Genomic DNA, 56,977 nt, shown 5'->3' on the forward strand with positions numbered 1-56,977 from the left:
CGGCTGTCGAAACCGAAGCGCGCAACGTCACCGACATCTTCATGGCCGCTTTCGGGCCAAGGCCCTGACCTGGCCGCATCGCGCCGATGCGGCCAGGCGAAAGGTTCAGACCAGCGCGTGCCCGCCGACCGCGGCCTTCAGTGCATCGGGCACCGCGGGGTCCTCGATCGTGGCCGGGGTGGTGAAATCCTCGCCATTGACGATCTTGCGCAACAGGTTGCGCAGGATTTTGCCGGAACGGGTCTTGGGCAGTTGCTGGACCACGAACGCGGTCTTGAGCGCGGCAACCGCCCCCAGTTCCGCGCGCACCGCTCGGATCACCCGGTCGCGCATCGTGTCGTCGCCCTCAGCACCCGCGCGCGGCACCACGAACGCCACGGGGATCATGCCCTTGATGGCATCGTCCGCGCCGATCACCGCGCATTCGGCCACGCCGTCGACCCCGGCGACGATCTGCTCCATCTGGCCGGTGGACAGGCGGTGCCCGGCGACGTTGATGATGTCGTCCGTGCGCCCCATGATGTGCACGAAGCCTTCGGCGTCGATGTATCCGGCATCGCCCGTCTCGTAGAAGCCGGGGAAGGCCAGGAAGTTCTTCTCGTAACCGGCCTTGTTGTTCCACAGCGTGCGGAAGGCCCCGGGCGGCAGGGGCGCGCGGATCGCGACCGCGCCGCTTTCACCGGCGGGCACGGGATGGCCGTCTTCCGACAGGATCGTGAAATCATAACCCGGCACGGGAAATCCGGCGCTGCCGCGCTTGCGACGCAGGTCGCCCAGCGCGAAGCACGAGGCGATCGCCGGCCAGCCGAGTTCGGTCTGCCACCAGTGGTCGATCACGGGCAGCGCCGTGCAGCCTTCCGCCCAGGCGATCGTCTCCGGATCGGCCCGCTCGCCCGCGAGGAAGATCGCCTGGCACCGCCCGGTACCGATCTCGTCGATGAACCGGCCGTCGGGGTCTTCCTTGCGGATGGCGCGGATCGCGGTGGGCGCGGTGAAGAAGGTCTTCACGCCGTGGCGCGCGATGGTGCGCCAGAACGTGCCGGGATCGGGCGTGCCCACGGGCTTGCCCTCGAACAGCACGGTCGTCGCCCCCACCAGCAGCGGCGCATAGACGATGTAGCTGTGGCCGACGACCCATCCCACATCGGACGCGGCCCAGAACACGTCGCCCGCGCCGATGTCGTAGATATTGGCCATCGACCAGGCGAGCGCGACGGCATGGCCGCCGTTTTCGCGCACCACGCCCTTGGGCGTGCCCGTGGTGCCGGAGGTGTAAAGGATATAGAGCGGATCGGCGGCCGCGACCGGCACCGGCGCGGGCACGGGATCGGCCGCCGTCGCGGCGCGCAGGGCCTGCCAGTCGAGATCGCGCGGCGCGTGCAGCGTGCCTTCAAGCCGATCCCGCTGAAGCAGCACGACATGCTCGATCCGATGCTGCGCCAGCGCCAGCGCCTCGTCCACCATCGGCTTGTAGGCAACGACGCGCGCGCCTTCGATGCCGCACGAGGCGGTCAGCAGCACCTTGGGCGTGGCGTCGTCGATGCGCTTGGCCAGTTCGAGCGCCGCGAAGCCGCCGAACACCACCGAATGGATCGCACCCAGCCGCGCGCAGGCCAGCATGGCGAACACGGTTTCGGGGATCATCGGCATGTAGAGGACCACCCGATCTCCCCGGCCAACGCCCAGCGAGGCCAGCATCGCGGCAACGCGGCCGGTCTCCTCGAGCAGTTCGGCGTAGCTATACTGCCGGACCGTGTCGGTGACCGGGCTGTCATAGATCAGCGCGGCGGCTTCGCCCCGCCCCGCCGCGATATGCCGGTCCAGACAATTGTGCGCGGTGTTGAGCGTACCGTCGGGAAACCACCCGCCGTCTTCGTCCCACACGCGCGAAGGCGCGGAGGTCCACTCCAGCGCCTTGGCCGCTTCGGACCAGAACCGTTCCGGCTGCTCGATACTGTCGCGCCACGCGCGGCTGTAGGCTTCGCTCATCGTCGAACCTCTCCTGTCCCCGTCCCCGTACCAAGGGGTTCGGCGCCGCACCTTGATCGAACACAAGGCGCGGCGCCATTGGTCATTGGTCGATGTTCCGGCGGAAGGTTTCGGGCAGGAAGAACAGCCCGATCACCACAGTGGCCGCCGCGACCACGACCGGGTACCAGAAGCCGTGGTAGATATCGCCGTTGGCCGCGACCATCGCGAAACCGATCGCCGGCAGCAGTCCGCCCAGCCAGCCGTTGCCGATGTGATAGGGCAGCGACATCGAGGTGTAGCGGATGCGGCTGGGGAACAGTTCCACCAGCATGGCCGCGATCGGGCCGTAGACCATCGTCACCAGCAGCACGAGGTAGAACAGCAGCGCGACGACGAGCGGCTTGTTCATCTGCGCCGGATCGGCCTTGGCCGGATAGCCGACCTTCTCCAGCTCGCCCACCACGGCGGGCTTGGCTTCGACCGCGGGCTTGTCGCCTTCCGCAGGCTTCGCCTTCACTTCAGGCGCACCCGCGACCCTGGCGGTGAAGGCTGCGATCGCCTTCTTCCGGTCGTCGCCGGAAACCGTGGACGGATCGGGCGCGACGATTGTTTCCCCGCCGATGGTCACCGACGCGATGGCACCAGCCGGTGCGGCGACGTTCTCATAGTTCACCGCCGCCTTGGCGAGCGCGTTCTTGACGATATCGCAGCTGGTGGTGTCGAACTTGTTGCCGCCCACCGGATCGAACTGCGACGAACATTCGCCGGGGAACGCCGTCACTTTGACCGGCGCCGTGGCCTGGGCCTTCGCCAGCGCGGGGTTGGCCGCGTCGGTCAAGGCATGGAACACGGGGAACAGCGTAACGGCCGCCAGCGCCGCGCCGCCGAGGATGATCGGCTTGCGACCGACCTTGTCCGAAAGCCAGCCGAAGAACAGGAAGAACGGCGTGGCCATCGCCAGCGCGATGATCGTCAGGGTGTTGGCCTGGATGCCATCCACCTTGAGCATCTTTTCCAGGAAATACATGGCGTAGAGCTGACCGGTGTACCAGATCACGGCCTGCCCGGCGATCGCGCCGAAGAAGGCGATGAGCACGACTTTCAGGTTCTTCCATTCGCCGAACGCTTCGGTCAGCGGCGCCTTGGAGGCGGTGCCTTCCGACTTCATCTTCTGGAACACAGGCGATTCATGGAGCTTCAGGCGCAGCCACAGGCCCACCACCAGGAACAGACCCGACAGCAGGTAGGGAACGCGCCAGCCCCAAGCCTTGAACGCATCCTCGCCCAGGCCGGTCACGGGCGAACGCACCGTGATCACGATCAGCAGCGCCATGGCCAGGCCCGCCGTGGCGGTGATCTGGATCCAGCTGGTATAGAGCCCGCGCTTGTTGTTGGGCGCATGTTCGGCAACGTAGGTCGCCGCGCCGCCGTATTCGCCACCCAGCGCCAGACCCTGGAACATGCGCAGGACGACCAGCATGATCGGCGCGGCGACGCCGACCGTCTCGTAGGTGGGAAGGCAGCCGACCAGGAAGGTGGAAAGCCCCATCACCACCAGCGTGATGATGAAGGTATAGCGCCGGCCGAAGGTATCGCCGATCTTGCCGAAGACCAGCGCGCCGAACGGGCGGACGATGAAGCCCGCCGCAAAGACCAGCAGCGCCATGATGAACGACGTGGTCGGGTTCAGCCCGGTCAGGAACTTGGCCGCGATGATCGAGGTCAGCAGACCATAGAGGTAGAAATCGTACCATTCGAACACCGTGCCCAGCGACGATGCCGTGATGATCAGCTTTTCGCTGTGTGTCGCCTGATGATGCTTTGGCAGTCCGACGGCATCCGCCGGTATTTCCTGATAGTCCATGATTGCCTCTCCCAGTCCCAGACAGGATCTGAACGTCTATTTTACGGCTGTTCGACCCGAAGAGCCGCGTGCATCGTTATGATTTTTAAGTACTTCTTCTAGAAACTATACTTCGCGGCGAAATCCAGGCGATCGACGTGGCCGTTCAGATCGTTGACCAGACGCCGGTCACCATGGCGGTATTCGACACCAAGGTCGACATTCTTGACCGGCGAATAGAATACGTTGCCGGCGATGCTCCACGCCTGGCGGTTGTACATGGCGATGCCCGCCGTGGTGCGGTTGAGATAGCCGGCGTAGCTCACGCGCTGGAAGCTGCCGATCAGGTTCACCCGCCATTGATCGTTCAGCGCGAAGCGGCCCGAGCCGAACAGGGCCAGGTTGCGCACGCTGCCGAGCTGGCCATTGGCCTGCAGCACCGTATCCGGACTGAAGTTCAGGCCCAGGTAGCGGCCAATCCCTTCGCCATAGGTCGCCTGGAAGCGGATGTCGCTGGTGTGCTTTTCGTTCAGGAATATCTTGCCGGTGGTGCTGATGCCCCAGCCCACGCGCGAATCGCTGATGTGGGCCAAGCCAGTCCGCGCGTTGTCCACGCGCAGCTGGCGGCCCAGCGCGGCAACGTCGAGGAACCCGAACTTGCCCGCATATTCCAACCGCGCGGTGAAATCGGGCGCGTGGTCCTCGCCATTCTCGATCAGCGCGGCGGCGCCCGCCGTGGCCGAAGCTGTTTCAGGATTCTCCGCCGCCAGGTGCAACGTCAGCCCCTTGTCGAGCGGCAGGCTGTAGCGGACCATCGGCTGGCGCACGAAGATCAGGCCATCGACGCCGCCGACATAGTCGGTGCTTTCGGGATAGACGGCCGGGTTCGAGAAGTTGGTGAATTCCTGCCCGAACATCCACCGATCAAACTGCACGAACGCGCGCCGCATGGCGAGGTCATAGGCGTTGGTCGTCCGCTGCGTGCCCTGCCCCAGCGCCTGTGGCGTGCCCGGCGCGGCCTGGAAGTCGAACTCGATATAGGCCTTCAGCGCGTGGCTGCCGAGCTTGGTGTTGGCATCCACCCAGAACCGGGTCTGCTTGGCGGTGAAATCGGTGACGCGCGTCGGCGAGGTCGGACTGGCCGGGTTGAACACCGGGATCGACTGCGGCAGGTAGAGGTCGCGCCCCAGCGAATTGCTGGGATCGTCGCCGCCGCTGTAGCGCGCGCTGCTAGCCAGCAGCTTGATGTAACCCGAGAGGACGACGTTGGAATTGCCCGAACGGAAGCCCTGCTTCGGCGCGGCGTCCGCCAGCGCGGTGGCCTTGGCCGTCGCCTCGTCGCTTTTCGTGGCGGCGGCTTCCGCCGTGCGGGTCGCGACCAGCGCCTGGGCCTGCGCCTGTTCGGCGGTCTGCCGCACCGCGATAGCCTGATCGGCATGGACCGCCTGCTCGTCGCGCGCGCTCTTGAGATCGGCACGCAGCTGCGTCATTTCGGCTTCGAGCCGTTGCAGGCGCGCTTCGAGCGCGGCTTCACGGCTGGTCGGACGTGCCTGGACCATGCCGGGCACCGCCAGCGCGGTTGCTGCAAGCAGCCAAACAGACCCCCTGATCTTGATGCTCATTCGGACAATCCCTCTCCCGGTGCCCATCTGGCGAGGCACTGCGGATAGGTTTTTCCTTGAACCGGAACTGGTAACCAGCCGGAGCTTGGTCTTATATCTACGACCATTGTCTAGGCGCGCCGCTCCGGCCCCGTGCGGTAGGGTTGCGGCAACGAATTATGTGAGGAGAGCCTGAGTATGGGTGAGGCCATCTACCCCGTTCCGTCGGAATGGTCGGCCAACGCGCTGATCGACGATGCGCGCTATCAGGAAATGTACCGCCGCTCCGTCGAGGAACCCGACGCGTTCTGGCGCGAGGAAGCGCAGCGGATCGACTGGATCAAGCCGTTCACCCGCGTCAAGGAGACCAGCTTTCACGAGGCCGATTTCGGCATCAAGTGGTTCGCCGACGGCACGCTGAACCTGTCCGCCAACTGCCTGGACCGGCACCTGGCCGAGCGCGGCGACGCCATCGCCATCCTGTGGGAGCCGGACAGCCCCGAGGATGCGGAACGCCGCATCACCTATCGCCAGCTTCACGAGGACGTCTGCCGCTTCGCCAACCTCCTGCGCGCCAAGGGCGTGAAGAAGGGGGAGCGGGTCACGATCTACCTGCCGATGGTGCCCGAAGCTGCCGTGGCCATGCTGGCCTGCGCGCGCATTGGCGCCATCCATTCGATCGTGTTCGCGGGCTTTTCGCCCGACGCGCTCGCCGGCCGCATCATCGACTGCGACAGCCGCATCGTGCTCACCTCCGACGAAGGGCTGCGTGGCGGCAAGAAGGTGCCGCTCAAGGCCAATGTCGATGAAGCGCTCAAGCAGTGCCCCGATGTCGATACCGTGATCATGCTCCGCCGCACCGGCGCCGCCGTGTCCATGGTCGAAGGCCGCGATGTCGACTGGGCGACCGCCGTCGCCACGCAAGCCGCCGAATGCGCGCCCGAGGAAATGAGCGCGGAAGACCCGCTGTTCATCCTCTACACCTCCGGCTCCACCGGCAAGCCCAAGGGCGTGCTGCACACCACCGGCGGCTATTCGGTCTGGGCATCGCTGACGCACCAGTACGTGTTCGACTACCGGCCCGGCCAGATCTACTGGTGCGCGGCGGACATCGGCTGGGTCACGGGCCATTCGTATGTGGTCTATGGCCCGCTGGCCAATGGCGCGACCACGGTGATGTTCGAAGGCGTGCCCAACTTCCCCGATGCCAGCCGCTTCTGGCAGGTGGTGGACAAGTTCGGCGTCGAGATCTTCTATGGCGCCCCCACCGCGTTGCGCGCGCTGATGCGCGAAGGCGACGAATGGGTGAAGAAGACCAGTCGCAAGACGCTGCGCCTGCTGGGTTCGGTGGGCGAACCGATCAATCCCGAAGCCTGGGAATGGTATCACAAGGTGGTGGGCGAAGGCCGCTGCCCGATCGTCGACACCTGGTGGCAGACCGAAACCGGCGGCGCGATGATCACGCCCCTGCCCGGCGCCACGGCGCTGAAGCCGGGGTCCGCCACGCGCCCGATATTCGGCGTGAAGCCTGCGCTGGTCGACAACGACGGCACGTTCCTGGACGGGGCGACCGACGGCTGCCTGGTCGTGACCGATTCGTGGCCTGGCCAGATGCGCACCGTGTGGGGCGATCACGAACGCTTCTTCCAGACCTATTTCACCACGTTCAAGGGCCTCTATTTCACCGGTGATGGCGCACGCCGCGACGAGGACGGGTACTTCTGGATCACCGGCCGCATCGACGACGTGATCAACGTGTCCGGCCATCGCATGGGCACGGCCGAGATCGAAAGCGCGCTGGTCGCTCATCCCAAGGTGGCCGAAGCCGCCGTGGTGGGGATGCCGCACGAGATCAAGGGTCAGGGCATCTACGCCTACGTCACCTGCAATGCCGAGATTGAACCCGACGAGGCGCTGCGCAAGGAGCTGATCCAGTGGGTGCGGCACGAGATCGGCCCGATCGCCACGCCGGACGTGATCCAGTTCGCTCCCGGCCTGCCCAAGACGCGGAGCGGCAAGATCATGCGGCGAATCCTCCGCAAGATCGCAGAAAACGACGTAAGTAACCTTGGCGATACGTCTACCCTTGCCGATCCTTCGGTCGTGGACCATCTTCTGGCCAATCGACCGAAATTGGCGGAGGCCGTATAAGTACGATCCTGATCGCCGACGATCACCCGCTGTTCCGTCAGGCCCTGACGGTCGCGGTTGCCCACGTCGCGCCCGAAGCGAAAATCCTGGAAGCAGGCACGCTGGGCGCCGCCGCGAAGGCGACGGCCGACGCGCCCGACCTGCGCCTTATCACGCTGGACCTGAAGATGCCGGGCGCGGTGGGCTATTCCGGGATCGCCCTGCTCCACGCCGAAAAGCCCGATGTGCCGATCCTGGTGGTGTCGAGCGCCGAGGGCGCCAATGCCGCGCAGGAGGCGCGCGCATTCGGCGCGGTGGGCTTCCTGCGCAAGGATGCCGATCTGACCGTGATCGAGGATGCCATCCGGAAGGCGCTGGGACGGCCCGAGGAGATTCACCCGCAGGCCGAACCTGTCGATCAGGTTCGCCGCGAGGTAGCGGGCCTGACGCCGACTCAACTCAAGGTGCTGCTCGCGGTGCTGGAAGGCAAACTCAACAAGCAGATCGCCCACGACCTTGGTATGAGTGAAGCCACCGTCAAGGCGCACATGACCGCGATCATGCGCAAGCTGGACGTGCGCAACCGCACGCAGGCCGCGCTGGTCGCGCGGTCACTGGGGCTCGACCTCGCGCATTGAGACCCGCGCGAGGAAGGCTTCCAGCGCGGACGGATCGATCGGCTTCACGAACAGCGGAATACCGCGCCGGCGCGCGCGGCGGCGCAGTTGCGCGCCGCTTTCGGCCGTGACCATCGCCATCGGCATGGCCGGGCGATCCTTGTGGATCAGATCGGCCAGGGCAATGCCGTCCTCCCCGCCATCGAGGTGGAAATCGAGCAGCGCGACATCCGCGCGCCCCACCAGCGCCAGCGCCTCGGCCATAGTCGCGGCGCCCAGCACAGTATGACCGCTCCCGCCCAGAAGGGCTTCCGAAGCTTCGATGATGACGGGATCGTTGTCCACCACCAGCACCGTCAGCGCGCGGACCGGCCGGCCGGCGCTGAAAGGCGCGTGCGCATCTGCGTCCTCGTCGGGCATCGCGACGGCGGGCAGGATCACGCTGAACCGGCTGCCTTTGCCCGGCGTTGACGCAAGCTCCAGGCGAACGCCGAGCAGCCTGGCGATCCGTTCCACGATGGCAAGGCCAAGGCCAAGGCCTTCGGCTTCCACCGCCCCCAGGCGGGTAAATTCGGAAAACACCGCCTTCTGCTGGTCTTCGGGAATGCCCACACCCGTATCGACCACGTCAATCCGCAGCGTCGTGCCGCGCCGGCGGACGCCGACGAGAATGCCGCCCTGCTCGGTATAGCGCACGGCGTTCGACAGCAGGTTCTGAAGAACGGAGCGCAGGAGGCCGGGGTCGATTTCCACTGCGCCGAACACCGGCCCCACCGTCAGCCGCAGTTCCTTTTCCTCCGCCATCGGGCGAATGCCTTCGGCGATGTCGCGCAGCAGGCGCGCCAGCGGAATCACCTCGGGACTGGGCTGGATGCCGCCAGCATCGAGCTTGCTGATATCGAGCAGCGCGCGCAGCAGGTCTTCTGCCGCCACGATCGAGCGCTCCACCCGCGCGACCATGATTTTCGCGCCGCCTTCCACGCTGCGATCAAGAGCGGAAGCGAACAGCCGCGCCGCATGAAGCGGCTGCAGCAGATCGTGGCTGGCCGCAGCAAGGAAGCGCGTCTTCTCGCGCGTCGATTCGGCCAGCAGGCGATTGGCTTCGGACAATTCCCGCGTGCGTTCGGCGACGCGGCTTTCCAGTTGTTCCAACGTGCGCCGCAGTTCCCCCCGCACGCGAGCTTCCTCGGTGGTATCGGCAAAGGCGGTAACATAGCCGCCGCCCGGCATCGGACCACCGGTGGACCGGATGACGCGCCCGTCGGGCCGCACGCGCTCCGACGTGAACGTCCGGCGTGCGCGCAGATGCGCCAACCGCTTCTCCACTTCCTCGTCCGGCGTCCCCGCGAAATGGCCGCGCTCGACGTTGAAGCGGATCAGGTCGGCGATGGGGACGCCCACGCGCACCAGCCCCGGCGGGTAGTTGAACAGTTCGATGTATTGCGTGTTCCACGCCACCAGATTGAGGTCCGCATCGATGACGCTGATGCCCGAATGCAGGTTCTCGAACGTGGCCGCCAGCAGCGTGCGCGAGAAGCGGAGCGACTGGCCTCCCTCGTCAAGCAGCCGCGCCACATCCTCGATGCTCATCTGCGCGCCGGCCAGCGCGGAGGCGACGAGCGTGCGCGCCGACGAGACTCCGACCACCCCTGCGATGAGGTCCTGCGCCCGTCGGGCCGTCAGCCGATCGACCGGCAGCGCCCGCCGGTAGACCGGAAACTCCTCTTCCGCCCGTTCCTCGCCCGTGAAGCGACCAACCAGATCGGCCAGTTCGCCGATGTTGCGTACCGGCCGCGCGCCACGCAACATGATCGGCAGGCGGCTTCCGGGATCGCGCCCCGCCGTCCCGGCAACAAGCACGATCAGGTTGGCCGCCATGCTCCACAGCACGCCATGCACCAGCGGGCTGGCATGGCCAATGCCGAGCAGGCGCAAGGGATCGGCCAACGTTCCGGCCAACGCGGTCATCCACGCTTCGGGCAGGACCTGCGGCATGGCCAGCGTCCACAGCCACAGCGCGAAGCCGGCGGCCAGGCTGGCGCGCCCGGCAACCGGATCGCGATCCTTGCCGAAAATCCCCAGCACGAAATGCGGGGTGAACTGCGCCATCGCCGCAAAAGCGACCAGCCCGATCGAGGCGAGCGAGCTGCGCGGCGACAGCATCAGCGCCCAGACCAGCGCCAGCGCGACGATGCCGACGATCGCCGAGCGCCGCACCACCATCATCCGCCGCCCCAGAGCGCCGGCGGCATCGTCGGTCTCGCTACGCAGAACGGCGGGGAAGATCAGGTCGTTCGAGACCATCGTCGCCAACGCGGTGGCGTCCACGATGACCATGGCGCTGGCCGAACTGATCCCACCGAGCAGCGCGATGGATGTCAGCCAGTGCAGCCCTGCGGCATCGGGCAGCGCCAGCACAAACAGGTCGGGCGCGGCGGCGGGCGGCAAGGCCACAAGCCCCGCAAGGGCGATCGGCAGGACCAGCACCGCCATGCCACCGACATAGGCCGCCACGCCCCACCGCGCGCGCGGCAGATCATCGGGCTGCTGCGCTTCGGCCAGGCCCATGAAGAACTGGCGCGGCAGTACCACGATCGCCATCGCGGAAATCATGCCGATCACCACGAATTCGAACGAGAGATGCGAGGGAGCGAAACGCGCCGCCGTTTCGCGCAATCCGATAGCGAACCGCTCCGGCGGCGCCTGCGCGATGACATAGACGGCGATCGCGCTCACCACGATCAGCGCCACCAGCTTGATGATCGATTCCAGCGCGATCGAGAACAACATGCCCTCGCTTCGCCCGGCGACTTCATACCGCCGCGCGCCGAACAGGATCGCGAAAGCGGCAAGCACGACCGACGCGGCAACCATCACCGGCACCGCGACGTCGCTGCCCGAAACGACCGCTATGGCACTGCCAATCGAGCGCAATTGCAGCGCGACATAGGGAATGATGCCCACCAGCGCGATCAGCGTGACCAGCCGCGCCATTCCGGGATCGTGCCCGAAGCGGGCGGCGATGAAATCCGAAATGGTGGTGGCCTTTTCCTCGTGCACCGCTTCGGCCAGCCGCCGCAGCAGGGCCGGGGCGAAAATCAGCAGCAGCGACGGCGCGAGGTAGATCGGCAGGTAGTTCCACCCTTCGCGCACCGCGCTGCCGACCGCGCCATAGAACGTCCAGCTTGAACAATAGACGCCCAGCGCCAGCGTATAGGCGACATGGCGCAGCGCCGGCCGGCTGCGCGCCGCTTCCGCGCGCGCTTCGACCAGGGCGGCAACGACGAACAGGATACCAATCAGTGCAAGCGCATAGAGCGCCGCCAACGTCAGGCTCATCCCTGGTGGCCTTTCGAGCTACTCCCGCGTCCTTAGCAACAGACGGACACATGGCAAGCGATGCCACGCTCAAATGACGCAGAGGGGCGGGAGAAATCGATCAGGGAATCAGGGAAGAAGCCGGGTCGGTTCGCCTGCGGCGGCTGCGGCTTCCTGCTTTGCCTTTTCTACCGCATCGGACTTCTCGGCAAAGCGCATCACCACCAGCGTGCCTTCGAACAGGAACAGCAGCGGAATGGCGAGCATCAGCTGCGACACGACATCGGGCGGCGTAATCACGGCAGCCAGCGCGGTGATCCCGACGATCACGTAGCGCCGCGCGGCCACCAGTTGCGCGCGCGTGACGATGCCGGCGCGGTTCAGCAGCATGAGCAACACCGGCAACAGGAAGCTGATGCCGAACGCCAGGATGAACTGCATGACGAGGTTCAGGTAATCGCCCGTGCCCGGCAGCGCCTCCAGATGCAGCCCGCCCTTGTCGCCCTGAAAGCCGAGGAACCATTTGAAGGCCGTGGGCATGACGATGAAGTAGGCCAGGCTGGCGCCGGCGGTGAACAGGATCGGCGTGGCGATCAGGAACGGCAGGAACGCCTTCTTTTCCCGCGCATAGAGCCCCGGAGCCACGAAGGCCCAGAGCTGGTTGGCAATGATCGGAAAGCTCAGCAGGAACGCGGCAAACAGGGAAACCTTCAGTTCCACGAAGAACGCTTCGTAGAGCTTGGTGTAGATCAGCTTGCCCTGCCCCGGCGGAAACGCTTCCATCAGCGGACGCGCCAGCAGCGCGAAGATATCGTCCGCGAAATAGAAGCAGATCGCGAACGTGACCGCCAGCGCATAGACGCAGCGCAACAGCCGCGTGCGCAGTTCCAGCAGGTGGTCCAGCAAGGGCGCCTGCGTTTCGTCGATATCGCGGATCATAGCAGCCGGGGTGCGTCGGTTTGAGATGCGGGAGCAGCTGGCGCGGGTTCGACCGGCGGCGTCGGCGCGTGCGCCGCGACTTCGGGCATGACGGCCGGCGCCGCGACCTGATCGGCAGCGGCATCAGGCGTCTGCCCTTCGGCGGCCTTCCCCCCGTCCTGCGTCGCATCCTGAGCCATGATCGCGGCGTTCTGTTCGCGCCACTTGCGCTCCATTTCCTCCATTTCCGCCTCGCGGATCATGGTTTCGATCCCGGAGCGAAAATGGTTGGAGACGCGGCGGATCTTGCCCATCCAGCGGCCTGCCGTGCGCAGGGCGAGCGGCAAGTCCTTGGGGCCGATCACCACGATGGCGACAATGGCCACCAGCAGCAGCTCTGACGGCGCTACGTCGAACATGGTTCAGATCGGGTCCGGTATCCGGGCTGTGTCAGGCGTTGCTCGAGGGTCCGTGCTGCTCCGCCGGAGCGGCAGTGGTCTGCGCGGACGGCGCCGGCGGCGTCGACTGCTGAAGCTGCGGCGGCGGCGCGGTTACCGGGCGATCGGTCTCTTCCGTCATACCCTGCTTGAAGCTTTTGATACCCTTGCCGAAATCGCCCATCATTTCGGAAATGCGACCACGCCCGAAAAGCACGAGAACGACCAGCGCGAGGATAATCAGGTGCGGTAGGGACAGGCTACCCATCGTAAAATCTCCTTCTCCGCTCCAGATAGGACATCTCGTGCGGAATCGCCAGTCAATCCAAGCCGTAAAGAGTCAATCAGGCCGCAAAGATTCGTCTTCGACGTCGGAAAAGGCCGGTTCGGCATCAGCCTGATCCTCGTCATCATGCCCGGTCAAGGCCGCGAAAACATCGTCCACCGGGTCAAGCAGGCCGGCGGCGCGCAATTCGTCGATCCCCGGCAGGTCCCGGCGCGATTCCAGCCCGAAGTGCGCAAGGAAGCCGGGCGTCGTGGCATAGATCGTGGGCCGCCCCGGCACCTCGCGCCGGCCGGCGACGCGAATCCAGCCCGCTTCCAGCAGCACGTCCAGCGTGCCGCGCGATGTCTGCACGCCCCGGATCGCCTCGATCTCGGCGCGGCTGACCGGTTCGTGATAGGCGATGATCGCCAAGGCCTCGGTCGCGGCCCGCGACAGACGGCGCACATCCTCGCGCTCCGTTCGCAGCAGGTGGGCCAGATCGGCCGCCGTCTGGAAATGCCAGCAGCCGCCGCGCTCGACGAGTTCGATCCCGCGCCCGGCATAGTGTGCGACAAGCTGCTCCAGCGCGCCATCAACCCGCGCGCCGCCGAGATGGGCGGACAGTTGCTGGGGCGTCAGCGGCTCGCCGGATGCGAACAGGGCCGCTTCCACGGCGCGAACGAGATCGTCGGGCGATCCTCCGCGGGCATGGATCAGGCTGTCCGCCCGATCCTCCGGCAGTTCTTCCATCATGATTGCGCCGCCCGCAGCATCAGCGGCCCGAACATTTCGTCCTGCGCGATCTCGGCTCTCCCCTGCTTGGCCAGTTCCAGCGCCGCGACGAAGCTGGAGGCCAGCGCGGAACGGCGCAATTGCGGATCGGTCCAGGCGGGATCGCGCCGCGACGGCAGGAACGCGCGCAGGTCCACCCAGTCCACGGTCACGCCTAGCATCGTCGCCACGCGGGTGAGCGCGGATTCCAGCGTCATCACCGGGCGTTCGCGCACCATGTGGACCACGGGCGCGGTGCGCGCCTTCACCTGACCATAGGCCTGCATCAGCATGAACAGGTCACACTCCCAGCGTCGCCCCTGATCGACATGCAGCCCTTCCGGCGCACCGCGCGCAAACACGTCGCGCCCCAGCCGGTCCCGCGCCATCAGCCGCGCCCCGGCTTCCCGCATCGCGCCCAGCCGTTGCAGGCGCAATTGCAGGCGCAGCGCCAGTTCCTCGGGCGAAGGCTGGATTTCCGGATCGTCCGGCAGCAGCAGCAGCGACTTGAGGTAAGCGAGCCAGGCCGCCATCACCAAGTAGTCCGCCGCCAGTTCCAGCTTCAACGCCTCGGCCCGCTCGATATAGCCGAGGTACTGGTCCACCAGTTCGAGGATCGAAATCCGCCGGAGATCCACCTTCTGCCGGCGGGCAAGGTCCAGCAGCAAATCGAGCGGCCCTTCCCAGCCGTCGAGCTCCAGATAGAGCGAAGCGTCCTCGGTCGCCGCCGAGGCCACGCCGTTCCACACCGCATCGCCATCGAACAGCGAGGCAGGCGGGGCGGCGGCCTGATCCATCAGGCGTGCGCCTCCGCCAGTGCGAGCAATTCGTCACGCCGGGCGACAAGCGCCGCGTGGCGCTCCATTCGCGCAGGAGAAGCGAAATCGATCGTGTCCCGCAGCGCACGGACCAGCCGGTCCTGCGCGGCCGCGCTGATCGTCGGGGTGGCGCTGGCGATACCGACCATGTCGTCCATCTTCGCCCAGCAGTTGAGCACCAGATCGCACCCGGCGGCAATGGCCCGGGCGGCGCGTTCGGGCACGCTGCCCGCCAGCGCTTCCATGTCGAGATCGTCGGTCATCAGCAGACCGTCGAACCCGATGCGCTTGCGGATCACTTCGCCGATCACGAACGGCGATTGCGTAGCGGGGTTTTCCGCATCCCACGCGGTGTAGCGGACATGCGCGGTCATCCCGATCGCCGCCCCGGCCAGCGTGCGGAACGGCTCCAGATCGATGTCCAGTTCCTCGGCCGAAGCATCGACCGTGGGCATTTCCTTGTGGCTATCCGCCGGGGCGCGGCCATGCCCCGGTATGTGCTTGATCACCCCGGCCAGGCCTGCGCGCGCCAGCCCGTCCAGCGCCGCACGGCCAAGCGCCGCGACGCGCAACGGTTCCGAGCCATAGGCGCGATCGCCGATCACATCGTGCGCGCCGGGTTGGCGCACATCGAGCAGCGGCAGCAGATCGACGCTGATCCCCGCTTCGGCCAGATCGAGCCCCAGCGCCTCCGCATTGGCGCGCGCCGCCTCGATCGCGGTCGCCGGCGCCACATCCCACAGCCGGTCGAACCGTTCGCCCGGTGGATAGGGCGGCCATACCGGCGGCTTCATCCGCGCCACGCGGCCGCCTTCCTGATCGATACAGATCAGCGTGCGGTCGCGCCCGTGCAGCGTGCGCAAATCGTCGGTCAGCGCCCGCAGCTGCGCGCGATCGGCCACGTTGCGGCCGAACAGCACGTAGCCGGCCGGATCGGCATCGCGGAAGAAAGCGCGCTCGTTATCGGTGAGAGTCAGGCCCGAAAGGCCGAAGATCGCCGGAACCATAGGGCAGGATTCGGCCAAAACCCGCCATTCCGCAAGGCTTCGCTGCCGGAATGGCGGGGAAAAACCGGCTCAGCGCTTCACCTGGCACTTGAGGCCGCCCGCCTGCAGCCGGCCGCACAGCGCGTTGGCCGCCCCGGCGTCGCCCGCCAGCGCCTGCAGGCGATAGACCGTGCCGATATCCGCCTTGCCTTCGACCACACGGTGATTGAGGCCCTTCAGCGCATCGTGCTGGCCGGAAAGCTTGCTCCACGCGGCTTCGGCGGAAGAACTGCTGGAAAACGCGCCGATCTGCACGCCCACGCCCCCCGCAGCCGGTGCGGCCGGGGCCGCGCCAGGCTTGGGCGCATTGGCACTAGCAGCGGCCGGCGCAGTGGCGGAACCCGATGCCGACGCCGAAGCCGCCGGGACGGCTCCGCCGGCAAGGTTCGCCGCCGGCTTTTCGCCCTCGCTCACCTTGAAGCTGGAATCGCCGGTGCCCTGGAACGTCTTGCCACCCGGCTCCTTGGGCGCGATCTTGTAAGGCTCGCGGCTGGCTTCGATCAGGCTGCCATCGGCATTGGCAGCGGGGCCGCCCCGGTGCGTGGCCCAATAGACCCCGCCGAGAATCGCCGCGAGCAGGATCAGCCCGAGAACCGCGAAACCGATGAAGCGGCCGTTGCCCGGCTCCTCGTCATCGAATTCCACGTCATCCGCGCCCTCAAGCCACGGCAGCCGCTGTTCGTCGCCCAGCGCCAGACGCGCGCCAGCCGCGCTCTCGGCCGCCTCCTCCGTCGCGTCGAACGGCATCGACGCGGGGGAATGTTCTCCCCCGTCGCGCTGTTCGTGCTGCCCGTCCTGCTCCCCGTCCGCCATGTTCACGTCGCTGACCCTTCACAGTTCCTCGGCCGCTTCCACCCCAAGGATGGCAAGGCCGTTGCGCACAACCTGCCCGATTTGCGCCGCGAGGAAAAGCCGAGCCGCCGTCAACGCGGCATCCTGTGCCACTATGAACCGTTTTTCGGGTCGATCGTTGCCCAGGTTCCAGTAGGAGTGGAACGCTGCCGCCAGATCGTAGAGGAAGAACGCCACCCGGTGCGGCTCACGCGCGATCGCGGCCGCTTCCACCAGACGCGGGAACTGCGCGGCCAGCTTCACCAGCGCCAGTTCCTCCGGCCCCAGCCCCGCAAGATCGGCAGCGGAGGGCGCAAAGCCCTCGGCCGCGCCCTTGCGCAGCGTCGAGCTGATCCGGGCGTGGCAATACTGCACGTAGAACACCGGATTGTCCTTCGACGCTTCCACCACGCGGGCGAAGTCGAAGTCCATCTGCGCATCGGGCTTGCGCGTCAGCATGGTGAAACGGACCACGTCCTTGCCCACTTCGCGCACCACATCGGCCAGCGTGACGAACGTGCCCGCCCGCTTCGACATCTTCACCGGCTGGCCATCGCGCAGCAGCTGGACCATCTGCACCAGCTTCACCTCGAACGGGATCGGCTTGCCTTCCGCGCCGGTCAGCGCGGCGACGGCGGCCTTGATGCGCTTGACCGTGCCGGCATGGTCCGCACCCCAGATATCGACCAGCGCATCGGCCTTTTCCGCCTTCTGGAAGTGATAGGCGAGGTCCGCGCCGAAATAGGTCCAGCTCCCGTCGGACTTCTTGATCGGCCGGTCCTGATCGTCGCCGAACTTCGTCGAACGGAACAGCGGCAGTTCCACCGGCTCCCAGTCTTCCGGCGTCTTGCCCTTGGGCGCCTCGAGATGCCCGTCATAGACCAGATCGTGCGCGCGCAGCCAGGCTTCGGCGGCTTCGGGCTTGCCGGCCGCCTGCAGTTCCGCCTCGGACGAGAACAGGTCGTGATGGATGCCGAGCAGGGCGAGATCGTCCTTGATCATCACCAGCATGGCCGCGACCGCCCTCTGCCGAAACGGCGCAAACCATTCGGCCTCGGGCGCGGCGGCGTAGCGATCGCCGAATTCCTCGGCCAGCGCCTTGCCCACGGGTACCAGATAATCGCCCGGATAGAGCCCTTCCGGGATCTCGCCCACGGCCTCGCCCAGCGCCTCGCGATAGCGGACGTGCGCGGAACGGGCGAGGACATCGACCTGCCCGCCGGCATCGTTGACGTAGTATTCCTTGATGACCTTGTGGCCAGCGACTTCGAGCAGGCTGGCCAGCGCATCGCCCACCACCGCGCCCCGGCAATGGCCCATGTGCATCGGCCCGGTGGGATTGGCGGAGACGTATTCGACGTTGACGACCTTGCCGCCGCCCAGCGTCGAGCGGCCATAGCCGGCGCCCGCCACCGCGATCAGCCGCAGCTCGTCCAGCCAGGCGCCGTCGGTCAGGCGCAGGTTGATGAAGCCCGGCCCGGCGATTTCGGCCGAGGTCACGCGGGGCTCCTTTTCCAGCTCCGCCACCAGCGCGGCCGCCAGCGCGCGCGGGTTGGTGCCGGCGGGCTTGGCCAGCACCATCGCGGCGTTGGTCGCCAGATCGCCGTGCGAGGGATCGCGCGGCGGCTCGCAGGTCACCGCGCCGCGCGGCAGGCCAGCAGGCAGCGTGCCGGCGGCTTCCAGCGCATCGAGCGCGGCGTCGATCACCCGGGCAAAGGCGGCGTGAAGATTGGCTTGAACATCGGACATCGGAAAAGGCTCACCAAAAACGGGCGATCGCCCCCGCAGGCACGGAGGCGATCATCATCCAGCGCCCCCTTTGCGGCGGCGTGGCGGTTTTGCAAGCCCGGCAATCGCCGCCGGACCCGCAACGAGCGTCATCGCGTGGCGTTGAACGTCAGCTGCTGGTCGGTCAGCTGGAAGCCGACGAGCAGCTCGAACGTGGCGCGCGCGATCGCGGCGCGCACGTCGGGCTGCGCCAGCGGATCGATCGCGGCATCGGCATCGCCCGCGCGCCGCTTGCGGCTGAGGCGGTTGCGAATCTCTTCCGGCAGTGTCGCCTGCGCGCGATCGACATAGGATGCCGCCTTGGCATGGCCTGTGGCGCGATCCTGCCCGTCGGCGAAATCGATGCTCACCGTGCCGACGCGCTTGGCAATGACGACGTTGCCGCCGCGCATCACGGTCGAGAAGTAGGGCAGTTCGACGTGGCGCGCGCCGCGCGTGTCGGACCGACGGGCCAGCACATCGAAGGTCGCGATGGTGTAGAGCTTGTCCCCACCCTGCCCCTGATCGCAGGTGCTGCGCAGGTTGGTGATCGAGGCGGTCACGTCGAGCGCACCCGAATCGGTGCGCTTGGGATCGGAGAACAACGTCACGTCGCCGGCATATTCGGGAATCGCCACGCGCGGGCAAGGATCGCGCAGCGCGGTCACGCCCACGCTGTCATCAACGACCAGTTCGCCCTTGCTCTTGACGCAGCCGGAGAGCGTGCCCGCCAGCAAGGCGGCGCCGATCGCCGAACCGATGGCGACACCGGACTTCGAAACACGGCGGAAGATGGCGGTCATGAGCGCAAAAATCCTTAAAAGACGATGCCGCGTCCGCGCGAACCGACAAGATGATCCACGGGGCAGCGCAATTCCTCTAGCCACGCCCGAACCTTTCGGCAATGCTCGGACTTTGAGAGGTTTCCGGAACGTGATGCCGCTGCTAATGCCCGCCCAATGAACGCCACCTTTCCAGACCAGGCCGAGACGGCCACCGGCCACGCGGCCGACGCCAAGGCCCCGCTCAAGCTCCTGATCGCGGCGCCGCGCGGCTTTTGCGCCGGGGTGGACCGCGCGATCGAGATCGTCGAGCGCGCGATCACGCTCTATGGCGCGCCGGTCTATGTGCGGCACGAGATCGTTCACAACCGCTTCGTTGTGGACGGGCTGAAGTCCAAGGGCGCGATCTTCGTGGAAGAGCTGGACGAAGTGCCCGATGGCGCGTCGGTCGTGTTCTCGGCGCATGGCGTGCCCAAGGTGATTCCGGCGGAAGCCAATTCGCGCGGGCTGGACTGGCTCGACGCCACCTGCCCACTGGTGAGCAAGGTCCACCGGCAGGCGGAACGGCAGGTCGAGGCGGGCCGTCACATCCTGTTCATCGGCCACCACGGCCATCCCGAAGTGATCGGCACAATGGGCCAGGTGCCGGACGGCGCGATCACGCTGGTCGAAACGGTGGAGGACGTGGCGCGGCTGGAGTTTCCGGACGAGCTGCCGCTATCGTTCCTGACCCAGACGACGCTTTCGGTGGACGATACGGCCGAGATCGTGACTGCGCTGCGCACGCGCTTTCCGCGCATCGTCGGCCCCCGCGCCGAAGACATCTGCTATGCCACGTCAAACCGTCAGGCAGCGGTCAAGGCGATCGCGGACGCCTGCGACCTGATTCTGGTGATCGGTGCGCCCAACAGTTCCAATTCGCTGCGCCTGGCCGAAGTGGCCGAGCGGCAGGGTACACGCGCCTTCCTGATCCAGCGCGCGGCGGAAATCGATCCGGCCTGGCTGGAGGGCGTGACCACGCTAGGCCTTACCGCCGGCGCTTCCGCCCCGGAAATCCTCGTGCGCGAAGTGGTGGACCTGCTCGCCACGTGGCGCACCGTCACCGAGGAAACGGTGAAAGTGCGCGACGAGGAGAACATGGTGTTCAAACTGCCCCGCCAGCTTACCAACTGAGAAAGCCGGGCAATGGCGGTCTATACCCACCTCGACGCCGGGGCGATGGCCGATATCGTGGCCAGCTTCGACATCGGCCAGCTCGTTTCGGCCAAGGGCATCGCGGAAGGCGTGTCGAACAGCAACTGGCTGATCGAGACAACCGGCGCGAACGGAAAGGGCGCGCGCTTCATCCTGACGATGTACGAATTCCGCATCGATCTGGACGACCTGCCCTATTTCCTGTCGCTGCTCGATCACCTCGCGGCCAAGGGGTGCCCCGTGCCGCGTACGATCCACGCTCGCGACGGGCGGCTGTATCAGGTGCGCGACGCGAAGGCGCTGGCGCTGATCGAGTTCCTGCCGGGCGTTTCCGTCGCCGATCCCACGCCGGCGCAGGCGGGCGCGGTGGGCGCGGCGCTGGCGCAGATGCACCTTGCCGCCGCCGACTTCCCGCAGACGCGCCCGAACGGCATGGACCGCGCGGAATGGCAGCGCCTGCTGGACGCCTGCGGGCATGACGGCCTTTCCGCGATCGATCCCGTGCTGGCGGACCTGGTGGAGGAAGCCCTGCCCCGGCTCGCCGCGCAATGGCCTGAAGGCCTGCCCCGTTCGGTGATCCATGCCGACCTGTTCCCCGACAACGTGCTGATGCTGGGTGACAGGGTAACCGGCCTGATCGACTTCTACTTCGCCTGCAACGACACCACCGCCTACGACGTGGCGGTGACGCACGCCGCCTGGTGCTTCGACAGCGCGGGCAAGGCGTTTCACGCAGACATCTCCGCCGCCCTGCTCGAAGGCTACGAGAGCGTGCGCCCGCTGTTGCCGGAAGAGCGCGCCGCCTTGCCGGTGCTGGCACAGGGCGCGGCGATCCGCTTCACCGCCAGCCGCGCCTATGACTGGCTGAACACGCCCGCCGACGCGCTGGTCACGCGCAAGGACCCGATGGCCTTCGCCCGCCGGCTGGCGTTCTATGCCGATCCCGCCAACGCCGGGGTCTTCGCGTGAAGCACGTCCAGATTTTCACCGACGGCGCGTGCAAGGGCAACCCCGGCAAGGGCGGCTGGGGCGCGCTGCTGCGCATGGGCGAACACGAAAAGGAAATGGCCGGCTCCGAAAAGGAGACGACCAACAACCGCATGGAACTGATGGGCGCGATCAAGGCGCTCGAAGCGCTCACGCAGCCCTGCCAGGTGACGCTGCATACCGACAGCAAGTACGTGCTGGACGGCATCACCAAGTGGGTCTTCGGCTGGCAGAAAAACGGCTGGAAGACCGCGGACAGGAAACCGGTCAAGAACGACGACCTGTGGCGCGCGCTCGTCGCCGCCGCGCGCCCGCACAAGATCGAATGGGTCTGGGTGAAGGGCCATGACGGCCACCCCGAGAACGAACGGGTGGACCGTCTGGCCAGCGACGCCGCGCAAGCCGCCTGAACGCGGCCGCGCGGCGCTTTGCGCCTGAGCGCTTATGCGACGGTGGTATCTTCCACCGGCGCAGAGGGCCCATTCTTCTGGATCGATTCGATCGCGCTCTTCGCGCTCGCCTTGCTGGAATAGCCTTCGGTCCAGAAAATGGTTTCGCTGTTGTAGCAGAAATAGGCCACGAACTCGCCGGCCTTGTTCTTCCGGATTTCAAAACGATGCGCCATCACACCCGCTCCTTCGCGCTGGATCAGTCAGGATCAGCCCCCGCGCACGGGATAGCACGCGGCTTGGCCGCGCAAAGAGGCTATCGTCAATCGCCACCGGAATGGTGATTTTGCAAACGTCGGACCGTCAGGCAGCCATGGCGAAGCGCGACGGGGCATAGCGCGCCCGGTCGATGCCCGCCGTCATCGCGTCGTCCGGGTGTCCCAGCAGGATTTGCGCCGCCAGCCGGGCCGCCGCCGGCGCGGTCTGGATGCCGAAGCCCCCCTGCCCGGCGAACCAGAAGAACCCTTCGCGCAGCGGATCGAAGCCATAGACGGGCAAGCGATCGGGGGCGAAGCTGCGCAGGCCCGCCCAGCGTCGCTCCAGCGCGGCGATGCGCCAGTCCAGCACATGTTCGAAGCGATCGATCGCCACCGCCACGTCCAGTTCCTCGGGCGCGGCATCGCACGGCACGTCGGGAATCTCGTCGTGCGGCGAAAGCCACAGCCGGCCGGCCTGCGGCTTGAAATAGAAGTCTCCGTTGATGCCCAGCGTCAGCGGCATGTCGGCCAATGCTTCGGGATCGGTGCGCAACTGCACGATCGTGCGCCGCAGGGGCAGGATTCCGACCGGGGCGGCTCCGGCGAGCGTTGCGACCTCGTCCGCCCACGCGCCGGCGGCATTGACCACGATCGCCGCGCGCGCTGCTCCTGCACCCTGCCCTTCGCCCCAGACGACGCGCCACCCCGCCGCCTCGCGCTCCACCGCCGAAACCCGCGCCCGGACACGCAGCACGGTTCCGGCCCGGCGCCCGATGGCCAGGTAGTGCTGGTGCAGCCCGGCCACGTCGATGTCCGAACAATCCGGCTCCCAGGTCGCGAAAGCCCACTCGGGGCGCAAGCCGGGCACGCGCGCGTCCATCGCCGCGCGGCTTTGCCATTCGATGTGAATCCCCATCGCGCCGAAGCTTTCGGCATAGGCTTCGAGCTTGTGCCGGTCCTCGGCCGTCGCGATGCTCAATGCCCCGCGTGGCGAGAGGAAGCCATGCTCGCGCAGGTACCCGCCCGACGCCATCGTCAGCGGAACGACTCCGGGGCCGCCGTAGGTTTCCTCCCAGAACGCCGCCGACCGGCCGGTGGTGTGATAGCCCGGTGCATCCTCCGCCTCGATGACCAGCACGCGGGCGTAAGGTGCAAGTTCGGCGGCAAGGCTGGCGCCGGCCATGCCCGCGCCGATCACGGCAATGTCGAAAGTCTCGGTGGTCACGGGTTGCGGCAGAGTCCTGAAGTCAGCGTTCGATGGGTCACCGTGCGATAGCCGGTGCCATGCGGTCGAGGAAATCGTCGATCGTCGCGATTACCCGATCGCGCACGGGATCGGCCTCGCGCAGCAGCTCGTGGCGGCCTTCACGGCCCCAGGTCACGAGTTGCGCGCGCGGCAACCGCGCTGCGGCCCGCGCGATCGCGCGGTAGCCGACCAGCGCATCGTGCCGCGCGCCGAGGATCAGCACCGGAAGGTCGACCGCCTCCAGCGCGCCCGGCTGCTCCATCCCGCGAATCGAGGCGACCGCCCGTTCCACCCAGCGCCAGGTTCCAGGCCCGATCGCCAGCGCGGGGCGCTGTTCCTTCCACCACAGTTCGTCCGCGTACCGGTCGGCATCGTGCGTCAGCAGGACATGACGGCCCGCCGGGGACGAGCCCGGCTTCTCGCTGGTCTTCCACGCCAGCCGCCCCGGATCGCCGATCCGGCACATGAAGCGCGCCAACGCCTGATGCAGCGCCGAAGGACCAGGCGTGGTCAGCCCCAGCATCGGCGCACTGAGCACGACCGCGACCGGATCGATCCGCCGTTCCACGACCGCCCGCAGCACGAGATGCCCGCCCATCGAATGGCCGACGATCACGTGCGGCCCCGGAGTCTGCGCCCGCCAGTCGGACCAGAACGCGGCCAGATCGTCGATCCACACGCCGAAATCGCGGACATCGCCCGCTAGGGGATTGTCCCCATACCGCCCCGAAGCGCCCTGCCAGCGCCAGTCGGCCGCGGTTACGCGCCAGCCCTGCCGATGCCAGTGATCCAGCGTCTCGAGGTACTTTTCATAGAAATCCCCGCGTCCCGGCATGAACAGAAGCGACCCGCGAACGGTGGCGGCGCCTTCCGGGGCCGGCTGCCAATCGATGCGCCGGATGGCATGGCCGTCGCGCGCGGACCACCATGCTTCCGTCGCCGCGGCGGGAATCGCTCTCCGATCGATGTTCACCGCCATGCAGGTCCGATCCCCATCGGGCCAGAATCGACGGAAATCCCCGCCGACTCTTGGTTACCGTTTGGTAAGTGGTTGTCGCGTAAGGCATAGCCCATGCAGGGCAATTTCATCGTTTACGGACTGGTCGGAGCCTTGGCAATCGCGCTGCTGGTTGCCGCTTTCACCGATATCCGTCGCCGCCAGATCGACAACTGGCTGAACGCCGCCATCGCGCTGGCCGCGCCCGCGTTCTGGTTCGCGATGGGCTGGCATGTCTGGCCGGACATCGCCGTGCAGATAGGCGTGGCGCTGTTAACCTTCGCCATCCTCGCCGGCCTGTTCGCATTGCGGGTCATGGGCGGCGGCGACGTGAAGCTGCTCGCCGCGCTGGCGCTGTGGATACCCGGCAAGCTGTTCCTGCAATTGCTGGTGATCATGGCGCTGACGGGAGGAATCCTGACGATCGTGCTGGGCGGCTGGCACGTGATGCGGCGGCAGAAGGACAAGCTGAAAATCCCCTACGGCGTAGCGATCGCCGCCGGCGGGCTGTGGATCATCGGCACTACCAACTGGGCCGCTTTGCAAGCCGTTTCGGCAGGATAGGCCAATTTTAACCAATTTCCCTGAAAAGGCGCAAATCCGGACAAGAGGGCGGGATAGAAGGCCATGGATAGAAAGAAGCTGTTTCTGCTGGTGGGGGCGCTGATCGTCGCGATCGGCACGGCCTTTGCGGCAAGGAGCCTGCTCTCAGGCGGCGCACCGACGCCGCAGGCCGAGGCTGCCGCGAAAATCGAAAGCGGTCCCAAGGTACTGGTAGCCAAGCGCGCGTTGCCGCTGGGCACGATCATCACCGCGGATGCGATCGGCTACCAGCCCTGGCCCAAGGATCTCGTGCAGGATGCCTATTTCGTCGAAGGCGAAGCGGACATGGCGAAGATGCTCGGCACCGTGGTGCGCCAGCCGATCACGGCAGGCGAACCGGTAACGCGCGGATCGCTCGTCTCGCCGGGCGATCGCGGCTTCCTCGCCGCCGCGCTCGGGCCGGGCATGCGCGCCGTGACCATCGCGGTTTCGGACCACACCGCCGTCGCCGGCTTCGTCTTCCCCGGCGATCACATCGACCTTGTCCTGACGCAATCGGTCAAGGGTGCGGAAAATCAGGCCGCGCTGCAGACGTCGGAAACCATCCTCAAGAACCTGCGCGTGCTGGCGACAGACCAGTCGACCGAACAGGAAACCGTGGACGGCAAAACCCGCGTCCACACCTTCGGCACGGTAACGGTCGAAGTGACGCCCAAGATCGCGGAAAAGATCGCCGTCGCCCAGACGCTGGGCACGATCAGCCTCTCGCTCCGCTCGATCGCCGACAATTCGGCCGACCTGGAACAGGCGCTGGCATCGGGCCAGGTCAAGATCCCCGCGGGCGCCACCAAGGCCGACGAGGAAAAGCTGATCAAGCAGGCGATGCACCAGCCGGTCGAGAACGGTTCCAGCTTCGTCACCGGCGGCGACGTCTCGCGCTTCCAGCGCAAGACCATGCCATCGATGGTGCCGGCTGGCTTCGGAACGCACGGCATGGCCGCCGGCGCGCCCCCGATGGCCGCCCCGGCCGGAGCGCCGATCATCATCAACCGCGGCCCGATCGTCAGGATCACCCGCGGCAAGGACACCGAAACCGTCGCGGTAGGGGCAAACTGAGATGGATCAGCACATCCCCGCGCAGGCGAAAGGCAAGACCATGAAAGCCCGCATCACCTTCCCGCTGCTTCCGGCCGCGCTGCTCGTCACGCCGCTGGCCCTGGCAGGCGCACTGGACGCGGCAAGCGCCCAGAGCGTGACCAGCCCGGCACGCAGCATCGCCATCGCCATTGGCCGCGGTGAACTGATCACCCTGCCGGGCCGGATGTCGGACGTGTTCGTCGCCAACAACGACATTGCCGACGTGCAGGTCAAGGCCACGAACCAGCTCTATGTGTTCGGCAAGGCCGGCGGCGAAACCACCGTCTATGCCAGCAACGGCAAGGGCGACGTGATCTGGTCGGCCAACGTCCGCGTCGGCACCAACATCGACAGCGTGGACCAGATGCTCCACCTGGCGATGCCCGACGCCAAGATCTCGACGGCAACGATGAACAACACCGTGCTGCTGACCGGCACCGTCGGCGCGCCGGAAGACGCGGCCGAGGCCGAACGGCTGGTGAAGGCGTTCGTGGGTGAAAAGACCCAGGTCATCAGCCGCCTGAAGCTGGCCACGCCCCTGCAGGTCAACTTGCAGGTGCGCATCGCCGAAGTCAGCCGCTCAGTGGTCAAGTCACTGACGTCGAATATCACCTCGATCGACGGCACCGGCGGTTTCAAGTTCGGCATCGGTCAGGGATCGGCTGCTTCCACCTTCCATCCCGGCGCCCCTCTGGGTGTGGGTTCGAGCGTCAGCTACTATGGCGTCGACCCGTCGACCGGGCAGGTCGCGCTGCTTCCGGGCACCACGGTTAACCCCGCGTCCACCGGCACCACGCTGGCGGCGGCGGGCAAGCTGTTCGGGCTGGGCATGCTGGCCAAGCTGGATGCGGCCGAAACGGTCGGTCTTGCAACCACGCTGGCGCAGCCCAACCTCACCACGATGTCGGGCGAGACCGCCGATTTCCTGGCGGGCGGCGAATTCCCGATCCCGATGAGCCAGGGCCTTGGCACGACCTCGGTCGAATACAAGCGCTATGGCGTGAGCCTGTCCTACACGCCGACGGTGCTCTCCAACGGCCGCATCTCGATGCGCGTACGCCCGGAAGTGTCCGAGCTGTCCTCGCAGGGCGCCGTGCAGATTTCCGGCTTCACCATCCCCGGGCTGACCGTGCGCCGCACGGAAACGACGGTGGAACTGGGTTCGGGCCAGAGCTTCATGATCGCGGGCCTGATGAACAGCAACTCGCAGAACAACATCCAGAAGCTGCCCGGCGCCGGCGACATCCCGATCCTGGGCACCCTGTTCCGTTCAACCGGGTTCAAGCGCGGTGAGACCGAACTGGTGATCGTCGTCACCCCCTATCTGGTGAACCCGGTGGACGCGAACCAGATCAAACTGCCGACCGACGGCTTCCAGACCGCCAACGAGGTCCAGCGCATCCTTGGCAACATGGAAAGCGACAGCGTCAGCGGCAAGCAGGGCCTGCACCCCACCGAAAAGCCGGGCAGCGTGCAGTCCGGTTCGCAGGTCGGCGCGCTGGACAAGCCATCGGCGCCCTCCGCATCCGCCGACAAGGCCGCGCCCGAACCGCGCAACGCCCGTCGTTCCGGCAAGAGCGCCGAGGCACCCGCCCCCGGCTTCAGCATCAATTGAGAGAGGGACGACCGATGCCCGTAACTTCCAACCGCCCTGTCAGCGTCCGTCTCGCCGGGGCCGCCATCGCCCTTTCGCTTGGCCTTGCCCTTTCCGGCTGCGGCGGCATGCCGACCAACCGGTCGCTCGAAAGCGTTCACCAGCCCGTGGTGGAGCGCAACCTCTATACGTTCGACGTCAACACCCTGACGGGCGGCGGCGTTCCAGTTGCGGACCAGCGCCGTCTGGCCGACTGGTTCGAGACGCTGGGCCTCCGCTATGGCGACCGCGTTTCGGTGGACGATCCCGTCCAGTCGGGCGCGACGCGCACGGCGGTTGAGGCCGTGGCCGCGCGCTTCGGGCTGTTGCTGGCCGATACCGCGCCGGTGACCGAGGGCGTGGTGCCGGTGGGCATGGCGCGCGTGGTCATTACCCGCACCACCGCCAGCGTGCCCGGCTGCCCGGACTGGTCCGCCAAGTCGGATGCCAATTTCGGCAATGGCGCTTCGTCCAATTTCGGTTGCGCGACCAACGCCAACCTTGCCGCGATGGTGGCGGACAAGGAACACCTTGTCCACGGCGCAACCGGCACCGGCGATACGGTGGTGATGAGCTCGACCAAGGCCATCAGCACCTATCGCGACGCCAAGCCGACGGGCGGTGGCGGCACCACCGTCAAGCAGCAGTCGAGCCAGTCGGGAGTGAACTAAGCCATGAACGCGCCCTTCAAGAACGGCAATCGCGATACGTTCGCCGCCTTCATGTGCGACGACGCGGCGCTGGATGTCCTGCGGTCGATCGTGGTCGACATGGGCTGGCAGCCTGAAAAGTGCAACAAGGGCGGCCTGCGCAACGCGATCCAGTCGCTCTCGATCACAGCCAGCCCGGCGATCCTTATGGTCGACCTTTCGGAAAGCGGCGATCCGCTGACCGACATCAACGCGCTGGCCGAAGTCTGCGAACCCGGCACGGTGGTGATCGCCGTCGGCCAGGTCAACGACGTGCGGCTCTATCGCGATCTGGTTGCCTCGGGCATCCAGGACTATCTGCTGAAGCCGCTGTCGCCCAACCAGGTCCGCGATGCGCTGGTCCAGGCCCAGGCGATCTTCGCCGCGCCCAAGACCAGCGATGCCGGTGCCATCAAGCGCCACATCTCGACCGCCGTTGTCGGCACGCGTGGCGGCGTCGGCGCGTCGACGATCGCAACCTCGCTAGCCTGGCTGTTCAGCTCCGACCAGAAGATGCCGACCGCGCTGCTCGATCTCGACGTTCACTTCGGCACCGCCGCGCTGACGCTCGATCTTGAACCGGGCCGTGGCCTGACCGACGCGATCGACAATCCCAGCCGTATCGACGGGCTGTTCATCGAACGCGCGATGATCCGCGCGAACGACAATCTCGCGATCCTGTCCGCGGAAGCGCCGATCAATGCGCCGCTGATGACCGACGGGGCGGCCTTCGTGCAGTTGCAGGAGGAATTCCGCCACGCGTTCGAAATGACCGTGATCGACATGCCCCGCAACATGCTGATCAACTTCCCGCACCTGCTGGGGGAAGTGAACGTGGCGGTCGTGGCGACGGAACTGACGCTGGCCGGCGCGCGCGACGCGATCCGCCTGCTGTCGTGGCTGAAGGGCAACGCGCCCCACGCGCAGGCGCTCGTGGTGGTCAACAAGGTCCACGCCGGCATCGGCGAAATCAGCAAGACGGACTTCGAAGCCTCGATCGAACGCAAGATCGACTTCATGATCCCCTATGACGCCAAGGCCGCCGCCAACGCGGCCAAGCTGGGCCAGACGTTCGTGGGCGCCAACCGCAACATCAAGGCCACGACGGTCATCGCCGAGATCGGCAAGGCGATCGTCAACGCGGGCGACGATGCGGACATGAAGCCCGTTGCCGCAGGCGCGGCGGGCAAGGCTTCGCTGCTGAGCAAGTTCGATCTGAAGAAGATGCTCGCGGCCAAGAAGGGCAAGGCGGCCGCCCCGGCCTCCTGATCCCGCCCCGGCCCTGGCGCACGACAATGAAGCCACCTTTCCGCCCCCGACAGGCCGGAAGGTGGCGGTTTGAGGTAAGAAACCGATGCCGATGAACACCCTGCCCCTGATCGTCGTCGTCTTCGGCGTGCTGGCGCTGTTCGGCATCGGCTATGCCCTCTTCCTGGGGCCTTCGCCCGCCAAGGAAAGCCAGCGCCGGCTTCAGGCCGTGCGTTTCCGCCATTCGGAAAGCGCTTCCGACAAGATGGAAGCGCAATACCGCAAGGCCGTGGCCGCGCGGAAGCCAACCACCTATCGCATCGCCGGATCGGCATCGCGGTCCGAAGCCCTAGCGTTGCGCCTGCACCGCACGGGCAAGGGCTGGACGCTGACGCAGTACGTCTATGCCTCGATCGGGCTGGGCGTTGCCGTCATGGCGCTGGCCACGCTCAAGACCGGGGCACCGTTGCTGGGCCTGGGCGCCGGTATCCTTGTTGGTGCCGGCCTGCCCCACATGATCGTCAACCGCGCGATCAACAAGCGTACCAACGCCTTTGTCACCCGCTTTCCCGATGCGCTGGAACTGCTGGTGCGCGGCCTGCGCTCCGGCTTGCCGATCAGCGAAACGCTGACCGTCGTGGCAAACGAACTTCCCGGCCCGGTGGGCGAGGAATTCAAGCTGGTAACCGACCGCATCAAGGTGGGCCGGACGATGGACGAAGCGATGCAGGAAACCGGCGATCGGCTGGACCTCCCGGAATTTAACTTCTTCTGCATCACGCTGGCCATCCAGCGCGAAACCGGCGGCAACCTTGCCGAAACGCTGGCGAACCTGGCCGACGTGCTGCGCAAGCGCGCCCAGATGAAGCTCAAGATCAAGGCGATGAGCTCGGAATCCAAAGCTTCCGCCTACATCATCGGTTCGCTGCCGTTCATCGTGTTCGGGCTGATCTACTGGATCAACCCGGCCTACATGCTGAAATTCTTCACCGACGAACGCCTGATCGTCATCGGCCTGGGCGGCATGGTCTGGCTCAGCCTGGGCGGCTTCATCATGGCCAAGATGGTCAACTTCGAGATCTGAGCGAGGGAAACGCACACCATGGATGCCCCGCACGGCCCCACCCTCCTCGGCTTCGACGTTCTTGCCGTCGGCTCGATCCTTGCCGGCGTCGCCGCGGCGGCGGTGATGCTCGCCATCTACGCCGCGATCACGGTCAAGGACCCGATGGCCAAGCGCGTCAAGGCGCTGAACGAACGCCGCGAACAGCTCAAGGCCGGTATCGTGACCTCCAACACGCGCAAGCGTGCGAGCATCGTCCACCGCAACGAGACGACCGATATCATCCGCACGTTCCTCGAAAAGATGAGCGTGCTGCAGGACAGCCAGCTTGCGACCATCCAGCAGAAGCTGGCGCAGGGCGGCATCCGCAAGAAGGAATGGGCCGTCGCGGTCATCCTTGGCCGCATGATCGGACCGATCGTGCTCGGCCTGATCGCCGCGCTGGTGATCTACGGCATCAACTACTTCCCCGAATGGGGCAGCTTCAAGCGCTTCATGGCGTTCGCGGTCATCGTGATCCTGGGCTACAAGGGGCCTGACCTGTTCGTGCAGAACCTCATCGGCAAGCGCACCTCCGCAATCCGCAAGGGATTGCCCGATGCGCTGGACCTGCTGGTCATCTGCGCCGAAGCCGGCCTCACGGTAGATGCCGCATTCAATCGCGTGGCGCGCGAACTGGGCCGCGCCTATCCCGAACTGGGCGATGAATTCGCGCTGACCGCGATCGAGCTGTCGTTCCTGACCGAGCGGCGGCAGGCCTTCGAGAACCTGGCCTATCGCGTGAACCTGGAATCGGTGAAGGGCGTGACCACCACGATGATCCAGACCGAGCGCTACGGCACGCCGCTGGCATCGGCGCTTCGCGTGCTGTCCGCCGAGTTCCGCCACGAACGCATGATGCGCGCGGAGGAAAAGGCCGCGCGCCTGCCCGCGATCATGACCGTGCCGCTGATCCTGTTCATCCTGCCGACGCTGTTCATCGTGATCCTTGGGCCGGCGGCCTGTTCGATCAGCGACAACTTCATCAACCGCAAGTAAGCGTCCGCAAACAGCGTCGTCCCAGCGCAAGCTGGGACCTCGTGACGCTGGACCGAACCTGCCGAAGGTTTTCCCGCAGCGGCCCCAGATCCCAGCTTGTGCTGGGGCGACGCGGGCTAGAAGCGCACGACTTGTTGCTCGATCGCGCCGAACACCGCACGGCCCTTGGCATCGCGCGCCTCGATCCGCAGCGTTTCTCCCACGGCGACCGGCACGACGCCGAGCGGCGCGGTGGCAACCAGTGTCCCCGCGCACAGCCGCCGTGTGGTCGCCAGATGCGCGATCTGCGCGCCAAGATCGGACACGGCATCGCTGGCAAGCCGCTCGACCGGTTCGGCGCCGCGCTCGACCGAAAGCGGCAGGTGCAGCCGGCCGCCCTGCCATGCCTCACCCAGACCGTCGGGCGTGACGAACACCGGCGAAAAATGGCGCGCCGCCAGTGCCGGCACGCCCTCTGCCCCGCGCAGCACGAGATCATCAACCAGCCCGACCAGCCTGATCCGCGCCAGCGCATCGGCGGCGGAAACGCCTTGCGGCACGTCACCCGTTACCGCGACGATGCCGATCTCGATTTCGGCCGGCTGCCCGTTCCCGGACAAAGTCAGCGGATCACGGCCGCCGCGCAGATCGTCGCTGGACGTCCGGACCGCACCGGTGAACGCGGCAAAGGTGCGGGGCAGCGGAGCGGCCGCCTCGCGCTCGTGAAACCGCTTGCGCGGGATCGCGCCATGTTCGAGTTCAATCGCCAGCGATTCCAGCACCGGAGCGTTGCGATCCCAGGAATCGAGCAGATCGCGCAAGGTTGGCACGATGTGGTCCGCATCCGCATACCAGGCCAGATCGTTGGAGACGATGATCAGTCTGCCGTCCCGGCCCTGTGGTAGCGAAGTCAGCTTCATCTGCGTTCTCCCTCGATTACCCGCGCCGCCTTCAGCAGCTTGTCGAGCATCACGCGCAGACGTTGCGTCTCGCGCTCGGTGAGCGCGGAGAATATCCGCTCGTAGATTTCCTGCGCCTGCGGCCACAGACGATCGTACATGGCGCGGCCGGCTTCGGTAAGCATAAGATGATGCGACCGTCCGTCGGCAACGTTGGGACTGCGACTGACCAGCCCGCGATCTTCCAGCACCTTGCAGGCGCGGTTGACAGCCACCTTGTCCATCAGCGTCACGCGCACCAGTTCGCGCTGGGTCAACGATCCCGCATCACCCAGCACCGCCAGCACGCGCCATTCCGGGATCTTGAGGCCGAATTCGTTCTTGTATTCGCCGGAAATGAGATCGGTTACCGCATTGGCGGTAACAGCCATGCGATAGGGTATGAACTCATCGAGACGGGTCTGCTTTCCGGCCATAAGATCGCTTCACATGAAACCAACCTGACTCGCAAGCGAAACAATGTTGCCTGCGAAAAGGACGATGCCATTAATTCAAGCGAAGCCGACCGGTCGCACGACATTTTCTTTAGGCGGGCATCGGCCCGCCTGCCTTGGTCCTTCCCGTGATCGCGCGTTTCAACGCGCCAGAATACCGGCCATGATGATGTCGATGGTATGTTCGCGATAGCGGTCGCGCAGTTCTTCGGTCAGCGTATCCTGATCAAAGCAGTGCCGCAGGACCAGTCGCGCGGAAAAGAAACGGTCGGCCGCTCCCGTCAGCGTGAAGTAGAAAAGCTGCGCATCGATCGGCCGGAACACACCCGCCTTGACGCCTTCGTCGATCAGCCGTTCGTAGGCGAGGTGAAGCGGCGTCAGGTATTGCGCGGCGATCCTCTTCGCTTCCGCATCGTCGCTGTCGCGCACCAGCCGCATCAGCAGGCGATTGAGATAGGGATAGGCGTAGAAGGTTTCGATGACCTTGGAGATATGGCGCCGCAGCTTGGCTTCGGGCGCCATGTCGTCCTTGGTCACCAGCGCATCGACACTGCGGACGATGGCTTCCATGTCCCGGTCCAGCAAGGCTTTGAGCAGACCGGCCTTGTTACCGAAATAGTATTTCACCAGCGCCGAGTTCAGCCCCGAACGCAACGAAAGCTCGGACAGGGAAATGTCCACCAGATCGCCTTCGCGCATGATCGCGGAAGCCGTCTGGAGCAGCAACTCGCGCGCGCCGGGCGTATCCATCGTGTCCTGTTTCCTGTTCGTCTCGGTCATTCCCAGTCCGGCTCGTCCCACCATGGATAAAAGGCGGGCATATCCGATGAAACGCGTCCGGGGTAGCGGGGAGCGCGTTTTTCAAGAAAACTAGCCACACCTTCCTGCGCATCGCTGCCGCGCGACAGGGTGTAGATGGCCCGGCTGTCGACGCGGTGCGCCGCCATCGGGTGGTCCGCCGCCGCATTGCGCCACAACATCGCGCGGGTCATGGCCACGGACACGGCGCTGGTATTATCGGCAATCTCGCGCGCGAGGCCCCTGGCCGCATCGAGCAGTTCGCCAGGCTCGTGCAGCGATCGGACGAGGCCGCCGCGCAAAGCTTCCTCGGCATCGAACACGCGGCCGGTCATGGTCCATTCCAGTGCCTGGGGCAGCCCCACGATGCGCGGCAGGAACCAGCTCGACGCCGCTTCGGGCACGATGCCGCGCCGCGCGAAAACGAGGCCGAAACGCGCCGTCTTCGACGCGAGCCGGATGTCCATCGGCAACTGCATGGTAACGCCCACGCCCACCGCCGCACCATTCACGGCGGCGATGATCGGCTTCTTCGACCGGTAGAGCCGCAAGGTCAAAAGCCCGCCACTGTCGCGCACCCGTGGGTCCGACAGATCCGTGACCTGTTCATCGCTGGAGAACGGCCCGCCCTTGCCATCGGGGGTGAGGTCCGCTCCCGCGCAGAAGGCGCGATCACCGGCCCCGGTGACGATCACGACCCGCACCGCGTCATCGGCATCGGTGCGGTCGAACGCGTCGATGACTTCCTGCATCATCGTGCCCGTGAAGGCATTCATCTTCTCGGGTCGGTTGAGCGTCAGCGTGGCGATGCCCTCCTCGATATCGAGGAGGATCTGCGAATAGCCGGTCATCGTTCTCTCCCGGGGATGGAAGGGCGCGTCCGTTGCCGCGCCCTTCCCGTGTTCTGGTATCAGCGCGGCGCCATACGGATGGCACCGTCGAGCCGCACGTCCTCGCCGTTGAAATAGCCCGTCTCGATCATGCAGAGCGCGAGGTTGGCGTATTCCTCGGGCATGCCGAGCCGCTTGGGGAACGGAACGGAGGCGGCCAGCGCATCCTTCACGTTCTGCGGCGCGGCCGCCAGCAGCGGCGTGTTGAAGATGCCCGGCAGGATCGTGTTGACGCGGATGCCCTCACCCATCAGGTCGCGCGCGATCGGCAGGGTCATGCCGACGACGCCACCCTTCGAGGCCGAATAGGCCGCCTGGCCCATCTGGCCGTCTTCCGCGGCGACCGACGCGGTGTTGACGATCGCGCCGCGCTCACCGAACTCGTCACACGGATCAAGCGTCAGCATGCCGGCCGCCGACTTGGCGATGCAGCGGAACGTGCCGACCAGGTTGATCTGGATGATCCAGTTGAAGGCATCCATCGGGAAGTGCTTGACCTCGCCGGTTTCCTTCGAGCGGCTGGCGGTCTTGATCGCGTTGCCGGTGCCGGCGCAGTTGACGAGGATGCGTTCCTGGCCGTGCGCCGCACGCGCCTTGGCGAAACCGGCATCGACGCTTTCGTCCGACGTCACGTTCACTTCGCAGAACACGCCGCCGATTTCGGCCGCGACGGCTTCGCCCTTTTCCTTCTGCAGGTCGAAGATGGCGACCTTCACCCCCTTGGCGGCGAGCGCGCGGGCGGTGGCCGCACCCAGGCCGGACGCGCCACCAGTAACGACGGCGGCAACAGTGTTATCAAGCTTCATGGTTCTCAGTCCTCTCCCGGAAAACGGTCACAGCGCCTCGACGATGGTGACGTTGGCAACGCCGCCGCCTTCGCACATCGTCTGCAGGCCATACTTCTTGCCCCGCGCGCGCAGCGCGTGGATCAGCGTCGACATCAGCTTGGTGCCCGATGCGCCGAGCGGATGGCCCAGCGCGATCGCGCCACCGTTGACGTTGAGCTTCTCAGGGTCCGCGCCGGTATGCTTGAGCCAGGCGAGCGGCACCGAAGCGAAAGCCTCGTTCACTTCATAAAGGTCGATGTCGTCGATTTTCATGCCGGCGCGCTGGAGCGCGCGGTCGGTGGCGAACAGCGGTTCTTCCAGCATGATAACAGGATCGCCAGCGGTCACGGTCAGGCTGTGAATGCGGGCGATGGGCGTCAGATTGTAACGCTTGAGCGCCTCTTCCGAAACGACCAGCGCCGCGCTCGAACCGTCGCAGATCTGGCTGGAGGTGGCGGCGGTCAGCGAGCCGTCCGGGGAAAGCAGCTTCACGCCGGCGATGCTTTCCAGCGTCGCGTCGAAACGGATGCCTTCGTCCACGGTGTGCTGCTGTTCGCCTTCGGGCGTTTCGATCGTGATCGGCACGATTTCGTTGGCGAAGGCATTGGCCTGCGTTGCCGCGATGGCCTTCTGGTGGCTGGCGAGCCCGAACCGGTCGAGATCGTCCTTGGTGAAGCCGTGCTTCTGCACGATCATTTCCGCGCCCATGAACTGCGAGAACATGACGTTCGGATACTTGGCCTCCAGGCCCGGCGACTTGTAGTGCCCCAGCCCTTCCTTCATGTGGAACGTGGCGTTGGACCCCATCGGCACGCGGCTCATGCTTTCGACGCCAGCCGCGATCACCACGTCCTGCACGCCCGACATCACCGCCTGCGCCGCGAACTGGATCGCCTGTTGCGACGATCCGCACTGGCGGTCGATCGTCACCGCGGGCGTCGATTGCGGCAGGAGCCGGGATGCGAGCACGGCATTGCGCCCCACCTGCATCGCCTGCTGGCCGGCCTGGGTGACGCAGCCCATGATCACATCGTCCACCGCCGCCGGATCGATGCCGGTGCGCGAAACAATCGCATCAAGGCTTGCCGCCGCCAGATCGACGGGATGAACCCCGGCGAGCCGGCCGCCACGCCGGCCCCCGGCCGTGCGAACTGCATCCACGATATAGGCCGTTGCCATGATCTTCCGACTCCTCTCGGGCAAATGGTTTAATCGAACGGTTAAACCGCGTACGATCCACGGTCAAGCGCCCACACCGCAAGGTTCGCGATCCGCGAGAAGCACGCGGGACTTTACCCGCAAGCCCTCTCGTCCCAAAGGAAATGGGTGACTGCCCCCCTCTCTCTCGACGAAAGCGGCTTCATTGCCGCGCTGCGCGCGATGGCATCCGATCCCGCGGCGCGCGGGCTGGCCGACGACGCCGCCGTGCTCGAGTTCGGCGGCGAAGCCCTGGTGCTGACGCATGACATGATGGTCGAAGGCGTGCACTGGCTGCCCACGCAGGACATGGCGGACGTGGCGTGGAAACTCGTCGCCACCAACCTGTCCGACCTTGCTGCCAAGGGAGCGGTGCCGGCGGGCGTTTTGCTGGGCTATATGCTTGGCCGAGATGACGCGCGGTTTCTTGCCGGCTTGCGCGAGGCGCTGGACGCTTTCGATGTGCCCTTGCTGGGAGGCGACACCGTGGCCGCGCCGGCAACGCATGCAACCGGACGCCGCGCGATCGGGCTGACCGCCATCGGCCGTGCCACGCATCGCCCCGTCCCTGCCCGAGCCGGCGCAAGGCCGGGCGACGGGCTGTGGCTGACCGGCCCCGTTGGCGCGGCCATGCTTGGCTTCGAAGCGCTGCAGGCAGGCGGCACCCCGACCGACACCGCAGCCTTCCGCCGTCCCGCGCCGCGCCTGGTCGAAGGCAAGGCGCTCGCACCGCTCGTCAGCGCCATGATGGACGTGTCGGACGGCCTGCTGATCGACAGTGCGCGCCTGGCCCAAGCCAGCGGCGTGACCTTGGCGATCGCGGCCGACGCGGTACCGCTCCCCGCTGCCCTGCCCGCCGCGCGCGCCGCCGACGCCATGCGCTGGGGCGACGACTACGAACTGCTGTTCACCCTGCCGGGCGGCATGACGCCCCCGTGCCCCGCCTGGCGTATCGGGTCGGTCGAGCCGCAAGGCCGGCATCCGCTGCTGGTGGACGGCATTCCTCCCGCCGGGCGGCTGGGCTATATCCACGGCGCCCACGACAATTGATCCAGGTCATCGTTTCGCTTGCGAGGCGCGAATAAACCTATAGCCTCCCCGCCCAACCCGCAACGACGGGCAACCGGACACAAAGGCGCCGGATCAATAAAGGGGGATGCTCTCGTGAACCTAGTAACAATTGCGATAGTGTTGGGGTTACTAGCCATCGTCTACGGCTTCGTGACCAGCCGCCAGGTGCTCGGTGCGCCGGCGGGCAATGCCAGAATGCAGGAAATCGCCGCCGCCATCCAGGAAGGCGCGCAAGCCTATCTGAAGCGGCAGTACACCACCATCGCCATTGTCGGCGTTGTGGTCGCGGTGATCGTGGCGGTCTCGCTCGGCGCGGTATCGGCGATCGGCTTCGTGCTTGGCGCGGTGCTCTCGGGCGCGGCGGGGTTCATCGGCATGAACGTGTCGGTCCGCTCGAACGTTCGCACCGCTGCCGCCGCGCAATCCGGCCTGCAGCAGGGCCTCACCCTTGCCTTCCGCGCCGGCGCCATCACCGGCATGCTGGTGGCGGGTCTGGCTCTCCTCGCGATCGCGGTATTCTTCTACTATCTCACCAGCATCGCGGGTGAAGCGGCCAACAGCCGCACCGTCGTCACCGCGCTCACCGCGCTGGCGCTCGGTGCCAGCCTCGTTTCGATCTTCGCCCGTCTGGGCGGCGGCATCTTCACCAAGGCCGCCGACGTCGGCGCCGACCTTGTCGGCAAGGTTGAGGCCGGCATTCCGGAAGATGATCCGCGCAACCCGGCGGTGATCGCCGACAACGTGGGCGACAACGTGGGCGACTGCGCCGGCATGGCCGCCGACCTGTTCGAAACCTATGTCGTCACCATCGGCGCGACCATGATCATGACCGCGCTGCTCGTGAAGAACGCGGCCAACCTCGACGCGCTCATGGCGATCCCGCTGCTGATCGGCGGCGTCTGCATCGTCACCTCCATCATCGGCACCTATTTCGTGAAGCTCGGCTCCTCGAACAACATCATGGGCGCCATGTACAAGGGCTTCTTCGTTACCGCCCTGCTCTCGGTTCCGGCGATCTGGTTCGCCATGAACCACGCGCTGGGCGGCACCGTGGGCGATTTCAGCGCCATGGAAGCCAGCACCACGTACCAGGCGTTCGGCCATGACTATGCGTTCACCGGCCGCTCGCTGTTCTACGCGGGCTTCGTCGGCCTTGCGCTGACCGGCCTGATCATCTGGATCACCGAATACTACACCGGCACCAGCTACCGCCCCGTGAAGTCGATCGCCAAGGCCTCGGTCACCGGGCACGGTACCAACGTGATCCAGGGCCTGGCCATCTCGATGGAAGCCACCGCGCTTCCCGCGCTGGCGATCGTCGCCTCGATGATCATCACCTACAAGCTCGCCGGTCCGCTCGGCATCGCCTATGGCGCCACCGCCATGCTCGCGCTGGCCGGCATGGTCGTCGCGCTCGATGCCTATGGTCCGGTCACGGACAACGCCGGCGGCATCGCCGAAATGGCCGGGCTCGACGATTCGGTCCGCGAAAAGACCGACGCGCTCGATGCCGTGGGCAACACCACCAAGGCCGTCACCAAGGGCTACGCGATCGGGTCCGCCGGTCTCGCCGCGCTGGTGCTGTTCGCCGCCTACACCACCGACCTTCGCGAATTCTTCCCGAGCCTGAGCGTCGATTTCAGCCTCGAGAACCCTTACGTGATCGTCGGCCTGCTGCTGGGCGCGCTGCTGCCCTACCTGTTCGGCGCCATGGGTATGACCGCCGTCGGCCGCGCCGCCGGCGATGTCGTCGTCGACGTGCGGGATCAGTTCCGCGACAACCCGGGCATCATGGAAGGCACCTCGAAGCCCGACTATGCCCGCACGGTGGACCTCGTCACCAAGGCCGCGATCAAGGAAATGATCGTGCCCTCGCTACTCCCGGTCCTTGCGCCGATCGTGGTGTACTTCGTGATCTCGTGGGTCGCGGGGCAGGACAACGGCTTCGCGGCGCTGGGCGCCCTGCTTCTCGGCGTGATCGTCGGCGGCCTCTTCGTCGCCCTGTCGATGACATCGGGTGGCGGCGCGTGGGACAACGCCAAGAAGTACATCGAGGACGGCCACCACGGCGGCAAGGGATCGGAAGCGCACAAGGCGGCCGTGACGGGCGATACCGTGGGCGATCCCTACAAGGATACCGCCGGTCCGGCGGTCAATCCGATGATCAAGATCACCAACATCGTCGCGCTGCTGTTGCTTGCGGCGCTGGCAGGCCATAGCATGGTCTGATCATAACGTCCGGCCCGAGTCGGGGAGAAAGCGACCCCGCCCGTTCATACGGGCGGGGTCATTTCATTTCGGTGCGATCATTAACATAACTTTCGGTCCTTGCTGGTAGCCCGGATACGCGGTTTTGATTCCGCAGGCAGGCCAGGGCCAGAAGACAGTTTCGTGAGCGCGCAACCTTTCATCGAACGCCGATCCCGGCAGCGCCTTGCGCCAGCACCGGCACATGCCGTCATCACGGGCGATTCCGCGCTGATCGTCGCGCCGTGGAACAGTTGGGTCGATGCCGAGGCGGTGCGGCGCTGGGATGCCCTGGCGCGCGATGCCTCCACGCCCAACCCGTTCTTCGAAAGCTGGTATCTGCTGCCCGCTCTGCGCCGTTTCGACCCCGCGGGCACGGTTCGGATCGCCCGGCTGGAGCGGGGCGGCGAACTGATCGGGCTGATGCCGCTGGCGCCTTCCTGGCGCTATGGCCGGTGGCCGCTGCCGCATCTGGGCAACTGGCTCCACCCCAATTGCTTCCTGGGCGCGCCCTTGGTCGCGCGCGGGGACGAGCCGTCATTCTGGCGCGCCTTGCTGGCCTGGGCCGATGCCAATGCCGGCTCGGCCCTGTTCCTGCATCTTGCGCTGCAACCGCTGGACAACGGCCTGATCGGCAGCCTCTACGCGATCGGCGCGGAACAGGGCAGGCGCATCGCGCTGGTGCATCGGGAAGAACGCGCGCTGCTGTGTTCCCGGCTTGCGCCCGACGATTACCTGCAGCGCGCGGTGCCGGGCAAGAAGCGCAAGGAATACCGCCGGCAACAGGCCCGCCTGTCCGAACTGGGGGCGCTGGAGTTCCACCGCGAAGATGGAATCGAGCGGGTCGCTTCGTGGGTCGAGCAATTCCTGACGCTGGAAGCCGAAGGCTGGAAAGGCCGTTCGGGCAGCGCGCTGGCCTGCGCGCCGCAAACCGAACTGCTGTTCCGCGAGGCGATGAACGATGCCGCCCATCGTGGCCTGCTCGAACGCCTGAGCCTCACCCTTGACGGACAGCCGATCGCCATGCTGGCGAACTTCCTGACGGCGCCCGGCGCCTTTTCCTTCAAGACCGCTTTCGACGAACGCTATGCCCGTTTCTCGCCCGGCGTCCTCCTCCAGCTGGAAAACCTGGCCATGCTGGAACGCGAAGATATTGCGTGGTGCGACAGTTGCGCCGCAGCCGATCACCCGATGATCGACTCGCTGTGGATGGAACGCCGCTCGATCGGCCGCATTTCCATCGCCATCGGCGGAACAACCCGCCGCGCCGCGTTCGAACGGCTGGTGGCCATGGAACTCAACCGCAATCCCGCAGGGATCATCCCATGAAACCAGACCACGGATCGTTTGACGCAAGCCGCGCCCTGCCCGTCTTCACCGACGAAGCCCGCGCCGCCTTCGCCACATCCTATCCCGAACAACCGCACAAGCTGACGCACCGGCTGGGCGATCACCCACTGATGGCGCTGGACGCGCTGGCGACGCTGGCCGAAGCGCTGCCGGCAGCATCGGTCGAATACAACCGCGCGGACCTGCCCGTCGGGTTGAACGGCGCGAAGGCCGAAGGCAACGGCCTGGGCATCGGCGATACGATCCGCAACATCGCGTCGACCGGCAGCTGGGCGGCGCTCAAGAATATCGAGCAGGTGCCCGCCTATGGCGAACTGCTGGCAAGCCTGCTGGAAGAACTGCGCCCGACGATCGAGGCCCGCACCGGCGCGATGCTGAAGCCGCAAGGCTTCGTCTTCGTCACCAGCCCCGATGGCGTCACGCCCTATCACTTCGATCCGGAACACAACATCCTGCTGCACTTGATGGGCAGCAAGGTGATGACGATGTTTCCGGCGGGCGATGCCTTCTACGCCCCCGACGAAACGCACGAGACCTATCACACCGGCGGCGGGCGCGAACTCTACTGGCGCGACGAGCTGGCGGCAGGCGGGCGCGAATGGGCGCTATCCCCCGGCGAGGCGCTGTTCGTGCCGGTGATGGCACCGCATTTCGTGCGCAACGGCCCCGCGCCTTCGGTATCGCTATCGATAACCTGGCGTTCGGAATGGAGCTTTGCCGAAGCCGATACGCGGGCCTTCAACGGACTGCTGCGCAGGAATGGCCTGAATCCCCGCGCGCCCGGCCGGTGGCCCGCAAGCAACAGGGCCAAAGCTTTCAGCTGGCGCCTTTATGCCAAGGCAAAGGGTTTGCGTTGACGTAAACGGCAGGCTCGCGCATGGGAGCGCGATGAACGACGCATCCCCTGCCCCCCAGCTTTCCGGCGAGGAACTTGTCAGCGGCCTGCTGCGCCTGCTCGACGTTGATGATCTGGGCGGCGACCGATTCCTTGGCAGCCGCAAGCCCGGCGGCGTCGGCCGAGTCTTCGGCGGACAGGTCATTGGACAGGCACTCGCGGCGGCCGAACGCACCGTGCCGGAGGATCGCCCGGTCCATTCGCTTCACGCCTATTTCCTGCGCGGCGGCAACGAGGACTACGAGATCGATTTCCGCGTCGAGCGCGATCTCGATGGCGGCAGCTTCTCCAACCGTCGCATCGTCGCCAGCCAGCTGGGCAAGCCGATCCTGACCATGCTGGCCTCGTTCCACCGGCGGGAGCCGGGCGTACGCCATGCGAGTGCGATGCCCGCCGTCCCCGCGCCCGAGGAACTGGTCAACGAGCGTGAACTGCGCCGCCGCCATCTCGACAAATTGCCCAAGTCGCAGCAGGAATTCGTGCTCCGCCAACGCCCGATCGACCTGCGGCCGGTGGAGCCGGAACGCTGGACCACGGCAAAGCGGATGGAACCCGTCGCGAACACCTGGTTCCGCAGCATGGCCGCTCTGCCGGACGATCCGAAGATCCACCGCGCGGTGCTGGCCTATGCCAGCGACATGACGCTGCTGGGCACCTGCACGCTTCCCCACGATCTGCGCTGGGACAAAGGCAACGTGATGAGCGCCAGCCTCGATCACGCGATCTGGTTCCACGACGATTTCCGCGCCGACGAGTGGCTGCTCTATGCCTGCGACAGCCCGTGGGCGGACCATGCGCGCGGGTTCAACCGGGGCAGCATCTATACGCGCGACGGCCGGCTGGTCGCCAGCGTAGCGCAGGAAGGCATGATCCGGCCGATCGCGCCCAAAGCCTGACCCGGTACCGTCACGCACGATTCCACAAGCCGTCGCAACCTTTCGACGGGCGTGCTTGACCCGCCGGAGCCTTGTGCGAGCATGGCGGGATGAAGCTGCCTTATCCCATCCTCGCCATGCTGGCATTTGCTCCGCTGCCCACCGGCGGTTCCGCCGCCATGGCAGAGGCCCCCGCGCTATCGGGCTTTCCCGTCGATGTGGCGATACCCAAAGCACCCGCGCCGGTGGTGACCGATGGCCGCGCGCGGCTGCTTTACGAACTGCGCGTCACCAACTTTCACACGGCGCCGATCGATCTGGCGGCACTGGACCTGCTCGACGATGCGGGAACGGTACTGGCCCACTATGCTCCGGCCGATCTGGCCGCGATGATCGGCACTATCGGCCCGGAACCCACGCCCGGCACCGAACGTACGCTGGCCGGCGGGCGAACCGGCGTGGTGTTCATCGATCTTGCGCTTCCCGCCGGCGCAAAAGTGCCGGCGCGCCTGGGCCATCGCCTGACTTTCTCGCTGACACTGCCCGATGGAAAGACGATCGAACGGTCGCTGACCGGCCCGGCCACTCCGGTCGACGCGCCGGCCGTGGTGATCGCCCCGCCACTTGCCGGCGACGGCTGGCTGGCCGCCAACGGTCTGGCCGCACCCGATCACCGGCGTTCGTGGAACGCGATCAACGGGCGGGCGCATCTGGCGCAGCGCTTCGCGATCGACTGGGTCCGGCTCGACAACAAGGGTCGCTTCCTCGCGGGTGACCCCGGCCGCAACGAAAGCTATCCGGGCTACGGTGCGCCCGTGCTCGCGGTGGCGGATGCCAGGGTGGTCTCGATCATCGACGATCTGCCGGAGAACGCCGGCGCCAACCCGCAGGAAGGCCGTCGTCCGACGGTGGAGACGATCAGCGGCAACACCGTGATCCTGGACCTGGGGAACGGCGCTTACGCCCTCTACGGCCACCTTCAGACGGGGAGCGTTCTCGTCCATCCGGGAGAGGCCGTGCATACCGGGCAAGTACTGGCCAAGCTGGGCAATTCGGGCAATTCCGATGCGCCGCACCTGCATTTCCAGTTGATGGACGCGCCATCCGCGCTCGGTGCGGAAGGCCTGCCCTATGCCATTGCCCGTTTCACCATGGCGGGCGTGGCCAGCGATCCGGCCGTGCTGGATGGAAAGGCCGCCTGGAAAACATCGGGCCTGCCCCATGCCATTGCCGCCGAATTTCCCGACAACAACGCGGTCGTCAGCTTTCCCTGAACGCGTGCTATCCGTTCGGCCGGTTATCCGTTCGGGTGGTAGAAATCGTACACGGTCTGGGCCACCGCTGAGCTGACGCCGGGCGCGCGCTGCAGATCCTCCAGGCTGGCCGCGCGCACCTTTCCCGCCGTGCCGAAGTGCAGCAGCAGCGCCCGCTTGCGCGCCGGGCCGATGCCAGGGATTTCATCGAGCGGGCTGGCCGTGATCGCGCGGCTGCGCTTTTCGCGGTGCGCGCCGATGGCGAAGCGGTGCACCTCGTCACGCAGACGCTGCAAGTGGAACAGCACGGGTGAATTGACGGGCAGCGTCTTCTCCCGCCCGTCCGCGAAATGGAACACTTCCCGCCCTTCGCGGCCGTGGTGCGGCCCCTTGGCGATGGCGATCAGCGGCACGTCGTCGATGCCGAGTTCCTCCAGCGTCTCGCGCACCGCGCTCATCTGGCCCTTGCCACCGTCGATCAGGACCAGATCGGGCCAGACGCCGCTTTCGCGATCCGGGTCTTCTTCCTGCGCCCGGGCGAAACGGCGGCGGAAGACCTCGCGCATCATCGCGAAATCGTCGTTGGATTGCGCCGCCTTGATGTTCCATTTGCGGTACTGGCTGTTGAGGAAGCCGTCCGGCCCCGCCACGACCATCGCCCCCAGCGCGTTGGTGCCCTGGATATGGCTGTTGTCGTAGATTTCGATGCGCTGCGGCACCTCGGGCAATTCCAGAAACTCCGCCATCTCGCGGTTGATCTTCGCCTTGGTGCCGGTTTCGGCCAGACGCCGCTCCAGCGCTTCCACCGCGTTGCGGCTGGCCTGCTCCATCAGCCGCCGCCGGTCGCCGCGCTGCGGCACTGAAATCTCGACCTTGCCGCCGGCGGCCTCCTGCAGGGCCTCCGCCAGCAGATCGGCTTCCGGCAACGCCCGGTCGACCAGGATCAGGCGCGGCGGCGGCACCTCCTCGTAGAACTGGGCGAGGAAGCTGGTAAGCACCTCGGCTTCCTCCAGCCCTTCGGTGTGGCTGGGGAAGAACGCCCGGTGGCCCCAGTTCTGTCCGCCCCGGATGAAGAAGGCCTGGATGCCGATATGCCCGCCCTTCGCCGCCATGGCGAAGACATCGGCGTTGCCCACGCCTTCCGCGTTGATCGCCTGGCTGCCCTGGATAAACGTGGCCGCGCGCAAGCGGTCGCGCAGCATCGCCGCCCGTTCGAAGTCGAGCGCTTCGGAAGCCTGCGCCATCTGCCCTTCGATCTCGCGCTGCACGGCGGACGACTTGCCCCCCAGGAAATCGCGCGCCTGCCGCACCAGATCGGCATAGTCGTCCTCGCTGACCCGCCCCACGCACGGCGCCGAACAGCGCTTGATCTGGTAGAGCAGGCATGGACGGTCGCGCCGCGCCATGAAGCCATCGTTGCACGAGCGCAGCAGGAACAGCTTCTGCAGCGCGTTGATCGTGGTGTTGACCGATCCGGCGCTGGCGAAGGGGCCATAGTAGTTCCCCTTCGCCTTGCGCGCGCCGCGATGCTTCATGATGCGCGGAAACGCGTGGTCGGTGCGCAGCAGGATGAACGGGAACGATTTGTCGTCGCGCAGCAGCACGTTGTACGGCGGGCGGAAGCGCTTGATGAGCTGCGCTTCCAGCAGCAGCGCCTCGGCTTCCGAATTGGTCGTGACAATCGTCATCGACCGGGTCTGGCTCACCATGCGCCGCAGGCGGTTGGGCAGGCGTTCCACCTGGGTATAGTTGGTGACGCGGTTCCGCAGCACCCGCGCCTTGCCCACGTAAAGCACATCCCCGCGCGCATCGTGCATGCGATAGACGCCGGGCTTGGCGGGCAGCGTGCGCACCACCTCGCGAATGGTCTCCACGCCCTTGTCGATATCCGGCTGGTCCGACCCGCGCAGCGCGTAGGTCGCCTTGTCCTCGTGGAAACGTTCGGACGATTGCCGGTCAGGGGGAACGGAGCCGCGGGCCATGGTGGTCCAGATAAGCGCTGTCCTCCGCTTTGGGGAGATGCCTGCCGCTGCGCGCGGTGGACAAACCGGGCACATCCACCCGCGCCGCCTGACGGCGTCGGCATGGGCTTCCCTTTTTTCTCGCGGGACGCTATGGGCGCGCCGCGCGGGACTGTTTCCGACAAGCTTGCGACACACGCAACCAAGCGAAAAGGCATCCGAAAGCGCCGATGGCGAAAGAAGAACTCCTCGAAATGCGCGGCACGGTGGTGGAACTGCTGCCGAACGCGATGTTCCGCGTGCGCCTTGAAAACGATCACGAGATCCTGGGCCACACCGCCGGCAAGATGCGCAAGAACCGCATCCGCGTACTGGTGGGCGACGAAGTGCTCGTGGAACTGACGCCCTATGACCTGACCAAGGGCCGGATCACCTACCGCTTCATGCCCGGCCGGGGCGGCCCCGGCCCCTACTGATGGCCGGCGTACCGACGCCGCCTTCCCCGCTGCCGCCTCTGGTCCTGGCCTCCGCCAGCCCGCGCCGCCTCGAACTGCTGGCACGGCTGGGTGTGACGCCCGACAGGGTGCTGGCCACCGACATCGACGAAACACCGGGCAAGGGCGAACTGCCCCGCACCCACGCAGTCCGCCTCGCCGCGGAAAAGGCGCGCGCCGCCGCCGCATTGGCGCCCGGCGCGCTGGTGCTGGCGGGCGATACCGTGGTGGGCGCGGGCCGACGCATCCTGCCCAAGGCGGAAGACGAAGCCACCGCGCGCGCCTGCCTGGCGCTGCTCTCCGGCCGCCGCCATCGCGTGTTCTCGGCCGTCGCCGCCGTCACGCCTGACGGAACCCTGCACGAGGCGCTGAGCGAGACGATCGTCCGCTTCAAGCGCTTCACGCAGGAAGAAACCGACGGCTACATCGCGAGCGGCGAATGGCGGGGCAAGGCAGGCGGCTATGCCATCCAGGGCAGCGCGGAAGGGCTGTGCCTGTGGCTTTCCGGCAGCCACTCCGGCGTGATGGGCCTGCCGCTCTACGAAACCCGCCTGCTGCTGCGCCGCGCGGGATTCCCGCTTGGCTGAATGGCTGCACGAGGCCGGGATCGGCGAAGAACGCGCGATCCTTGTGGAACGGGGCGAAATCATCGCCGCGCGCGTCGACTGGGGCGAAATGCTGCGCCCCGGATTCATCGGACCGGCCCAGGTGATCGTGAAGCACAAGGGCGCCCGGCGCGGGATCGCGCGGTTCGCCGATGGCGGTGAAGCGCTGGTCGATGGCCTCGATCCGGCGGTCACGGAAGGCGCGACGGTGCTGCTGCGCATAACCCGCGCCGCGATCGCGGAAAAAGGCCGCACCAAGCTGCCGCAGGCACGCGCCGCCGCTGCGGACGCCGCGCCCTCCCCTGCACCCAGCCTGCTGGAAGACCTGCGCGCCGGCCCCCTGCCGGTCCGTTCGGTGCCGGTCACGGACCGCACCTTTGACGAAGCCGGCTGGCACGAACTGCTCGAACAGGCGCAAGGCGGCGAGATCGCCTTTGCCGGCGGCAGCCTCCTCGTCAGCCCCACGCCCGCGATGACGCTGATCGACATCGACGGCACATTGCCGCCGCCAATGCTGGCCCGCGCCGCCGTCCCCGCGATTGCCGCCGCCCTCGCGCGGCTGGACATCGGCGGATCGATCGGCATCGATTTCCCGACGCTGGCGGACCGGAGGGACCGCCTTGCAGTCGATGCCGCTCTCGCCGAAGCGCTGGCCGGATGGAAGGGCGAACGCACGGCCATGAACGGCTTCGGCTTCGTCCAGCTCGTCGCCCGGCTCGAACGGCCCTCGCTGGTCGCGCGCTTCGCCCGGCACCCCGCCGGTGCCGCGCTGCGCACCCTGCTGCGCCAGGCGGAACGGGTCCCCGATCCCGGCGTGCTGCTGCTGACCGCCGCTCCGGCGCTCCGAAGGGCCGTGCCGGCGGAATGGGAAGCCGAACTGGTCCGCCGCACCGGGCGCTGCGTGCGCTGGCACGAAGACGCGGGTCTTGCTCTCGACGGCGGATTCGCGCAGGCAATCGCGGCATGACCCTCAAACCCTCTCCCCGCGTGAACGGGCAACGCCGCTGCCCGATCTGCGGCAAGCCCCGCGTGGAAGCCCACGCGCCGTTCTGTTCTACCCGCTGCCGCGATCGCGATCTGGTGCAATGGCTGGACGATGGCTATGCCCTCCCCGGCCCGCCGGCCGATCCCGATGCGCAGGATTGAACTGTCCCCGCCGGCGTTCGGCAGATAGAGGTGAAAAGTGCAAATCAGGGCTGGACAAGCCAGCCGCGCTTCGCTATAGGCGCGCTTCCATTCGCCAGACACCCTCTCGAGGGAAAGTCCGCAGCGATGCCCGGGTAGCTCAGTTGGTAGAGCACGTGACTGAAAATCACGGTGTCGGCGGTTCGACTCCGTCCCCGGGCACCATTGGCTTGTTCGCCAAACCCCGCCAAAGCTTGAAAAAACCCCGGAAATCTGCCACTTTTAGCGTCGGCTTTACCGCTGATGTCCGCCTTTGCACGCCCGTAAGCGGGTGATTCTGGGGGCCACTTTGAAACCGGCGAAAGGCGTGCCCCCAATGGCTCTGACGGACACCGCAATCCGCAACGCGAAGCCTCAAGCGGCACCATAGCGCACTCATGCGTGTCCTGATCGAACTTCGCCAGGCGGCGGGGCGACGCCGCTCTTGGGACACGCTAATCGCGCGCGAAACCTAAGGCAGAGGGATGGTCTCGTCGATCGTGACAAGGCCCTGCCCTTCGGCCTCGATGGCCGCCGCGACTGAAGGCCGCCGGCCGACAAGGCGAAGCAGCGCGGCGATGCGGGGAAAGGGCGCCAGGGAAATTTTGAAATACCGCGTCCAGCTGGCGATCACGAAGAAATAGGCATCCGCGGCGGTAAACGTTGCCCCTGTCAGAAAGGGGCCAACAAGATCGCGCTCGACCTGCGCAAGACGGCCCTCGATCCGCTCCAGCGCAACGGCGCGCGCGCGTTCGTCAAGCGGCCAGCGCAGCGGTACGAAGCTCTTGTGCAATTCGGCGGCGGTAAAGCTCTGCCATTCGAGCACCCGGTAGCGCTCCATCGTGCCAACGGCGGGAAGCAGATCGTCGCGGCCGAACCGTTCGCATAGATATTGGGCGATCACGATGTTCTCGGTCAGCCATGTATCGTCTTCAAGCAGGAGCAGCGGCACCATCCCGCGGGGGGCGACGGCGCGATAGTCCGAACCGTCCGGTCGGCGCTTCAGCGATACGTCGACCACTTCAAGCGCGAAAGGCGCGCCGATCTCCCGCAGCAGGATATGGACGGAGAGCGAACTTGCGCCGGGATGGGTAAACAGCTTCATCGCGGGCTTCGCTTTCATTCCAGCAACGCCGCCCCGGCATTCGGCACATGTATCAAGGCAGGGCGATCCCTCTCACTGCTCTCGCAGTTCCCGCACGCTCGCCGCGGTCAGATTCGAGGCCTGCGTTCCGAACCGGGCGGTAACGTAGTTGGCAACCGCCGCGATCTCCGCGTCCGAATAGGCGGCATGGAAGGCCGGCATGTAGGGACCGGGCGAATGCGCCGAACCACCGCCGTTCAGCACCATCAGCGCGACATTGGTGCCGGTGCGATCGTTGACGGCCCGGATACCGGTCAACTGCTGGAAAGGACTGACAGCTCCCTTGCCGCTCCACGCGTGGCAACTGACGCAAGCCTGCTCGAACACGCGCTTGCCGTGAGGATTGCCCGTCGGGCCTTGCGAAGCGACGGGGTTGGCCGGCCCGGCCATCGCGGGCAGGCCAGAGCTGTGAATGGAGGGAATGGTGCGCAGATAGGCCGCGATCGCGGCAACGTCCGAAGGTGTCAGCCGCCCGGTGCTCAATGAAACCACCTCGGCCATCGGACCGGAGGCGACACCGCGTTGCGGCGCATGCCCGCGCGCAAGATAGCTGACGAGGTCGTCCGACGACCACGCCCCGATGCCGCTCACCTGATCACCGGTGATGTTGTAGGCGTTCCAGCCTTCGGCAGCGCCGCCAGCGAACTTCTGTCGGGTGTTCATGGCCTGCATCAGCGTGCGCGGCGTGTGGCATTCGCCGCAATGGCCGGCCGCTTCGACCAGATAGGCGCCGCGGTTCCACTGGGCATCGCGATCGGCGACCGGACGGAACACCGGTTCGCGGTTGAACAGCGCTCCCCAGATCGCCATCAGCCAGCGCTGGTTGAAGGGGAAGCTAAAAGTGTTGGGCAAGTTTGCCTGCCGCACCGGCGCCAGACTGGCGAGATAGCGACGGATCGCCAGCACATCGTCATCGGTCAGCATGGCGTAGGATGCGTAGGGGAATGCCGGGTAGAGCCGCTGGCCATCGCGGCCGATGCCCTTGTGCACGGCGCGCACGAATTCGGCATCGCTCCAAGCCCCGATACCGGTCTCCCGGTCGGGCGTGATGTTGGGGGTGTAGATCGTGCCGAACGGCAGCTTGAACGCACGCCCGCCGGCAAATGGCTTGCCACCCTTGGCGGTGTGACAGGCCTGACAATCGGCGGCCTCGGTCAGATAGCGGCCCTTCGTGAGCGGATCAGCCGACGCCAGTTCGGATGGAACCCCGGTGGGCGACCGTCCGCGGTAGGTGGCCAGATCGACCTGACGGCCGCCCGCGAACGCCAGCGGCCCCGGCAAGGCCACTTGCCACCAGGCAAGTCCACCAGCGATGGCAAGCGCCGCAATGGCGCCAAGGAAGATCGTTTTGCGGGTGCCTTTCATCGCCAGGCGCTCTTGCTTAGCAGGGAGGGATCGACGGGCATCCGGCTGAGCTGGATGCCCGTTGCGGCGTAGATGGCGTTGTTGAGCGCGCCCTGGACGGTGACCGTGCCAGGTTCGCCGATCCCGCCGGGTGCCTCGGCGCTGGGCACGATATGGACCTCGATCTGCGGCATCTCGTCGATGCGGACGACGCGGTAGTCGTGAAAATTGCTTTCCTGCGTCCGCCCGTTCGCCAGGGTGATCTGGCCATAGAGCGCGGCGGAAAGGCCAAATACCATGCCGCCCTGTATCTGGGACACGATGCCGTCCGGATTGACGGGCGTTCCGCAGTCCACCGCCGTGGTCAGCCGCTTGACCGCCACCGTGCCGTCCTCGGCCACGACAACTTCGGCCACGGTGCAAAGATACGTACCGAACACGTATTGCAGATTGATGCCACGCCCCGCGCCCGCCGGCAGCGGCGTGCCCCAGCCCGCTTTCTCCGCGGCCAGATCGAGCACCGCGCGGGCGGGTTGATGTTTGCCGATCAGGCTGCGGCGAAAGGCGAGCGGGTCCTGCCGCGCTTCGCGCGCCACGCGATCAACGAAGCTTTCGGTGGCGAACACGTTCATGTTGGGTCCGACGCCGCGCCAGAACGCGGTGTACACGCCGCGTGGTTCGTGGCGGACCCAGTCCACGAGCAGGGCGGGCATGTCGTAGGGCGTCTCGGCCGCGCCATCGACGGCATCGCTATCAATTTTGCCGTCGTAGGCGGGTGGCAGCCAGCGCGCGACCACGCTGGGGCCGACAACGCGATGCGACCAGGCCTCGACCTTGCCGTTCGCGATCCTGGCCTTGAGCCAGGCGCCATAGACCGAGCGATAGGGCGCCCGCGCTACATCCTCTTCCCGGCTCCAGACGACCTTGACCGGGCCATCGACATGTTTGGCGATACGCACGGCCTTGCGGACCCCGTCCACCTCCAGGCGCCGGCCGAAGCCGCCACCGATAAGATGGTTATGGACCGTCACCTGGTCCGGACTCAGACCTGCCTCTTGCGCGGCAGCCCGCTGCGTCATCGTCATCACCTGCGTGCCAACCCAGACCTCGCATTTTCCGGACGTGAGGTGGACGGTGCAGTTCATCGGCTCCATCGGGGCGTGGGCCAGGAGAGGCAAGGCGTAGTGCGCCTCGATCACGCCATCGCCCGCCAATTTCGCCGCTGCGCCGGTATCCAGCGCGACGTGTGCCTCTGCTTGCGATGCCTTTTCCAGATCCGCCCACAAGTCGGCAGTGCCCAGTGCGGCATTGGGACCATCGTTCCAGGTGATGTCCATCGCCGCCAGCGCGCACATCGCCGCCCAGCTGGTTTCGGCCACCACCGCGACCATGTCATCAAGCACGATCACCTGCTGCACGCCGGGCAGCGCCTTGGCCGGGCGGTCATCGACCCGCACGACCTTCCCGCCTACCACCGGAGCGCAGGCCAGCGAGGCGAACCGCACGCCTTCGGGCATCGCGTCGATACCATAGCGGAGCGAGCCATCGACCTTGTGCGCGGTATCGAGCCGTCGCTGCGAATGGCCGATAAGGCGGAAGGTTTCTGGCGACTTGAGCGGCGGATCGGCCGGAACCGGCTCGCGCGCGGCCTGTGCGGCCAGCGCGCCATAGGCAAGGCGTCGACCGCTGGGCTGGTGGACGACTTCACCCGGTTCGGTGCGGCATTCCGCCGCCGGCACATGCCATTGCCGCGCGGCCGCCGCGATCAGCATGGCACGGGCGCTGGCGCCGGCCTTGCGCATGACCGGCCAATAGCCGCGCACCGATGTCGAACCGCCGGTGGCCTGCACCTTGAAGATCGGATTGCCGTAGAGCGCGTCGTCGGCCGGCGCCTCTTCCAGCTTGACCGCCTCAAGCGCGACATCCAGTTCCTCGGCGATCAGCATCGCCAAAGCGGTGTAGATGCCCTGCCCCATCTCGGTCTGCGGCATCACCAGGGTTACGTTCCCGTCCCCAGCCAGGCGGATGAAGGCGTCGGGGGCGAAGGCTGCGGAGGCGGGGGCCGCGCCGGTTGCCGCAACCACCGAAACGCCCCGGACGGTAAGGCCAAGCACCAGCGCACCGGCGCCAAGCGACGCGCCGCGCAGCACCTGTCGGCGCGAGAGAGCCGGATCAGCCATGACGCGCCGCCTCCTTGATGCCCTCGCGGATACGCACATAGGTTCCGCATCGGCAGATGTTACCAGCCATGGCGGCGTCGATCGCGGCATCATCGGGCGTCGGATTGCTGGCCAGCAGGGCCGCGGCCGACATGATCTGGCCAGACTGGCAGTAACCGCACTGGATCACGTCCAGATCGAGCCACGCCTTCTGGATGCGCGCGCCGGCCGGGGTCGTACCGATCGCCTCGATGGTCGTGACCGGCTTGTTGCCAATCTCCCCAACCGGCAATTGGCAGGACCGGACGGGTGCGCCATCCAGATGGACGGTGCATGCGCCGCATTGCGCGATGCCGCAACCGAACTTGGTGCCGGTCAGCCCCAGATCGTCGCGCAGCACCCAAAGCAGCGGTGTTTCGGCATCGACTTTGACCTCACGCTGCTGGCCGTTCACGTTAATGGTCGTCACGCCTGATTCCTCCGATTTTCGGGCAGGTTACGCCAGATCGGATGCCGCGGACAGACCTACCTGTGTATGGTTTTGGCCGGCAAAAAGGGGCAGCGGGGAGTGGAAGCCTTAAAGGACGCCGGCGCACGCCTGCAAAGGCGCTTGTCGCAAGCGCAAGGCCAGACGATCCAGTGCATGAACATTCCGAAGCTCAGCGTCTGGAGCGCTGCTGCGGCACGACCCCGCCCAGCCGGGCATTCAGTCCAGGGCAGCGATACCCGGCACCGTAAAGCTGAATACCGCGCCGCCGCCCGGCTCGTTCCGCACATGCAGGTTCCCCCCCATGCCCTGCACCGCGTTGCGGCAGACCTGCAGCCCCATCCCCATGCCGGTCGCCTTGGTGGTAAAGAACGGTTCGAACAGCTTGTCGAGGATATCGTCCGGGATACCGGGACCGGTATCCCGCACCGAAACCGCGATGCCTTCGGAAGCGTTCGAGATTTCGACGGTGATCTTCCGCGGATCGGTCCCCGCCAGCATTGCCTCCGCCGCATTGGTGATGAGATTGACCAGCACCTGCTGGAACTCGACCGGATCGGCGAGGACGAGCGCAAGATCGGGATCGCAGTGCAGCACCAATTGCGCCTCTGCCCTCCTGACCTCGCTTTCGAGCAAACCACAGGTGGCCCGCGCCAGCGCGCTGATATCGACGCGCCGCAATTCGCGGCGCCGCGGCGCAAGACTCTCGCGCGTGTGCTCGACAATCGCCTGAACACGGTGAACCGTCCGGGTCAGCCGCTCGATGCCACGGATCGCCGCCTCAAGATTGGGTGTTTCCCCGGTGAGCCAGCGCACGGTGGTCTGCACATCCATCGCCATCGACGCGATGGGCTGGTTCAGTTCATGCGCGATGGTGGCGGAATAGGCACCCACCGTTGCAATGCGGTTGGCCCGCGCCAGTTCGTCCTGCGCGGCGCGGCGCGTCTCCTCGATCCGCTGCTGTTCGGAAAGGTCGACGAGGTTTGACAGGTGCAGGTCGTCCGACAGCCGGTTCACGTTGAAATGAACGGGTATCCGGCGGGAATCCTTGCCGATCAGCACGGTCTGCCCGGAAATATGCTCTTGATCGTAATAGACCATCTCGAGCTGGCTTATCAGGACGTCGCGGCCGTCCTCGGCGTTGTGCGCGGGCGGGTTGGCCGCCAGTTCGGCAAGGTCCGCATAGCCCATCATCTGGGCGAGCGCCCGATTGACCCGCGTGGTCCTGATATTCGACAGGCATTCCTCGAGAACCTGCGGATTTTCGTCGAAGTACGCCTGCAAATCCTGGACGCCTTGCGCCTTGATGCGTTCGAGGATGGGCTTGGTCAGGCTGAAGTCCATCTCGGCGAAGCTGATGCCGCCCACGTCGAACAGACTCGAATAGCGCGCTTCCGTGCGCAGCAGTTCGGCCGTCCGCTCGGCGACCCTGCGTTCGAGGTTGGCCATCAGGTCATTGACGCGCTGCTGGGCCAACACCTCGTTGTGCATGTCCGTCGCGCCGCCATAGAAGCGCAGTATCTCGCCGGTCTCGGCGGACCGCACCGCCCGGCGTGCCATCGACATCCAGTGATAGCTGCCGTCCTTGTGCCGCAGACGGACCTGGCAGGCGATATCTTCGCCGGTTTCCAGTGACCGCGTTAGCACCTGGCGCAATGGCCCGATATCCTCGGGATGGACGCATTCGCGCCAGGTTTGCCCGGCAATGCCCTCCTCTCGTTCAACGCCGGTAATCTCGGTGAAGCGCTGGTTGAGAAAATCCCATTTCCCGTCCGCCGTCGAGCGCCAGAGCAACTGGGGAACCGAATCCGCAAAAACTGTCAATTCCCGTTGGCTTTCTTCCAGTTCGTTGCGGACCTTTTGCAGTTCCTCCTTCGCGGTTACCTCTTGATGTACGTCGGAAAGCCCGCCGAAGCGCTCGATCTCGCCGGTGATGGGTGAGCGGACTGGCTTGTCGTAAATTTGCATCCAGCGATACGAACCGTCGGCCTGGCGCACGCGGACCTCGAGGTCGGTCAGGGTCTGCGTGGCGACCGCATGGGGAACCGCGGCATGAAGCGCGGCAAGGTCATCCGGGTGGACGACATCGTTGTAGCGCTCGTTCGCCAGCACGCTTGAGCGATCCAGTCCGGTTACATGGGTCCAGTGTTCGTTGAGGTATTCGATCTCACCCCGCGGGTTGGACCGCCACAGCACGAACGGGACCGAGTTGAGGAAATGTTCGATCTCGGCCCGGCGGCGGTCTGCCTCCGCGCTCGCCGCGCGCAGGCGTCGTTGGCTTAGCAACAGGAATGCGACAACACCGATCGCGATGCAGGGGAACAGCGCCTGCGCTGCGGCAGCAAGCGGCGCCGGGTCCGCCTGCGCCAGAAGCCGGGCGGCGAAAGCCAGCGCCATGCAGACAGGCGCTCCGACGAGAACCGCGATTTCCCCGCCGCCCGCAAGGGCCGCTGCGACTACGACTAGATGGAGAATGGAAACAGGCAGATTATTCGCAGAGGCCCGGTCGAGGAAAAACACCACCCATGCCATGAAGAAGGCGCCAGGCAGCCAGAGATAGCTGTATTTGCGGTCGGTCATGCCAATCGGTCCCATCGCCCAATCTGCCTGTCATTCCATCGCTATTCGCGCCTGACAAGCCGCCGCAGCGCATGAGCCTAAGGTCAAACCCCTATTGCCGCCTGAGCAAGTACGAAGCCGCCTGGAAGCGGCCCCGGCCCGTGCGTGAACACCATTGTAGCCATATGGTGCTCGGCCGCGATGGCTGCGCGCTGGTATGCCCTCCCCCTACCTTGTTCTGTCTGGCTATCGCAAACCGCCATGCTCAAGCTCTCCGCGAAAGGAGAACCCCTTGAACCAGCACAAGACAGCGCCGACGCAGCACGTCGTGGTCGGCGAAACGCGCTATGCCTATCGTCGGTTCGGCGACGAAGGAGGAAACCCCATCGTGCTTCTCCAGCATTTCACTGGAGGCATGGATCACTGGGACCCCTTGCTGACCGACGGCCTTGCCCGCAAACGCCCGGTCATCCTGGTCAACAACGCCGGGGTCGCCAGTTCCACGGGCACCGCCCCACCGACGATCGAGGGCATGGCCGGATGCATCGCCGAATTTGTCGATGCACTCCAACTTCGCACGTTCGATCTGCTCGGCTTCTCGATGGGTGGCATGGTCGCGCAGGCGTATGCCAAGCAGCATGGCGACCGCGTGCGCAAGCTGGCGCTGCTAGGCACCAGCCCGCGCGGCGGCGAACCCACGCCCTATCAGGCCGAAGTGGCACAGCGCGCCAGTGGCAACGCCAACCTCG

At 66.4% G+C, this 56,977-nt stretch carries 52 protein-coding genes and 1 tRNA gene (2 of these 53 only partly in view); 25 read left to right on the forward strand and 28 right to left on the reverse strand.

Annotated elements, in window-relative coordinates; genetic code table 11:
* Positions 1–68 carry the 3' end of a TetR/AcrR family transcriptional regulator gene (locus EH199_RS02635; protein WP_124807713.1) on the forward strand. The gene continues 571 nt to the left of window position 1, outside the view, so the window shows 68 of its 639 coding nt (coding positions 572–639); its start codon lies beyond the left edge, outside the window; the stop codon is at positions 66–68.
* Between the two features lie 37 nt (positions 69–105).
* On the opposite strand, the gene EH199_RS02640 is transcribed toward EH199_RS02635, so the two are convergent.
* The 3 genes from EH199_RS02640 to EH199_RS02650 form a co-directional block, all read right to left on the reverse strand.
* A complete protein-coding gene (locus tag EH199_RS02640) occupies positions 106–1,989 on the reverse strand; it encodes an AMP-binding protein (protein WP_124807714.1) in 1,884 nt (627 codons plus the stop codon).
* 82 nt (positions 1,990–2,071) lie between these two features.
* Complete coding sequence (locus EH199_RS02645) at positions 2,072–3,835, reverse strand: MFS transporter (protein WP_124807715.1); 1,764 nt, start codon at positions 3,833–3,835, stop codon at positions 2,072–2,074.
* A 98-nt stretch (positions 3,836–3,933) separates the two neighbouring features.
* On the reverse strand, positions 3,934–5,436 hold the full coding sequence (locus EH199_RS02650) for a DcaP family trimeric outer membrane transporter (protein WP_124807716.1): 1,503 nt from the start codon (positions 5,434–5,436) through the stop codon (positions 3,934–3,936).
* 177 nt (positions 5,437–5,613) lie between these two features.
* Here EH199_RS02650 and acs point away from each other — a divergent pair, with 177 nt between their 5' ends.
* Both acs and EH199_RS02660 read left to right on the forward strand, forming a co-directional pair.
* Complete coding sequence (acs, locus tag EH199_RS02655) at positions 5,614–7,566, forward strand: acetate--CoA ligase (protein ID WP_124807717.1); 1,953 nt, start codon at positions 5,614–5,616, stop codon at positions 7,564–7,566.
* On the forward strand, positions 7,563–8,183 hold the full coding sequence (locus tag EH199_RS02660) for a response regulator transcription factor (protein WP_190287104.1): 621 nt from the start codon (positions 7,563–7,565) through the stop codon (positions 8,181–8,183). Before acs ends, EH199_RS02660 begins: the two co-directional genes overlap by 4 nt.
* Here the strand turns inward: EH199_RS02660 and EH199_RS02665 are convergent.
* The 10 genes from EH199_RS02665 to EH199_RS02710 all read right to left on the reverse strand — a co-directional run bounded on the left by EH199_RS02665 (position 8,157) and on the right by EH199_RS02710 (position 19,136).
* A complete protein-coding gene (locus tag EH199_RS02665; protein ID WP_124807719.1) occupies positions 8,157–11,501 on the reverse strand; it encodes a PAS domain-containing hybrid sensor histidine kinase/response regulator in 3,345 nt (1,114 codons plus the stop codon). The two genes, EH199_RS02660 and EH199_RS02665, sit on opposite strands and share 27 nt — an antisense overlap.
* Before the next feature lie 108 nt (positions 11,502–11,609).
* Positions 11,610–12,419, reverse strand: coding sequence for a twin-arginine translocase subunit TatC (gene tatC / locus EH199_RS02670; protein WP_124807720.1), 810 nt, complete (start codon positions 12,417–12,419; stop codon positions 11,610–11,612).
* Positions 12,416–12,817, reverse strand: coding sequence for a Sec-independent protein translocase protein TatB (tatB, locus tag EH199_RS02675; RefSeq protein ID WP_124807721.1), 402 nt, complete (start codon positions 12,815–12,817; stop codon positions 12,416–12,418). The genes tatC and tatB overlap by 4 nt, the downstream gene beginning before the upstream one ends.
* Positions 12,818–12,848: 31 nt before the next feature.
* The gene (locus EH199_RS02680) at positions 12,849–13,103 is read right to left on the reverse strand and encodes a twin-arginine translocase TatA/TatE family subunit (RefSeq protein ID WP_124807722.1); all 255 of its coding nucleotides are present in this window, start codon (positions 13,101–13,103) and stop codon (positions 12,849–12,851) included.
* A gap of 72 nt (positions 13,104–13,175) precedes the next feature.
* Complete coding sequence (scpB, locus tag EH199_RS02685; RefSeq protein WP_124807871.1) at positions 13,176–13,850, reverse strand: SMC-Scp complex subunit ScpB; 675 nt, start codon at positions 13,848–13,850, stop codon at positions 13,176–13,178.
* Entirely contained in the window at positions 13,850–14,668 is an 819-nt protein-coding gene (locus tag EH199_RS02690) for a ScpA family protein (protein WP_124807723.1), read from the reverse strand. Before EH199_RS02690 ends, scpB begins: the two co-directional genes overlap by 1 nt.
* Entirely contained in the window at positions 14,668–15,696 is a 1,029-nt protein-coding gene (gene nagZ, locus EH199_RS02695; protein WP_124807724.1) for a beta-N-acetylhexosaminidase, read from the reverse strand. The genes EH199_RS02690 and nagZ overlap by 1 nt, the downstream gene beginning before the upstream one ends.
* A gap of 69 nt (positions 15,697–15,765) precedes the next feature.
* A complete protein-coding gene (locus tag EH199_RS02700) occupies positions 15,766–16,548 on the reverse strand; it encodes an SPOR domain-containing protein (RefSeq protein WP_223806448.1) in 783 nt (260 codons plus the stop codon).
* A gap of 18 nt (positions 16,549–16,566) precedes the next feature.
* On the reverse strand, positions 16,567–18,315 hold the full coding sequence (gene argS, locus EH199_RS02705; protein ID WP_124807725.1) for an arginine--tRNA ligase: 1,749 nt from the start codon (positions 18,313–18,315) through the stop codon (positions 16,567–16,569).
* A 128-nt stretch (positions 18,316–18,443) separates the two neighbouring features.
* Positions 18,444–19,136, reverse strand: coding sequence for a hypothetical protein (locus tag EH199_RS02710; RefSeq protein ID WP_124807726.1), 693 nt, complete (start codon positions 19,134–19,136; stop codon positions 18,444–18,446).
* 156 nt (positions 19,137–19,292) lie between these two features.
* Here EH199_RS02710 and ispH point away from each other — a divergent pair, with 156 nt between their 5' ends.
* Genes ispH through rnhA form a run of 3 tightly spaced genes read left to right on the forward strand, consistent with a single transcriptional unit; the run spans position 19,293 to position 21,706 of the window.
* Complete coding sequence (ispH, locus tag EH199_RS02715) at positions 19,293–20,288, forward strand: 4-hydroxy-3-methylbut-2-enyl diphosphate reductase (RefSeq protein WP_124807727.1); 996 nt, start codon at positions 19,293–19,295, stop codon at positions 20,286–20,288.
* A 12-nt stretch (positions 20,289–20,300) separates the two neighbouring features.
* Positions 20,301–21,278 (forward strand): homoserine kinase, encoded by a 978-nt coding sequence (thrB, locus tag EH199_RS02720; protein WP_124807728.1) that lies wholly within the window; start codon positions 20,301–20,303, stop codon positions 21,276–21,278.
* Positions 21,275–21,706, forward strand: coding sequence for a ribonuclease HI (gene rnhA / locus EH199_RS02725; RefSeq protein ID WP_124807729.1), 432 nt, complete (start codon positions 21,275–21,277; stop codon positions 21,704–21,706). The genes thrB and rnhA overlap by 4 nt, the downstream gene beginning before the upstream one ends.
* 32 nt (positions 21,707–21,738) lie before the next feature.
* On the opposite strand, the gene EH199_RS02730 is transcribed toward rnhA, so the two are convergent.
* The 3 genes from EH199_RS02730 to EH199_RS02740 all read right to left on the reverse strand — a co-directional run bounded on the left by EH199_RS02730 (position 21,739) and on the right by EH199_RS02740 (position 24,167).
* Positions 21,739–21,921, reverse strand: a complete 183-nt coding sequence (locus EH199_RS02730; protein ID WP_124807730.1) for a DUF1508 domain-containing protein — start codon at positions 21,919–21,921, stop codon at positions 21,739–21,741.
* A gap of 127 nt (positions 21,922–22,048) precedes the next feature.
* Positions 22,049–23,167 carry an FAD-binding oxidoreductase gene (locus EH199_RS02735; RefSeq protein ID WP_124807731.1) on the reverse strand — a complete coding sequence of 373 codons (1,119 nt, stop codon included), beginning with the start codon at positions 23,165–23,167 and terminating at the stop codon, positions 22,049–22,051.
* Between the two features lie 37 nt (positions 23,168–23,204).
* Positions 23,205–24,167, reverse strand: a complete 963-nt coding sequence (locus EH199_RS02740; RefSeq protein WP_124807732.1) for an alpha/beta hydrolase — start codon at positions 24,165–24,167, stop codon at positions 23,205–23,207.
* Positions 24,168–24,260: 93 nt separating this feature from the next.
* Here EH199_RS02740 and EH199_RS02745 point away from each other — a divergent pair, with 93 nt between their 5' ends.
* From EH199_RS02745 to EH199_RS02775, 7 genes are all read left to right on the forward strand, one after another.
* Entirely contained in the window at positions 24,261–24,749 is a 489-nt protein-coding gene (locus EH199_RS02745; protein ID WP_124807733.1) for a prepilin peptidase, read from the forward strand.
* A 63-nt stretch (positions 24,750–24,812) separates the two neighbouring features.
* Positions 24,813–25,844 carry a Flp pilus assembly protein CpaB gene (cpaB, locus tag EH199_RS02750; RefSeq protein ID WP_124807734.1) on the forward strand — a complete coding sequence of 344 codons (1,032 nt, stop codon included), beginning with the start codon at positions 24,813–24,815 and terminating at the stop codon, positions 25,842–25,844.
* Position 25,845: 1 nt separating this feature from the next.
* Positions 25,846–27,480 carry a type II and III secretion system protein family protein gene (locus EH199_RS02755; protein WP_223806435.1) on the forward strand — a complete coding sequence of 545 codons (1,635 nt, stop codon included), beginning with the start codon at positions 25,846–25,848 and terminating at the stop codon, positions 27,478–27,480.
* A 14-nt stretch (positions 27,481–27,494) separates the two neighbouring features.
* The gene (locus EH199_RS02760; protein ID WP_124807735.1) at positions 27,495–28,169 is read left to right on the forward strand and encodes a CpaD family pilus assembly protein; all 675 of its coding nucleotides are present in this window, start codon (positions 27,495–27,497) and stop codon (positions 28,167–28,169) included.
* Between the two features lie 3 nt (positions 28,170–28,172).
* A complete protein-coding gene (locus tag EH199_RS02765; protein WP_124807736.1) occupies positions 28,173–29,456 on the forward strand; it encodes a pilus assembly protein CpaE in 1,284 nt (427 codons plus the stop codon).
* Positions 29,457–29,547: 91 nt separating this feature from the next.
* Complete coding sequence (locus tag EH199_RS02770; protein WP_124807737.1) at positions 29,548–30,519, forward strand: type II secretion system F family protein; 972 nt, start codon at positions 29,548–29,550, stop codon at positions 30,517–30,519.
* 18 nt (positions 30,520–30,537) lie between these two features.
* Positions 30,538–31,536: a type II secretion system F family protein gene (locus EH199_RS02775; protein ID WP_124807738.1), complete on the forward strand. Its 999-nt coding sequence runs from the start codon at positions 30,538–30,540 to the stop codon at positions 31,534–31,536.
* A gap of 116 nt (positions 31,537–31,652) precedes the next feature.
* On the opposite strand, the gene EH199_RS02780 is transcribed toward EH199_RS02775, so the two are convergent.
* From EH199_RS02780 to EH199_RS02805, 6 genes are all read right to left on the reverse strand, one after another.
* Entirely contained in the window at positions 31,653–32,435 is a 783-nt protein-coding gene (locus EH199_RS02780; protein ID WP_124807739.1) for a fumarylacetoacetate hydrolase family protein, read from the reverse strand.
* The gene (locus EH199_RS02785) at positions 32,432–32,890 is read right to left on the reverse strand and encodes a MarR family winged helix-turn-helix transcriptional regulator (RefSeq protein WP_124807740.1); all 459 of its coding nucleotides are present in this window, start codon (positions 32,888–32,890) and stop codon (positions 32,432–32,434) included. Before EH199_RS02785 ends, EH199_RS02780 begins: the two co-directional genes overlap by 4 nt.
* Before the next feature lie 159 nt (positions 32,891–33,049).
* Positions 33,050–33,688: a TetR family transcriptional regulator gene (locus tag EH199_RS02790; protein WP_124807741.1), complete on the reverse strand. Its 639-nt coding sequence runs from the start codon at positions 33,686–33,688 to the stop codon at positions 33,050–33,052.
* Positions 33,685–34,557 (reverse strand): crotonase/enoyl-CoA hydratase family protein, encoded by an 873-nt coding sequence (locus tag EH199_RS02795; RefSeq protein ID WP_124807742.1) that lies wholly within the window; start codon positions 34,555–34,557, stop codon positions 33,685–33,687. Before EH199_RS02795 ends, EH199_RS02790 begins: the two co-directional genes overlap by 4 nt.
* Before the next feature lie 59 nt (positions 34,558–34,616).
* Positions 34,617–35,402, reverse strand: coding sequence for an SDR family NAD(P)-dependent oxidoreductase (locus EH199_RS02800; RefSeq protein WP_124807743.1), 786 nt, complete (start codon positions 35,400–35,402; stop codon positions 34,617–34,619).
* A gap of 27 nt (positions 35,403–35,429) precedes the next feature.
* Positions 35,430–36,602 (reverse strand): acetyl-CoA C-acetyltransferase, encoded by a 1,173-nt coding sequence (locus tag EH199_RS02805; protein ID WP_124807744.1) that lies wholly within the window; start codon positions 36,600–36,602, stop codon positions 35,430–35,432.
* 147 nt (positions 36,603–36,749) lie between these two features.
* On the opposite strand from EH199_RS02805, the gene thiL reads away from it, so the two are divergent.
* The 6 genes from thiL to EH199_RS02835 all read left to right on the forward strand — a co-directional run bounded on the left by thiL (position 36,750) and on the right by EH199_RS02835 (position 44,332).
* The gene (thiL, locus tag EH199_RS02810) at positions 36,750–37,670 is read left to right on the forward strand and encodes a thiamine-phosphate kinase (RefSeq protein WP_223806436.1); all 921 of its coding nucleotides are present in this window, start codon (positions 36,750–36,752) and stop codon (positions 37,668–37,670) included.
* A gap of 114 nt (positions 37,671–37,784) precedes the next feature.
* Entirely contained in the window at positions 37,785–39,920 is a 2,136-nt protein-coding gene (locus EH199_RS02815; RefSeq protein WP_124807745.1) for a sodium-translocating pyrophosphatase, read from the forward strand.
* A 162-nt stretch (positions 39,921–40,082) separates the two neighbouring features.
* The gene (locus EH199_RS02820) at positions 40,083–41,267 is read left to right on the forward strand and encodes a GNAT family N-acetyltransferase (protein ID WP_223806437.1); all 1,185 of its coding nucleotides are present in this window, start codon (positions 40,083–40,085) and stop codon (positions 41,265–41,267) included.
* Positions 41,264–42,145 carry a transcriptional regulator gene (locus tag EH199_RS02825; protein ID WP_124807746.1) on the forward strand — a complete coding sequence of 294 codons (882 nt, stop codon included), beginning with the start codon at positions 41,264–41,266 and terminating at the stop codon, positions 42,143–42,145. Before EH199_RS02820 ends, EH199_RS02825 begins: the two co-directional genes overlap by 4 nt.
* Before the next feature lie 31 nt (positions 42,146–42,176).
* A complete protein-coding gene (locus EH199_RS02830; RefSeq protein ID WP_124807747.1) occupies positions 42,177–43,079 on the forward strand; it encodes an acyl-CoA thioesterase II in 903 nt (300 codons plus the stop codon).
* An 89-nt stretch (positions 43,080–43,168) separates the two neighbouring features.
* On the forward strand, positions 43,169–44,332 hold the full coding sequence (locus tag EH199_RS02835) for a M23 family metallopeptidase (protein WP_124807748.1): 1,164 nt from the start codon (positions 43,169–43,171) through the stop codon (positions 44,330–44,332).
* A 23-nt stretch (positions 44,333–44,355) separates the two neighbouring features.
* Here the strand turns inward: EH199_RS02835 and uvrC are convergent, their stop codons facing one another.
* Complete coding sequence (gene uvrC, locus EH199_RS02840; RefSeq protein WP_124807749.1) at positions 44,356–46,293, reverse strand: excinuclease ABC subunit UvrC; 1,938 nt, start codon at positions 46,291–46,293, stop codon at positions 44,356–44,358.
* Positions 46,294–46,502: 209 nt separating this feature from the next.
* Here uvrC and infA point away from each other — a divergent pair, with 209 nt between their 5' ends.
* From infA to EH199_RS02865, 5 genes are all read left to right on the forward strand, one after another.
* Complete coding sequence (gene infA, locus EH199_RS02845; protein WP_100866134.1) at positions 46,503–46,748, forward strand: translation initiation factor IF-1; 246 nt, start codon at positions 46,503–46,505, stop codon at positions 46,746–46,748.
* Positions 46,748–47,353, forward strand: coding sequence for a Maf family nucleotide pyrophosphatase (locus EH199_RS02850; RefSeq protein WP_124807750.1), 606 nt, complete (start codon positions 46,748–46,750; stop codon positions 47,351–47,353). The genes infA and EH199_RS02850 overlap by 1 nt, the downstream gene beginning before the upstream one ends.
* On the forward strand, positions 47,346–48,338 hold the full coding sequence (locus EH199_RS02855; RefSeq protein ID WP_124807751.1) for a ribonuclease: 993 nt from the start codon (positions 47,346–47,348) through the stop codon (positions 48,336–48,338). The genes EH199_RS02850 and EH199_RS02855 overlap by 8 nt, the downstream gene beginning before the upstream one ends.
* A complete protein-coding gene (gene yacG, locus EH199_RS02860; protein ID WP_124807752.1) occupies positions 48,335–48,517 on the forward strand; it encodes a DNA gyrase inhibitor YacG in 183 nt (60 codons plus the stop codon). The genes EH199_RS02855 and yacG overlap by 4 nt, the downstream gene beginning before the upstream one ends.
* A gap of 128 nt (positions 48,518–48,645) precedes the next feature.
* A tRNA-Phe gene (locus tag EH199_RS02865) sits at positions 48,646–48,721 on the forward strand.
* Positions 48,722–49,007: 286 nt separating this feature from the next.
* Here EH199_RS02865 and EH199_RS02870 read toward each other — a convergent pair.
* The 5 genes from EH199_RS02870 to EH199_RS02890 form a co-directional block, all read right to left on the reverse strand.
* Positions 49,008–49,658 (reverse strand): glutathione S-transferase family protein, encoded by a 651-nt coding sequence (locus EH199_RS02870; protein WP_223806438.1) that lies wholly within the window; start codon positions 49,656–49,658, stop codon positions 49,008–49,010.
* 54 nt (positions 49,659–49,712) lie between these two features.
* Positions 49,713–51,044 carry a cytochrome c gene (locus EH199_RS02875; protein WP_124807753.1) on the reverse strand — a complete coding sequence of 444 codons (1,332 nt, stop codon included), beginning with the start codon at positions 51,042–51,044 and terminating at the stop codon, positions 49,713–49,715.
* Complete coding sequence (locus tag EH199_RS02880; RefSeq protein ID WP_190287090.1) at positions 51,041–53,203, reverse strand: xanthine dehydrogenase family protein molybdopterin-binding subunit; 2,163 nt, start codon at positions 53,201–53,203, stop codon at positions 51,041–51,043. Before EH199_RS02880 ends, EH199_RS02875 begins: the two co-directional genes overlap by 4 nt.
* Positions 53,196–53,651, reverse strand: coding sequence for a (2Fe-2S)-binding protein (locus EH199_RS02885; protein ID WP_124807755.1), 456 nt, complete (start codon positions 53,649–53,651; stop codon positions 53,196–53,198). The genes EH199_RS02880 and EH199_RS02885 overlap by 8 nt, the downstream gene beginning before the upstream one ends.
* Before the next feature lie 237 nt (positions 53,652–53,888).
* Positions 53,889–56,249, reverse strand: coding sequence for a PAS domain-containing protein (locus EH199_RS02890; RefSeq protein WP_190287092.1), 2,361 nt, complete (start codon positions 56,247–56,249; stop codon positions 53,889–53,891).
* Between the two features lie 271 nt (positions 56,250–56,520).
* Here EH199_RS02890 and EH199_RS02895 point away from each other — a divergent pair, with 271 nt between their 5' ends.
* A protein-coding gene (locus tag EH199_RS02895; protein WP_223806439.1) for an alpha/beta fold hydrolase crosses the window boundary here: on the forward strand, positions 56,521–56,977 show its 5' portion. 380 nt of this gene lie beyond the right edge of the window; the window shows 457 of its 837 coding nt (coding positions 1–457); it begins with the start codon at positions 56,521–56,523; its stop codon lies beyond the right edge, outside the window.

The sequence above is a fragment of the Novosphingobium sp. LASN5T genome, assembly GCF_003856955.1.
Classification (GTDB): domain Bacteria; phylum Pseudomonadota; class Alphaproteobacteria; order Sphingomonadales; family Sphingomonadaceae; genus Novosphingobium.

What these genes read in the sequence shown, in the direction of transcription:
- EH199_RS02640 (WP_124807714.1), bottom strand. Translation starts at nt 1,989, where the DNA reads ATGAGCGAAGCCTACAGCCGCGCGTGGCGCGACAGTATCGAGCAGCCG.
- EH199_RS02645 (WP_124807715.1), bottom strand. Translation starts at nt 3,835, where the DNA reads ATGGACTATCAGGAAATACCGGCGGATGCCGTCGGACTGCCAAAGCAT.
- EH199_RS02650 (WP_124807716.1), bottom strand. Translation starts at nt 5,436, where the DNA reads ATGAGCATCAAGATCAGGGGGTCTGTTTGGCTGCTTGCAGCAACCGCG.
- acs (WP_124807717.1), top strand. Translation starts at nt 5,614, where the DNA reads ATGGGTGAGGCCATCTACCCCGTTCCGTCGGAATGGTCGGCCAACGCG.
- EH199_RS02665 (WP_124807719.1), bottom strand. Translation starts at nt 11,501, where the DNA reads ATGAGCCTGACGTTGGCGGCGCTCTATGCGCTTGCACTGATTGGTATC.
- tatC (WP_124807720.1), bottom strand. Translation starts at nt 12,419, where the DNA reads ATGATCCGCGATATCGACGAAACGCAGGCGCCCTTGCTGGACCACCTG.
- tatB (WP_124807721.1), bottom strand. Translation starts at nt 12,817, where the DNA reads ATGTTCGACGTAGCGCCGTCAGAGCTGCTGCTGGTGGCCATTGTCGCC.
- EH199_RS02680 (WP_124807722.1), bottom strand. Translation starts at nt 13,103, where the DNA reads ATGGGTAGCCTGTCCCTACCGCACCTGATTATCCTCGCGCTGGTCGTT.
- scpB (WP_124807871.1), bottom strand. Translation starts at nt 13,850, where the DNA reads ATGGAAGAACTGCCGGAGGATCGGGCGGACAGCCTGATCCATGCCCGC.
- EH199_RS02690 (WP_124807723.1), bottom strand. Translation starts at nt 14,668, where the DNA reads ATGGATCAGGCCGCCGCCCCGCCTGCCTCGCTGTTCGATGGCGATGCG.
- nagZ (WP_124807724.1), bottom strand. Translation starts at nt 15,696, where the DNA reads ATGGTTCCGGCGATCTTCGGCCTTTCGGGCCTGACTCTCACCGATAAC.
- EH199_RS02700 (WP_223806448.1), bottom strand. Translation starts at nt 16,548, where the DNA reads ATGGCGGACGGGGAGCAGGACGGGCAGCACGAACAGCGCGACGGGGGA.
- argS (WP_124807725.1), bottom strand. Translation starts at nt 18,315, where the DNA reads ATGTCCGATGTTCAAGCCAATCTTCACGCCGCCTTTGCCCGGGTGATC.
- EH199_RS02710 (WP_124807726.1), bottom strand. Translation starts at nt 19,136, where the DNA reads ATGACCGCCATCTTCCGCCGTGTTTCGAAGTCCGGTGTCGCCATCGGT.
- ispH (WP_124807727.1), top strand. Translation starts at nt 19,293, where the DNA reads ATGAACGCCACCTTTCCAGACCAGGCCGAGACGGCCACCGGCCACGCG.
- thrB (WP_124807728.1), top strand. Translation starts at nt 20,301, where the DNA reads ATGGCGGTCTATACCCACCTCGACGCCGGGGCGATGGCCGATATCGTG.
- EH199_RS02730 (WP_124807730.1), bottom strand. Translation starts at nt 21,921, where the DNA reads ATGGCGCATCGTTTTGAAATCCGGAAGAACAAGGCCGGCGAGTTCGTG.
- EH199_RS02740 (WP_124807732.1), bottom strand. Translation starts at nt 24,167, where the DNA reads ATGGCGGTGAACATCGATCGGAGAGCGATTCCCGCCGCGGCGACGGAA.
- EH199_RS02745 (WP_124807733.1), top strand. Translation starts at nt 24,261, where the DNA reads ATGCAGGGCAATTTCATCGTTTACGGACTGGTCGGAGCCTTGGCAATC.
- cpaB (WP_124807734.1), top strand. Translation starts at nt 24,813, where the DNA reads ATGGATAGAAAGAAGCTGTTTCTGCTGGTGGGGGCGCTGATCGTCGCG.
- EH199_RS02755 (WP_223806435.1), top strand. Translation starts at nt 25,846, where the DNA reads ATGGATCAGCACATCCCCGCGCAGGCGAAAGGCAAGACCATGAAAGCC.
- EH199_RS02760 (WP_124807735.1), top strand. Translation starts at nt 27,495, where the DNA reads ATGCCCGTAACTTCCAACCGCCCTGTCAGCGTCCGTCTCGCCGGGGCC.
- EH199_RS02765 (WP_124807736.1), top strand. Translation starts at nt 28,173, where the DNA reads ATGAACGCGCCCTTCAAGAACGGCAATCGCGATACGTTCGCCGCCTTC.
- EH199_RS02770 (WP_124807737.1), top strand. Translation starts at nt 29,548, where the DNA reads ATGAACACCCTGCCCCTGATCGTCGTCGTCTTCGGCGTGCTGGCGCTG.
- EH199_RS02775 (WP_124807738.1), top strand. Translation starts at nt 30,538, where the DNA reads ATGGATGCCCCGCACGGCCCCACCCTCCTCGGCTTCGACGTTCTTGCC.
- EH199_RS02780 (WP_124807739.1), bottom strand. Translation starts at nt 32,435, where the DNA reads ATGAAGCTGACTTCGCTACCACAGGGCCGGGACGGCAGACTGATCATC.
- EH199_RS02785 (WP_124807740.1), bottom strand. Translation starts at nt 32,890, where the DNA reads ATGGCCGGAAAGCAGACCCGTCTCGATGAGTTCATACCCTATCGCATG.
- EH199_RS02790 (WP_124807741.1), bottom strand. Translation starts at nt 33,688, where the DNA reads ATGACCGAGACGAACAGGAAACAGGACACGATGGATACGCCCGGCGCG.
- EH199_RS02795 (WP_124807742.1), bottom strand. Translation starts at nt 34,557, where the DNA reads ATGACCGGCTATTCGCAGATCCTCCTCGATATCGAGGAGGGCATCGCC.
- EH199_RS02800 (WP_124807743.1), bottom strand. Translation starts at nt 35,402, where the DNA reads ATGAAGCTTGATAACACTGTTGCCGCCGTCGTTACTGGTGGCGCGTCC.
- EH199_RS02805 (WP_124807744.1), bottom strand. Translation starts at nt 36,602, where the DNA reads ATGGCAACGGCCTATATCGTGGATGCAGTTCGCACGGCCGGGGGCCGG.
- EH199_RS02825 (WP_124807746.1), top strand. Translation starts at nt 41,264, where the DNA reads ATGAAACCAGACCACGGATCGTTTGACGCAAGCCGCGCCCTGCCCGTC.
- EH199_RS02830 (WP_124807747.1), top strand. Translation starts at nt 42,177, where the DNA reads ATGAACGACGCATCCCCTGCCCCCCAGCTTTCCGGCGAGGAACTTGTC.
- EH199_RS02835 (WP_124807748.1), top strand. Translation starts at nt 43,169, where the DNA reads ATGAAGCTGCCTTATCCCATCCTCGCCATGCTGGCATTTGCTCCGCTG.
- uvrC (WP_124807749.1), bottom strand. Translation starts at nt 46,293, where the DNA reads ATGGCCCGCGGCTCCGTTCCCCCTGACCGGCAATCGTCCGAACGTTTC.
- infA (WP_100866134.1), top strand. Translation starts at nt 46,503, where the DNA reads ATGGCGAAAGAAGAACTCCTCGAAATGCGCGGCACGGTGGTGGAACTG.
- EH199_RS02850 (WP_124807750.1), top strand. Translation starts at nt 46,748, where the DNA reads ATGGCCGGCGTACCGACGCCGCCTTCCCCGCTGCCGCCTCTGGTCCTG.
- yacG (WP_124807752.1), top strand. Translation starts at nt 48,335, where the DNA reads ATGACCCTCAAACCCTCTCCCCGCGTGAACGGGCAACGCCGCTGCCCG.
- EH199_RS02870 (WP_223806438.1), bottom strand. Translation starts at nt 49,658, where the DNA reads ATGAAAGCGAAGCCCGCGATGAAGCTGTTTACCCATCCCGGCGCAAGT.
- EH199_RS02875 (WP_124807753.1), bottom strand. Translation starts at nt 51,044, where the DNA reads ATGAAAGGCACCCGCAAAACGATCTTCCTTGGCGCCATTGCGGCGCTT.
- EH199_RS02880 (WP_190287090.1), bottom strand. Translation starts at nt 53,203, where the DNA reads ATGGCTGATCCGGCTCTCTCGCGCCGACAGGTGCTGCGCGGCGCGTCG.
- EH199_RS02890 (WP_190287092.1), bottom strand. Translation starts at nt 56,249, where the DNA reads ATGACCGACCGCAAATACAGCTATCTCTGGCTGCCTGGCGCCTTCTTC.